47 protein-coding genes and 2 pseudogenes are annotated in these 54354 nt (G+C 50.4%); 17 read left to right on the top strand and 32 right to left on the bottom strand.

What is annotated here, in order from left to right:
- Positions 1-574 precede the first annotated feature (574 nt).
- Complete coding sequence (locus FT726_RS05140) at positions 575-1282, top strand: hypothetical protein (RefSeq protein ID WP_346302530.1); 708 nt, start codon at positions 575-577, stop codon at positions 1280-1282.
- 393 nt (positions 1283-1675) lie between these two features.
- On the opposite strand, the gene FT726_RS05135 is transcribed toward FT726_RS05140, so the two are convergent.
- The gene (locus FT726_RS05135) at positions 1676-2239 is read right to left on the bottom strand and encodes a methyltransferase (protein WP_346302529.1); all 564 of its coding nucleotides are present in this window, start codon (positions 2237-2239) and stop codon (positions 1676-1678) included.
- 47 nt (positions 2240-2286) lie between these two features.
- Positions 2287-3672, bottom strand: a complete 1386-nt coding sequence (locus FT726_RS05130; RefSeq protein ID WP_346302528.1) for a DUF3560 domain-containing protein — start codon at positions 3670-3672, stop codon at positions 2287-2289.
- A gap of 526 nt (positions 3673-4198) precedes the next feature.
- Between FT726_RS05130 and FT726_RS05125 the strand changes: the two genes are divergently transcribed.
- Positions 4199-4867 carry an SOS response-associated peptidase family protein gene (locus tag FT726_RS05125; RefSeq protein ID WP_346302527.1) on the top strand — a complete coding sequence of 223 codons (669 nt, stop codon included), beginning with the start codon at positions 4199-4201 and terminating at the stop codon, positions 4865-4867.
- Positions 4868-4962: 95 nt separating this feature from the next.
- Here FT726_RS05125 and FT726_RS05120 read toward each other — a convergent pair whose 3' ends face one another.
- The 4 genes from FT726_RS05120 to FT726_RS05105 all read right to left on the bottom strand — a co-directional run bounded on the left by FT726_RS05120 (position 4963) and on the right by FT726_RS05105 (position 8265).
- The gene (locus FT726_RS05120; protein WP_346302526.1) at positions 4963-5352 is read right to left on the bottom strand and encodes a hypothetical protein; all 390 of its coding nucleotides are present in this window, start codon (positions 5350-5352) and stop codon (positions 4963-4965) included.
- Positions 5353-5703: 351 nt separating this feature from the next.
- A complete protein-coding gene (locus FT726_RS05115; protein ID WP_346302525.1) occupies positions 5704-6243 on the bottom strand; it encodes a conjugation system SOS inhibitor PsiB family protein in 540 nt (179 codons plus the stop codon).
- Between the two features lie 129 nt (positions 6244-6372).
- Positions 6373-6900, bottom strand: coding sequence for a single-stranded DNA-binding protein (locus tag FT726_RS05110; RefSeq protein ID WP_346302524.1), 528 nt, complete (start codon positions 6898-6900; stop codon positions 6373-6375).
- Between the two features lie 1104 nt (positions 6901-8004).
- Positions 8005-8265, bottom strand: coding sequence for an XRE family transcriptional regulator (locus FT726_RS05105; RefSeq protein WP_346302523.1), 261 nt, complete (start codon positions 8263-8265; stop codon positions 8005-8007).
- Between the two features lie 486 nt (positions 8266-8751).
- Between FT726_RS05105 and umuD the strand changes: the two genes are divergently transcribed.
- Entirely contained in the window at positions 8752-9171 is a 420-nt protein-coding gene (gene umuD / locus FT726_RS05100; RefSeq protein WP_167144175.1) for a translesion error-prone DNA polymerase V autoproteolytic subunit, read from the top strand.
- An 8-nt stretch (positions 9172-9179) separates the two neighbouring features.
- Positions 9180-10455, top strand: a pseudogene (umuC, locus tag FT726_RS05095) (translesion error-prone DNA polymerase V subunit UmuC).
- A gap of 161 nt (positions 10456-10616) precedes the next feature.
- Here the strand turns inward: umuC (FT726_RS05095) and FT726_RS05090 are convergent.
- The 3 genes from FT726_RS05090 to FT726_RS05080 form a co-directional block, all read right to left on the bottom strand.
- Complete coding sequence (locus FT726_RS05090; RefSeq protein WP_346302522.1) at positions 10617-10901, bottom strand: molecular chaperone GroEL; 285 nt, start codon at positions 10899-10901, stop codon at positions 10617-10619.
- A gap of 101 nt (positions 10902-11002) precedes the next feature.
- Positions 11003-11647: a ParA family protein gene (locus FT726_RS05085; RefSeq protein WP_346302521.1), complete on the bottom strand. Its 645-nt coding sequence runs from the start codon at positions 11645-11647 to the stop codon at positions 11003-11005.
- A gap of 382 nt (positions 11648-12029) precedes the next feature.
- A complete protein-coding gene (locus tag FT726_RS05080) occupies positions 12030-12992 on the bottom strand; it encodes an Abi family protein (protein WP_346302520.1) in 963 nt (320 codons plus the stop codon).
- Between the two features lie 570 nt (positions 12993-13562).
- On the opposite strand from FT726_RS05080, the gene FT726_RS05075 reads away from it, so the two are divergent.
- The 3 genes from FT726_RS05075 to FT726_RS05065 all read left to right on the top strand — a co-directional run bounded on the left by FT726_RS05075 (position 13563) and on the right by FT726_RS05065 (position 15736).
- Positions 13563-14030: a hypothetical protein gene (locus FT726_RS05075; RefSeq protein ID WP_346302519.1), complete on the top strand. Its 468-nt coding sequence runs from the start codon at positions 13563-13565 to the stop codon at positions 14028-14030.
- Between the two features lie 4 nt (positions 14031-14034).
- A complete protein-coding gene (locus FT726_RS05070; protein WP_346302531.1) occupies positions 14035-14658 on the top strand; it encodes a recombinase family protein in 624 nt (207 codons plus the stop codon).
- Between the two features lie 196 nt (positions 14659-14854).
- On the top strand, positions 14855-15736 hold the full coding sequence (locus tag FT726_RS05065; protein ID WP_346302518.1) for a hypothetical protein: 882 nt from the start codon (positions 14855-14857) through the stop codon (positions 15734-15736).
- Between the two features lie 240 nt (positions 15737-15976).
- Here the strand turns inward: FT726_RS05065 and umuC (FT726_RS05060) are convergent, their stop codons facing one another.
- Genes umuC (FT726_RS05060) through FT726_RS05050 form a run of 3 tightly spaced genes read right to left on the bottom strand, consistent with a single transcriptional unit; the run spans position 15977 to position 17822 of the window.
- Positions 15977-17239 (bottom strand): translesion error-prone DNA polymerase V subunit UmuC, encoded by a 1263-nt coding sequence (gene umuC, locus FT726_RS05060; RefSeq protein ID WP_346302517.1) that lies wholly within the window; start codon positions 17237-17239, stop codon positions 15977-15979.
- 2 nt (positions 17240-17241) lie between these two features.
- Complete coding sequence (locus FT726_RS05055) at positions 17242-17619, bottom strand: S24 family peptidase (protein WP_346302516.1); 378 nt, start codon at positions 17617-17619, stop codon at positions 17242-17244.
- A 32-nt stretch (positions 17620-17651) separates the two neighbouring features.
- A complete protein-coding gene (locus FT726_RS05050; RefSeq protein ID WP_346302515.1) occupies positions 17652-17822 on the bottom strand; it encodes a hypothetical protein in 171 nt (56 codons plus the stop codon).
- A 271-nt stretch (positions 17823-18093) separates the two neighbouring features.
- On the opposite strand from FT726_RS05050, the gene FT726_RS05045 reads away from it, so the two are divergent.
- Complete coding sequence (locus FT726_RS05045; RefSeq protein WP_346302514.1) at positions 18094-18426, top strand: hypothetical protein; 333 nt, start codon at positions 18094-18096, stop codon at positions 18424-18426.
- Positions 18368-19090, top strand: coding sequence for a replication initiation protein (locus FT726_RS05040; protein WP_346302513.1), 723 nt, complete (start codon positions 18368-18370; stop codon positions 19088-19090). Before FT726_RS05045 ends, FT726_RS05040 begins: the two co-directional genes overlap by 59 nt.
- Before the next feature lie 677 nt (positions 19091-19767).
- Here the strand turns inward: FT726_RS05040 and FT726_RS05035 are convergent.
- The 3 genes and pseudogenes from FT726_RS05035 to FT726_RS05025 all read right to left on the bottom strand — a co-directional run bounded on the left by FT726_RS05035 (position 19768) and on the right by FT726_RS05025 (position 21335).
- The gene (locus FT726_RS05035) at positions 19768-20583 is read right to left on the bottom strand and encodes a hypothetical protein (RefSeq protein WP_346302512.1); all 816 of its coding nucleotides are present in this window, start codon (positions 20581-20583) and stop codon (positions 19768-19770) included.
- A gap of 110 nt (positions 20584-20693) precedes the next feature.
- A pseudogene (locus FT726_RS05030) lies at positions 20694-21021 on the bottom strand (DNA polymerase V subunit UmuC); the annotation flags it as partial.
- Between the two features lie 2 nt (positions 21022-21023).
- Positions 21024-21335 carry a hypothetical protein gene (locus tag FT726_RS05025; protein WP_346302511.1) on the bottom strand — a complete coding sequence of 104 codons (312 nt, stop codon included), beginning with the start codon at positions 21333-21335 and terminating at the stop codon, positions 21024-21026.
- Between the two features lie 933 nt (positions 21336-22268).
- Here FT726_RS05025 and FT726_RS05020 point away from each other — a divergent pair.
- From FT726_RS05020 to FT726_RS05010, 3 genes are all read left to right on the top strand, one after another.
- The gene (locus FT726_RS05020) at positions 22269-23396 is read left to right on the top strand and encodes a hypothetical protein (protein WP_346302510.1); all 1128 of its coding nucleotides are present in this window, start codon (positions 22269-22271) and stop codon (positions 23394-23396) included.
- A gap of 316 nt (positions 23397-23712) precedes the next feature.
- On the top strand, positions 23713-24264 hold the full coding sequence (locus FT726_RS05015; protein ID WP_346302509.1) for a GNAT family N-acetyltransferase: 552 nt from the start codon (positions 23713-23715) through the stop codon (positions 24262-24264).
- A gap of 114 nt (positions 24265-24378) precedes the next feature.
- Positions 24379-25803: a trehalose-6-phosphate synthase gene (locus FT726_RS05010; protein WP_346302508.1), complete on the top strand. Its 1425-nt coding sequence runs from the start codon at positions 24379-24381 to the stop codon at positions 25801-25803.
- A gap of 180 nt (positions 25804-25983) precedes the next feature.
- On the opposite strand, the gene FT726_RS05005 is transcribed toward FT726_RS05010, so the two are convergent.
- The 6 genes from FT726_RS05005 to FT726_RS04980 all read right to left on the bottom strand — a co-directional run bounded on the left by FT726_RS05005 (position 25984) and on the right by FT726_RS04980 (position 32916).
- Positions 25984-26310 carry a hypothetical protein gene (locus tag FT726_RS05005; protein WP_346302507.1) on the bottom strand — a complete coding sequence of 109 codons (327 nt, stop codon included), beginning with the start codon at positions 26308-26310 and terminating at the stop codon, positions 25984-25986.
- The gene (locus FT726_RS05000) at positions 26307-26762 is read right to left on the bottom strand and encodes a hypothetical protein (protein WP_346302506.1); all 456 of its coding nucleotides are present in this window, start codon (positions 26760-26762) and stop codon (positions 26307-26309) included. The genes FT726_RS05005 and FT726_RS05000 overlap by 4 nt, the downstream gene beginning before the upstream one ends.
- On the bottom strand, positions 26759-27862 hold the full coding sequence (locus tag FT726_RS04995; RefSeq protein WP_346302505.1) for a ParB/RepB/Spo0J family partition protein: 1104 nt from the start codon (positions 27860-27862) through the stop codon (positions 26759-26761). The genes FT726_RS05000 and FT726_RS04995 overlap by 4 nt, the downstream gene beginning before the upstream one ends.
- Positions 27849-28724, bottom strand: coding sequence for a ParA family protein (locus tag FT726_RS04990; protein ID WP_346302504.1), 876 nt, complete (start codon positions 28722-28724; stop codon positions 27849-27851). Before FT726_RS04990 ends, FT726_RS04995 begins: the two co-directional genes overlap by 14 nt.
- A 528-nt stretch (positions 28725-29252) precedes the next feature.
- Positions 29253-32609, bottom strand: coding sequence for a hypothetical protein (locus FT726_RS04985; protein ID WP_346302503.1), 3357 nt, complete (start codon positions 32607-32609; stop codon positions 29253-29255).
- Entirely contained in the window at positions 32599-32916 is a 318-nt protein-coding gene (locus tag FT726_RS04980) for a hypothetical protein (RefSeq protein WP_346302502.1), read from the bottom strand. The genes FT726_RS04985 and FT726_RS04980 overlap by 11 nt, the downstream gene beginning before the upstream one ends.
- A 511-nt stretch (positions 32917-33427) precedes the next feature.
- Between FT726_RS04980 and FT726_RS04975 the strand changes: the two genes are divergently transcribed.
- Positions 33428-34186 carry a tyrosine-type recombinase/integrase gene (locus FT726_RS04975; protein ID WP_346302501.1) on the top strand — a complete coding sequence of 253 codons (759 nt, stop codon included), beginning with the start codon at positions 33428-33430 and terminating at the stop codon, positions 34184-34186.
- A gap of 428 nt (positions 34187-34614) precedes the next feature.
- Here FT726_RS04975 and FT726_RS04970 read toward each other — a convergent pair whose 3' ends face one another.
- The 5 genes from FT726_RS04970 to FT726_RS04950 form a co-directional block, all read right to left on the bottom strand.
- Complete coding sequence (locus FT726_RS04970; protein ID WP_346302500.1) at positions 34615-35031, bottom strand: type II toxin-antitoxin system YafO family toxin; 417 nt, start codon at positions 35029-35031, stop codon at positions 34615-34617.
- A gap of 6 nt (positions 35032-35037) precedes the next feature.
- Entirely contained in the window at positions 35038-35691 is a 654-nt protein-coding gene (locus FT726_RS04965; RefSeq protein WP_346302499.1) for a hypothetical protein, read from the bottom strand.
- 800 nt (positions 35692-36491) lie between these two features.
- Positions 36492-37316 (bottom strand): amidohydrolase family protein, encoded by an 825-nt coding sequence (locus FT726_RS04960; RefSeq protein WP_346302498.1) that lies wholly within the window; start codon positions 37314-37316, stop codon positions 36492-36494.
- Positions 37317-37325: 9 nt separating this feature from the next.
- The gene (locus FT726_RS04955) at positions 37326-38609 is read right to left on the bottom strand and encodes an MFS transporter (RefSeq protein ID WP_346302497.1); all 1284 of its coding nucleotides are present in this window, start codon (positions 38607-38609) and stop codon (positions 37326-37328) included.
- Positions 38610-38631: 22 nt separating this feature from the next.
- A complete protein-coding gene (locus FT726_RS04950) occupies positions 38632-39366 on the bottom strand; it encodes a GntR family transcriptional regulator (RefSeq protein ID WP_346302496.1) in 735 nt (244 codons plus the stop codon).
- Positions 39367-40379: 1013 nt separating this feature from the next.
- Between FT726_RS04950 and FT726_RS04945 the strand changes: the two genes are divergently transcribed.
- Positions 40380-41357 (top strand): VirK/YbjX family protein, encoded by a 978-nt coding sequence (locus FT726_RS04945; RefSeq protein ID WP_346302495.1) that lies wholly within the window; start codon positions 40380-40382, stop codon positions 41355-41357.
- 64 nt (positions 41358-41421) lie between these two features.
- On the opposite strand, the gene FT726_RS04940 is transcribed toward FT726_RS04945, so the two are convergent.
- The 4 genes from FT726_RS04940 to FT726_RS04925 form a co-directional block, all read right to left on the bottom strand.
- Complete coding sequence (locus FT726_RS04940; RefSeq protein WP_346302494.1) at positions 41422-41814, bottom strand: hypothetical protein; 393 nt, start codon at positions 41812-41814, stop codon at positions 41422-41424.
- A complete protein-coding gene (locus FT726_RS04935) occupies positions 41811-42887 on the bottom strand; it encodes a glycosyltransferase family 9 protein (RefSeq protein ID WP_346302493.1) in 1077 nt (358 codons plus the stop codon). Before FT726_RS04935 ends, FT726_RS04940 begins: the two co-directional genes overlap by 4 nt.
- Positions 42888-43026: 139 nt before the next feature.
- Positions 43027-46080: an efflux RND transporter permease subunit gene (locus FT726_RS04930; protein ID WP_346302492.1), complete on the bottom strand. Its 3054-nt coding sequence runs from the start codon at positions 46078-46080 to the stop codon at positions 43027-43029.
- Complete coding sequence (locus tag FT726_RS04925; protein WP_346302491.1) at positions 46081-47040, bottom strand: efflux RND transporter periplasmic adaptor subunit; 960 nt, start codon at positions 47038-47040, stop codon at positions 46081-46083. It lies immediately after the preceding gene.
- A 412-nt stretch (positions 47041-47452) separates the two neighbouring features.
- Between FT726_RS04925 and FT726_RS04920 the strand changes: the two genes are divergently transcribed.
- Together FT726_RS04920 and FT726_RS04915 are read left to right on the top strand one after the other, a co-directional pair.
- Positions 47453-48865 (top strand): efflux transporter outer membrane subunit, encoded by a 1413-nt coding sequence (locus FT726_RS04920; RefSeq protein WP_346302490.1) that lies wholly within the window; start codon positions 47453-47455, stop codon positions 48863-48865.
- A 51-nt stretch (positions 48866-48916) separates the two neighbouring features.
- Positions 48917-49807, top strand: coding sequence for a hypothetical protein (locus FT726_RS04915; protein WP_346302489.1), 891 nt, complete (start codon positions 48917-48919; stop codon positions 49805-49807).
- A gap of 235 nt (positions 49808-50042) precedes the next feature.
- On the opposite strand, the gene FT726_RS04910 is transcribed toward FT726_RS04915, so the two are convergent.
- Positions 50043-51263, bottom strand: coding sequence for an ATP-binding protein (locus tag FT726_RS04910; protein ID WP_346302488.1), 1221 nt, complete (start codon positions 51261-51263; stop codon positions 50043-50045).
- Complete coding sequence (locus tag FT726_RS04905) at positions 51260-51943, bottom strand: response regulator (RefSeq protein ID WP_346302487.1); 684 nt, start codon at positions 51941-51943, stop codon at positions 51260-51262. The genes FT726_RS04910 and FT726_RS04905 overlap by 4 nt, the downstream gene beginning before the upstream one ends.
- A 99-nt stretch (positions 51944-52042) precedes the next feature.
- On the opposite strand from FT726_RS04905, the gene FT726_RS04900 reads away from it, so the two are divergent.
- On the top strand, positions 52043-52828 hold the full coding sequence (locus tag FT726_RS04900; RefSeq protein WP_346302486.1) for a MipA/OmpV family protein: 786 nt from the start codon (positions 52043-52045) through the stop codon (positions 52826-52828).
- Positions 52829-54354 lie beyond the last annotated feature (1526 nt).

The following is a 54354-nucleotide window of genomic DNA, read 5'->3' as shown; positions in this document are numbered from 1 at the left end:
TCAGCGGCCACGGCTTTTTGTGGCCAGTGAGCGCGCGGGCGCACGCCCGCTGCAGGGGTTGAACTCAGCCATCAGACCCTAGCCGTCAGGCACGGAGCGCGGCCTTTTGCGTTCCGGCGGAGCTAACCGGCTATGCCGGTTAGCGCAGTAGGGCTCGACGACCCGGCTTGCCGGGAAGCCGAAGGGGGCAATTAAAATGCATTTTGTTATTCAGATTAAGTTCCGAGTCCGGACATGCCAGCAATTAGAAGTCACCGTGAACCATAACATGGTGTTTATCTATACCGTTAAATCGACATTATACATTGATATTTATGTATTTTTTATACTCTCCCTCAGCGCTTACCTTTCTAGATAGGTTTTTTGTCTAATAGATACAAGGACGCCTGGTACTGCGATAATCAGGTTACCGGATCAAATTGGAGGTGTTTATCATGATTAAGAAGGCTGAACAGTTCGTATCCCTGGCGGAACGCTTAAGTAAAGTGGCTTATCCTCTGGCTCACCTGATTTTGTCAGTTGTGATGCTTATAGTAATAAGCTATCACTTTGTGGGTCTATAAAGGAGAAGGTAATGTTGTATTGGAAAAAAATGCCTTCCTTATGGGTTGGAACCAAATTAACAATTCTGAACAACTACGGTACTGCACCAGCAATTGCAGCTATCAAAATATTTCTTACATTTTGTTTATTCTGCGAAAAGAACCCAGAAGGTATCAGGACGATAAAAATTACATTTTCTCAGATTGGTGAAGCAGCTTCTCTGAGCAGATCACTTGTAAATCAGGGCCTGAAGATCTTACGTGATGAGGGGCTTATCCTGGACTTGTCCTCCAGCCCTCGAAAAAAAACTTATACTGTTGATGTCGATGGAGAACTTAAGGATGGTTGGGCAAAACTACCTTTTAAAGGTGTTGTAACCGAGGATAAAACTATTCCTGCATTTAATTCAATGCACAATCGTTACCCTTTTGAGTTGCTGGCATTACAACTATATCTTTACCTGCTTTATGCACGAGATAACAAAAATGATTTTACTCTTGCAAGAAAACTGACACTGATGATTAAACTCAAATGTAAATTGTCAGAACTTAATAAAGCAATCACTTATTTAATACATATTGGACTTCTCAAAACGATTAAACAAAAAAAAGAAGAGGATTATCCCAGCGAAATGTTCCATGACTCATTTTACTTTTACATGACATCTGCAGGCACCAATGCATTCACCTACAGAAAGACGAAGCAAATCACAGTTCGTGAGGAAGACCTTCCGTTTTAATTAATTATCAGTGCCATCAGACCCTAGCCGTCAGGCACGGAGCGCGGCCTTTCGCGTTCCGGCGGAGCTTACCGGCTTTGCCGGTTAGCGCAGTGGGGCTCGACGACCCGGCCTGCCGGGGAGCCGAAGGGGGCCAGCTTCAGTATCAGTTCGTCTCCGTCCATTGCATAAAAACGACTGAAACCGAAAAAAACGAGGCAAAACCTGCACTGAACACTGATGTTTTGCATAAACCCTGCGGATTTCCGGAATATCCCGCCGCTTTATCAAAGTGTTCAGCACACCACACGCAGCGCATTGAACTGGCAGACGGGCCACCGCAGCGGCGAAGCCGCTGCAGTAGTCAGCTGCCCCCTGCCCTTCAGCTTTCAGGGCCTCCCGGCCCCGGTTAAGCTATGCATCGATGCAAACCAGCAGGCTTGCAACGTCCGTATAGCTGAACGTGCCGCGCGGTAATTCCTCATAATGCGTGGCCCGGGGAACCAGCGCCCGGTGCTGCCGGGGCCCGCCGGTACAGAGCGCCACCAGGCGCCCGCCGGGTGCCAGCAGGGAAAGGGCGCGGCTGATGTGCTTCAGGTCCGTTCCCTGGCGGAAAGGGGGATTCATGATGATCCGCTGATAAAGCCTGCCGGGTTCATGAGACAGAAAGTCGCCGCAGGTCACGGTCACGGCGGGAAAATTCGCCTGCAGCTGCGCGGCAAGCGCGCCGTTGAGCTCGACGCCGTCGCAGCAGACGCCAGGCGCGGCGGCCCTTATCGCTCTCAGTATGGCGCCCGTCCCCGCGCTGGGCTCCAGCACCCGGTCACCGGCCTGTATTCCGGCCAGCGCCACCATTTTCTGACAGACGTCGTCCGGCGTGACGAACAGCTGCGTATCGGCGTGCACCGCCTGCACGGTTTGCCCCTGGCTGAGCTTCTGCTGCATCTGCGCAATGCGCGCTTTCAGGTCTGATTTCATGGATAAGCCTCTTTAACAGGCCCCCGGGCCTCCCCGGGGGCGCAGGATTAGCGCGGGATTTCGACCGTTTTCATGTCGGTGATGTAAACCGGCGACAGGGTGTAGCCCGTCGACATCACGCGGCGTAAACGGTAGGCGAGGTGGTCCTCACCCGCCGCCATGCCTTTGACCTGCTTAAAGTCGGCGTGCTTCTTACTCCACTCCTCCTTAGTCATGCTGACAAAGCCCTCACCCGGATAGTTGACGATCGGCGGGCGCTTTGCGGCCGCCTTCGCCGCTTTTGCCTCTTCGGCCGACGGCGCTTTATATTCGGTAATGCGGTCAGGGGTGAGCGTGGTCAGCGCATTTTTACGGCCCATAAAGGAATATTCATTCGTCACCAGCGAGCTGATTTTTCCGCCGCTGCGGTTCACGCGGATGATGGTCAGCCACTCGCCGCGACTTTTCACCTGCCCGCCCGGCACCATCTCCACGTTACCGGCCAGCACGCCGCCGTGCTCGTTAAGCATGGCGCGCTCATAGGTCAGGCGGTTGCGGTAGTGGGCGGCCCAGCGGTTATGACGCGCGACGGTGCGCTGATGGCAGGGAATGCAGATATCGCGGGCCTGCTCCGCCGTGATGATTTCATCCCGCAGGGCTGACCAGATGCTGACGCTGCCCTCGTACTGGCTTTTATCCTGCGGGCGCGGATACTTCTCCAGCGTAAAGCTGCAGTAAAGGTGATCGACGTTGGCAATCGCCATGGCCATCGCCCCGTTGAGGTTCTCCGAGGACCAGAGCTTAATAAATTTCTCCGCGCTCTTAATCTCGCGCTCCGACTTTCGCAGGTCCGCTTCAATCTTTTTGATACGGCGCCAGCGCACGTCCGGGCGCTCCTTATACGCCGCGTGGCGCAGCGAAGCCTCAGCGCGGCGCTCCCAGTATTCTGAGGTTTCAAACAGGTTGACCGCGCGGCGCATGCCGTTTTCAATCTTCTGCGCGTGCTTACGGGCGCGGCGTTCGCTGTGATGACCGACCAGAATCGGCTGCCCCAGTGGTATGGCTGACGTCAGGCTGTCAACGGCGGCCAGCGCCTGCCCGGACTCTTCCGCACGCTTCTCGCTGTATTCTTCAAACCGTCCGGCACGCGCTTCCTGGCGGTCAAACAGGGACTGATCTTCATCCTCGATCGCTCCGGCCAGCTCAATCAGCAGGTCCTCACGGGCCGGCGTCCACATGGGCGCCACAAACAGCCCCTGCTTTGATGCCCATTTAAAGCCCGCTTTACTGACGCGCTGATACATTTCCTCATCAAGACGCAGCGTTGCATAAAGGCGCAGCTTGTTATCATCCGGGGAATAAGTGGCCTGGTATGACTGGTTCGGGGTGTCGGTGTCCGTAAAAGATGCATTTGTAGGCTTCGTTGTCGCGCCCTGGACGTTGAGTTGTGACATGTTATTTATCTCCTGTGGGTTAAATGATGCTTTTGTGAGTATTCGCCGTCGCAAAAAGCAAAAGACCACCATCGGGAGCGCTGACAGGGCCGCCGCAGGCGCTTGTTACAGCCTTGTCAGCATGAGCGAGCGATTGTGGTCTCATGCATAGCGACGGTACGGATAACTCACGAGGGCACAGGAGCCCGGGTAAAAGTGAACGTGTCACAGCCCCGGAAGGACGGCGCGGTAGCGATGGCCATCCGGACGACAGAGTACCGGCAGCAGTATGCCGGTGCGGTGAACGCGCGGGCGCACGCCCGCTGCAGGGGTTGACCTCAGCCATCAGACCCTAGCCGTCAGGCCCGGAACGCGTCCTCATGCGATCCGGCGGAGCTTAGCGGCCTGCCGCTTAGCGCAGTAGGGCTCGACGACCCGGCCTGACGGGAAGCCGAAGGGGGCCATGTGCCAGAAATAACGTTTTCAGGCCAGCAACGGAAACCCGGCAATCCATAAACCGCTATCCTCTGAAGAGGAGGAAAAAATTATGTGTGGACGATTTGCGCAGTATCAGAGCCGGGACGTGTACTTTGACGCGCTCGGCGCAGCCGGCAGCGACTATGTACACGACCCGGAACCTATAGGACGTTACAACGTCGCGCCAGGAACCAATGTGCTGCTGCTCAGTGAACGGGGCGGAGAACTGAAGCTCGATCCGGTTTACTGGGGTTACGGACCGGAGTGGTGGGATAAACAGCCGCTTATTAACGCGCGCGGGGAGACCGCGTCATCGGGCAGAATGTTTAAGCCTTTATGGGCACACGGCCGCGCCGTGGTGTTTGCCGACGGCTGGTACGAGTGGGCGCGAAGCGGAGATAAAAAGCAGCCTTATTTTATCTATGAGAAACATCATAATCCGCTGTTTTTCGCGGCTATCGGTAAAGCCCCTTACGATGACATACACGGTCATGAAGGCTTTGTGATTGTGACGTCGGCCAGCAATAAAGGCATGGTTGATATTCATGATCGCCGACCGCTGGTACTGGAGGCGTCAGCCGTCAGAGAGTGGCTGAGTGAAGACACCACGCCTGAGCGCGCCGAGCAGATTGCCTGGAAGGCTGCGCTGCCGGAAAGCGATTTTAAATGGCATCCGGTCACAGACAAGGTAGGCAGCCCTAAAAATCAGGGGGCTGAACTGATCGAAAAAGTGGGATAGCAGGCCTTTTTGCCTAGACGCCGCCGGGAGGTGGTCACGAAACCACTATAGAAAGCATTGCTCTCTATAGTGGTTAGCTACTGATGAAGCTTGTATCAGCGCCGCCCGGACAGCGTTTTATACAAACGAGCCAGCTTTCGCATCATCCATCCTGAACGGGCCGTTACGTGAACCGGGGTATCCACCTGCGTCGCCGCGCAGCGGCGCGCCTGCAGAACGATATCGCCGGTGACTTCGTCCCAGTTCCAGGTGCCTGCCTGCGGTACGGGCAGCACATAACAGTTCAGCACCTGCCCTGAAGCGCCGGCCACGCGGCGCGCCAGTTCCAGCACCCGGCCTTCACGGGCTTCGTCCCGCTCATCGCTGATAAGCCAGCCGTTTATAAAAAAGGCCTCCGCCCCGTTGCTGAGCGCAATGTGACAACAGGCCCCCATTACCGACGCGCACTCCTCGCGGGTAACCGCGCTGTCTTTGTTTTTCTCCATTATGCGCTTTCCTTTTCTGTCGATCGCGCCACATTCTGTCCGCGCATTTCCCTTTCAACCCACTGATAATAAGCCATGATCGTCCCTCTTAATGTCAGCGTGTCGTAAAGTCAGTATCGGCGGCCCGCCGGCGCCACGCCCACGTCATGTTCAGCAGGTCGGCCGTGGCCACAGACCGCGTGCGCCAGCGGCGATACCACAGGCGGTACGTTATCGCGGTCTGTGCGGCCAGGTCGGTTTCGGCCTCAATGACCAGCCGCTCCTGTACCTGCGCCTGCCGGTGAGCCTTACGGGCCAGTGGGCCCAGCGGACGTGCACTGCGGCAGACAAGACTGTTAAGCCGTCCGGCCATCAGTGCATCCCCCTGCGGCCCAGCCGGGCCGCTATCTCTGCCGGGCGTACGCCAGCTGCAATCATCTTCTCCGTCCGCGCCAGCAGCGCGCGTATGGCCACCGGGTCGAAGCGCTCCGCGTTGAGCACGTAAAGGCCCGTGTGGTCCGGCATAATCCATATCAGACCGTGCCAGAACGGTGACTCCGCGCCGGGACTCAGGATATCCAGCGTCACGTGCTTACAGGTGCGGTGCGTCAGCCGCAGGTGAACCGGGAACACCCCGCCCCACTCGCCCCGGCTCTCGCAGTCGGTGCGCCACGCGTAGCTGAGCTTCAGCGCGTGCAGCACGGCGCCACAGAGTCGCCGGCGGAACTCCTCGCCGCGCGCGCCGTAGGCCTCAAAGTCCGACGGTGAGAATGCGCGCAGACGCGCGGGCGTGATCACGTCGTCACGGGTCAGTTCGCTGCTGCGGCAGCTCATGCTTCCGCCGGAGAGGCGGCCATAGTAGGCGGTGCGCTTGCCTGACGGGCCTTTTGCTTTAGACTGTATCGCTGACATATTTGGTTCCTTCATAGCTGATGTGTCGCGCCCTGGCGGAGTCCTACCTCCGCCGGGGCACCCTTTCGGCCGTTTACCGGCCACCCTGCTGCTTACTGCAGCGGCCCCGCATCACCGGGACCGCGTCATTCAGAACGGAATATCGTCGTCAAAATCCATCGGCGGGTTGTTGTCCGTTGACGGCGCCTGGGGCGTTGGCTGTGCCGCACCGCGACCGCCTTTGCCTCCCCTGCCCCCCTTCGCTGACGGATCCGGTGCAGCAGGTTGCTGACCTCTGAACTGCTGACCGCCCTGAGCTGCGCTGCCTCCGCGCCCGCCCAGCATCTGCAGAGTGCCGCCGGTATTCACCACCACCTCGGTGGTGTACTTTTCCTGACCGTCCGTGCCCTGCCATTTGCGGGTGCGCAGCTGGCCTTCGACGTAGACCTGCGAACCCTTGCGCAAGTACTCCCCCGCCACCTCAGCGAGCTTTCCGAACAGCACCACGCGGTGCCACTCCGTGACCTCTTTGTTTTCGCCGGTCTGCTTGTCGCGCCAGCTCTCTGACGTGGCCAGCGTAAGATTTGCGACCGCGCCGCCGTTCGGCATATAGCGCACCTCCGGGTCCTGTCCCAGATTGCCGACCAGAATCACTTTGTTAACGCCCCGTGAAGCCATGTTCATTCTCCTCATGCAGTGGTTTTTACCCCCGTCACCCGTTGAGTTTCGGGAGCCGCGGTGTTGACGTTTTGTGGAAATCGGCTGGTTTTTTCCTCCGGTATTCACTTCACCCGTTTGAGATCCTTCGCCGCGAGGGCGTAAACCAGCGCGGGTGACGGCAGACGTCCGGGGCGACGGGGGCATTTATTTCGGGTCTAACGGAGTGGCCAGAAAAAAATGTTCACGGCGTGCACTTCACCCTGGACGGCCACGGCGACTGTGCTTGTCTCAGCCCCGGCGAAAGGACTGAAACGGTGAAGGTGGAGGGAAAATCAGCAAGATGACGCTGCAACGTCGGCTGAGCGGCAGCGAAACGGCGTTGCACAACAGAGCGCCCGTCTTTCAGGGCGCGGTTCACGCGCCGGCACAGCCGGCTGCAAGGTCAGTACGGGTCAGATCGGTTGCGCCCGGCTTTTTATGTCTGCGTCAGCAACCGCCACCCGCTGGCCCGCAGGGCCCGGGCCAGGACAGTTTTCTGGCCTGGTGCGCAGCATGGCAGCGCGGCCCGCAGGGCGACGCCCGATTCGGGAGTCAGGGGGGCTTTTTTCAGATCGGGATTGTGAACCGGAGATTTCGTGAACCCGCCCGAGCAACGTGGACAGCCGGCGCCGGAGGCGCCGGGATTTAACGTTCACTCAGCGAAGCGGGGGTTTTCCACAATATGGGTGCACAGCCGTCCGGGAACCCTGTGGACAGTTTGATGCAGGGCACGGGGAGCATGGCCGGAAAGACAGTTGGTTACTTTATGAACGATTCATGACAGCGGCGCGGAGCCAAAAAAAAACGGACGCGGAGGTCCGGATTAACAGGAGTCAGCATTGCCGGTCTGATGCCGGCGCTGCGGAGGTTCCTGGCCTATCAGCAATTGCAATACAACAGACTGGGGTTGGTACAGGGAGTTACACACGGGATAAGGATAGCGTGAGACGCATCAGTTTTTGCCAGGAAGCGTCTGATTTGACAGGGGAAGGTGCCGGTACGGTTACAGTTTATTAACCCCCCCTGGTGAAATCGGGTGAGAAATCCGTACCGGCACAGGGAAATTTAGCACATTCAGCGTGCTCAGGACTGAGGGTCTCCGGGTAACTGCGCGCCTTCCCGCCGGAGCTGCCACATGGCCTGCCGGATGCTCCAGAACCCGGGCGAGTAAAATACGCGCCCGAGCTTCACGGCAATATCCGGCGTCACCATTTTACGGTCGCAGAGCAGCGACCAGACATCCCGCTGAGCGAGGCCGGATTTCAGGCAAAATGATTTAACTGTCAGGTCATGTTCAGCGAGCAGGTAGGCCAGAAACCGGCCGGGCGAGGTGCGGCCATCCATAATGCCCCGGGGTCCGTGAAGGTGATAGCCCGAGCATAAGAGGACAACGGCAGCTGCACAAGATCTGTACCATCCTTTTTGAGAGATCCCCTGCAATATTCACACAGGTGATAATGAGGGTGTTAACAGAATGTTAAGTACTGCTGTCAGGCAGCAGAAACAGAAAGGCCCGGAATGAATCCGGGCCATCTGATACCAGTGCGGCGTCATCCTGACACCTGTTGCTTCTGAATTATATTTCAGCGCAGTGCTTAACACTGTCAGGATAACGAAAATAATTCATTATCTCTCAGTATCCTGAGTGGAACAGGACCGGTTCATTACAAAGACTGACTTGTCACAGAATCTGACCTCATTAATACTGTACATATAAACAGTATTATTAAGAGGAGGAATTATGTGTCATATCATGTTGAATTCAGTGCTGCAGGCAGCCATCAGTAAAGGGTCACAGTCGTGAAACCCGCCGTGTACAGCTCCGGCCTGATGCTGCTCTGGCCCCCCATCTTCACGCCGCGCGTGCGCGTGCCGCTGTTTGCGGATCCCTGCGCCGCCGGTTTTCCCTCTCCGGCACAGGACTACGTCGAGTCTGAACTTGACCTGAACGAACTCTGCATACGCCGGCGCGCCTCAACCTTCTTTGTGCGCGCCAGCGGCAGCAGCATGGAAGGTCTGGGGTTGTATGACGGCGACGTCATGGTCGTTGACCGGGCCGAGGAGGCATCGCACGGCGATGTCGTCATTGCGGAGGTTAACGGGGAATTCACGGTCAAACGCCTGCAGCTGCACCCCCGCCTCGCCCTGCTGCCCATGAATCCGGCTTACTCAACTATTTACCCGGAGGAGCTGCAGCTGCTCGGCGTGGTGACCTGGTTCTTTAACAGCACCCGCGCCCGCCGGAGGTAAGCATGCCCATGTTCGGACTCGCCGATGTCAACTCGTTTTACGCCAGCTGCGAGGCGCTGTTTCGCCCGGACCTGCGCGGTAAGCCGGTGGTGGTGCTCAGCAACAACGACGGCTGCGTGATTGCCCGCTCAGCGGGCGCGAAGCTGCTGGGCATTAAAATGGGCGCGCCATTGTTTCAGATAAAAAATGAAAGGTTATTCTGAGAAAATACATGTATTTAGCTCAAATTACGCCTTATACCATTCTATGTCGCAGAGGGTCATGACGGCTCTCGAGGAGCTGACGCCAAAGGTCGAGCAGTATTCAATCGACGAGATGTTCCTCGACATAACCGGCATCGATGGCTGCGAAGACTTTGAACATTTCGGCCGGCGTCTGCGCACGCACGTGCTGGCCACGACCGGTCTGACAGTGGGCGTCGGCATGGGTCCGACCAAAACGCTGGCCAAAAGCGCGCAATGGGCGAGCAAGGAGTGGAAGCAGTTTAAAGGCGTGCTGGCCCTGACCACGGGCAACCCTAAACGGACCGCCACGCTCCTGCAGAATCAGCCGGTGGAAGAAATCTGGGGCGTCGGCAGGCGCATCGCGAAGAAGCTGAACATCATGGGCATTGAAAACGCCCTGCAGCTGTCGCGCGCGCACCCTGCCCTCATCAGGAAAAACTTCAGCGTGGTGCTGGAGCGCACCGTGCGCGAGCTGAACGGCGAATCCTGCATTCCGCTCGAAGAGTTCGCGCCCGCAAAACAGCAGATCGTCTGCTCGCGGTCATTTGGCGAGCGCATCACGTCAAAAGTGGCCATGCAGCAGGCGCTCTGCCAGTACGCGACGCGCGCGTCCGAAAAGCTGCGCGGAGAGCGGCAGTTCTGCCGCCGCGTTGGCATTTTTATCCGCACCTCGCCTCATGCCCCCGGCGAGGTGTTTTACGGCAACAGCGCCGGCGAGAACCTGAAAGTGCCCACCCAGGACACACGTGACGTCATTGAGGTGGCCATGCGCAGCCTTGACCGCATCTGGCTGGAGGGACGCCGCTACATGAAAGCAGGCATTATGCTCGACGACTTCACTCCGAACGGCGTCAGCCAGCTGAGCCTTTTTGATGAGGACGGACCGCGCCCGAACAGTGCGCAGCTGATGAAGGTGCTGGACGGTATAAATCAGTCCGGACTCGGTAACCTGTGGTTTGCGGGTCAGGGCGTCAGTACTGAATGGAAGATGAAGCGGGAGATGCTAAGTCCAGCATGGACAACTCGTTGGAGTGACATTCCAGTAGCGCGAGTCATGTAGTTGGCAGCAGACTCCAATATTACTCTGACATCTACCAGATCTGTGCACTACACCCAATTACGAATGTACAAGGTAAATCTAAAGTAACCACAACAGATATACATGGGATATCTAAAGTAGTCACAATAGATACTTATTTTACAGATGCTATAGTCACCGAATCAGTTATCAAGCGCCCCGTCATTCTCGAGCTTTTCACGTAGAGCCTCCAGAATGTATGCACTAAAATCCAGCGATGTCTTATTTGAGGCTTTTAGTTGCGCATGGGCTTCAAAGTAGGTCTCAGGCACAGCCCTAAGATTTTTGCTACGGGCTTTGCTTTTGGCGAATGGCTTAGTTTCATCGCTGGTTTTATCTGCTGGGGCGGTTGAAGTTTTTAGTTTTGCAGAACTCATTAGCCCAGCGAGTTTTTCGTGTTGATTCGCAAAATCAAGCTTCTTATTCATGTATACACCCTATACTCTCAATGGATATTTAATAGATATGCAATAGATGCACATTGAGTATACAACAGACTCATTTCGAGTATCTATTGTGTGTTTTGTTTTTATCTGCCTTTAACAATCTCAAGCATTTCTTCCACCATTGAAATCACCTCTTTGCCGCCTGCAGTGACGCGCCCATGCACCGACTCAGTTATGCCAAAACCGGTTTCAATTGTTTCTTCAAAATCTTGAGTGCGATATGAAAGGCGGCTCTTCATTAATTTAATGTGTTTAAATGAGGGAAGTAGCGCCTCAAGTTTTGGATAATGTTTTTTATTCGGATTGGTTTTGCACAGGAATAGATGAGCTTCAACATGCTGGCCTATGATTTCACTTATTTCACCCAGCACCCTATCAAAACTCATCAAGCCTATCCTCTCAGTAAGAGAGTCCTTTGCAGGAACAATAATAAGATCTGCATAAGCAACCGCCGTACGAGTCATATCAGAGTCAAACCCCCCGCAGTCAATAAACAAGATATCTTCTTTATCCTTAAACATGCTTATTTCATGCACTAACTCTTGTTGAGTCTCAGGAATTAATATTGGAATTTGTCTATCGCTTGGACGCAGGCCGTGAATAATTGAAAGCCCCTTATGAGTATCTAGGTCAAGGGCTTTCATAGGTTTCAGTTCGCCTGATACATGTACAGCCGAAGTTGTTTTACCTGCCCCGCCCTTATTGTGTGCCATAACAATAACTGTCATACCTGCCACCTTATTTATGCTTTTAAGACGCACATTGAATCCACAAACTGCGCACTTTGGATTCACATTGAGTATGCAATGCATATCTATGAACGAGGTGATTTATACCATTTCAGAAAAATACATGCAAACATTCTGCGTACGCAACAGCAACACTATAGATACACTTAAGATGTCTTTTGAGCATCCATAGAGGATTCAATGTATACACGATGTGTATTTTTAATAATGGTCAGTTATCACTAGGGCAGGGCAGGGCAGGGCAGGGCAGGGCAGGGCAGGGCAGGGCAGGGCAGGGCAGGCATATGGTAACTTCAAGGTATAAATACCATATGCCAATTAAGCGGGAGACTAATAGTCCTTTTATCGACTAACTTCTCAGCTAGTTCCAGAAAGGATCAGCATACCAATTTACTGGGAAACCAGTATCGGACATATAGAGTTGTGCAGCATGACTGCCTGAAAAAAGTTTTAGGATCTCAGCCCTAAGATTGATATCGCTAATACCCAAAGTTTTAATCATTTTATGCAAAACACAGACGGTCAGATAAGGTCGGTATTGATGCGCTTCAGTGATAGTGATTTCAGCACCGATTTGACTAGGTACCGCAAGTTTTGCATTCCACAACCGGCTGTGATGCGCACACCTATTCCGCACGTCACGTAGACGGCGAACCCAGTTAGTGAGTATCTTGAAATCATTAGCACCAAACTCTTTAGCAAGGTTATCAAGCAGAGCATTGTCCGGAGCAGGCAGTTTGCGAAAATAGCTATGATCTATAGCGTCAAAGATTCGGAACAAACAGCCAATAGTGATAATTTCGCTGGCAATCCAGAAAGGAGGAAGATCTGTAAAATTTGGATGGATGTTATTGTGGTACTTGCTTCGATAGTTTCGGGCGTAGAGTTCATCTTCTTTGCTAAATTCGTCTTGAATTTTTTTTCTTGTACTATCTATGTAACCAGTACCTTTCTTTGTAAAAAAAAACCTGTCGTCAAGATACCAAAAGGGATTATTGGAAAAAGCAGAAAGCGAGTGATCAAGCCTACTCCTGAGTTTGACCTCAAGGCGCGCAATTATGCCAAATAGCAGTACCCGAAGCTTCTCGTCAAAGCGGTACAGTTCAACTCCATACTCAAAATATTCGTCTTTCCTATAGTGTTTTCCACCATGACTAGCTGGATCTAATAAAGGATGAAGGTAGATTTTGAAATGATAATAACTTATCAAACTAAGGGTATTCTCAGCCTCAGCCTCATCTAAAAATTCCAGTTTCTTACTTTTAAGGTCATTAATAAGATCTGCCGGAGTGCGATAAGGCTTGCTGTATAGGGTAGTTGGCATGCTGCATCATCCCTGAGTAGGCAAAAAAAAAGCCCACTAACTTCCCCGAGGGGTTGTTGCAGGCATCATTGACCCTAATACTACTCTTACTGACGAATGCGTCAACCTAATTTTAATCAAAAAATGCTCAAAATGTCAGTTAACAGGGCACTGCTATACAAAATCCTTAAGCCATACGTTCCATAAGTGCATATGCACACATGCTTCAGTCGCATTGTATGCGATGCAAATGTTAGTTGGCGAGGCTGTGAAAAAGTTTTAAGGAGCTTCGCACGTTAAATATTAGCTCACTATTTAATCGCCTTAATGATGATAGATGGTGGAAAACTTAATAAAGCTAATTTTAATACACACAAAAACTATAACATGTATAACAATAACGTATGCAACTATAACATGGATTTAACCTTTGTTTTTGTGTGTGTATTTTTGAGAAAAGGACATTTTAGATAGCCAAAAATTAGATGGCCAATTTAAACCGATTATTGTTATTATTGGCCTGTAAAAACAAACAGGCCAATTAAGGTATACTTAATTTAGCCATCACATTAATGTTAAACAGGGTACTTCATGACACACACTGTTCAGGATGTTCTAGATTCAGCAAAAAATGAGCACATCGTGATTACGCACGAGCAGGCACAAAGAATTTTGAGCGGACAAAAGGTCTGCGGATTATTTTATTGCATCAGATGGAATGAACGTGAAGGCCGAATTTACGTTGAGCCAAAGCCACCAATAATTTCCCTTAAACCCAAAGCTCAGATCGTAAAAGACCTAGAAAAGATGGAGGAGGAGAAAAAAAACAAAGAGGAAAAAGACAAAACTCTCAAAAGCTTACTATCAATGTATGATTCTGATTTTATTGAAAAATTATTAAGTATCGATGCAGATATTCTAGAAAATTTAAATACATTTTTATGGACTTTGGGTGAGAGTTCCCTAGGCGGTCAAGAGTTCAAAGAAGTCGCAGAGGCCGAGCTTAAGGCTAGAAAAGAACCTACCAATACTCATACACACACTAAACCCGGTATTTAAGATGATGAATGTTGCCAGGGTTTATCTTCGGGTTAGTACCAATGAACAGGAACTCACACGGCAGAACAGCATCATTGAAGATGCGCGTAGCAAGGGCTTCTATATCGCGGGTGTCTATAAAGAAAAGGCATCTGGTGCCAGATTAGACCGCCCTGAACTCCAACGCATGATTGCTGATATTCAACCCGACGAGGTGATCGTTGCCGAGAAAATTGACCGCATCAGCCGTCTTCCTCTGAGCGAGGCTGAGCAGCTTATCGGTTCGATAAAGGCCAAAGGGGCAAAGCTGGCCATCCCCGGCATAGTGGATCTGTCTGAGCTGGCTGCAAGCCAGGACGGCGTGTCCAGAATCGTACTCGAGTCCGTTCAGGACATGCTGCTTAAGGTAGCCTTGCAGACGGCGCGTGACGACTACGAAACCCGAAGGGAAAGGCAGCGACAGGGCGTTGAGTTGGCAAAGGCTTCGGGTAAATACAAAGGGAGAAAGCCAGACAACAAAACGCACGAACGTATTATTGCGCTTCGTTCATCCGGCATGACAATAGGTCGGACGGCCATACTGGCTGGCTGTAGCATCAGCCAGGTAAAACGAATCTGGTCGATTTATAACACTGATAAATCCGTTTAGCAGATATACAGCTATCAAGTTGTATGGTCAGGATAGTCAGTCGTGGGCGGGCAGAGCATATTGCAGCAGCCCTAGATGCGAAGAAAATTGAATAAAGGTGAACAACCATAGAGGAGCGCTGATTGCTTGGTTCCATAGCTGCATAGACCCTAGAAAGATTTTTAGTAACAGCCATAACTGCATAAGGATATAAAAAATGAAACTGTATCACTTTACAGGAGTTGCAATGCTGCACAGTATTTTGACGTCGGAAGGAATAAATAAAGGTTATTTCCATCTGAGTGATGGAAAAATTCTTTATGGCCATAGCTGGTACACTTCCTACCCATTGCCCTATGGCCACGGCTTAGTAGATGGCACAGAAGTACTCACCAAAAGCGATAAAGATTTTCTATTAAAAGCAGGAGGTCAGGATGCTAACAGCCCGGTAAGAGGCACTCATAACAAACGACTTATCCGACTGACAGTAGATTCAGCCTGGCTCAAGCAGCAAGATACGTTTTACCCTTTTAAAAAACTTTTACGCGAATATCAGCAACCGACACTATGGGGTACGGTACTTGGCATTCAGGGCTGGGTTAAAACCGAGAATCTTTCTGATAGTGAACTCAAGAGATGGACAAAGAGCCCTAAACTGAAGCATGACACATGGTATATTCATACAGAAACGCTACCCATTGAGCGTATTCTTTCCGTTGAGTTTATGGAAAAACCTGATGTATACGTTCCCTATGACTTCGAGTTGCATGGACGTTCAGAGCTTGAAAAATCAGGTCTGTACTCTATTACTCTCGAGCAGTTTAAAGAACTGAACGGAATTTTGCAGGAAGAAGACTTTACAGGCGGGGAAGTTCTTATTATATGCCATGATCCTGACGTTGAACCGGCTATTGTTTTCAGAAAACGGAACAGTGCGCATGTTTTCGCTATTGGTGACGGCAGACTCATGGGGAGTCAGGGTTCTAAATTCATTCCTGAGTCTCTGAAAACAATATCGGAGTGGGTTAAGCAAAACTCTGATCAGTTGATGACATTATGGAACAGGAGTAGGGAAAATTTACTGAAATACGATGCCTGATATCCCTCTCTGGCCTGCTAGCTTCTGGGAGTATAAGTTGTAGCATATCCTTAAGGATGAAGAGTCCTGGATAATTCCAGCTTACTTTAACTGTAATACAGGCCAGACAACTATCCGCGCCGCTGTAATCAGTCACTAAATATTCTGAGCATCAGAACGCAGAATATTTTCTTTTATCCTGTTTAATCAATAACGTGGTTATTCTCACTATTGACGCTCCCTTTATACTGAGTCACACATTCACTTTAGCGCCGGTATATCTTTAAATCGGGTCGTATATCGGGGCGACAGCATTTCCCGCTTCATCTGCCAGCTGCTGTCCTGAGCCCCCTGACCCGCAAACCACACCTTTCCCCGGCCCGAGCGGTTGATGCCGTCCAGCGCCGCCATCAGCGCGTCAGCGTTGGCACGCGGCAGCTGCTCGCTGAACATATCGAACTGCGCCACGCCTGACTGATAAAAGTCACCCAGCATGACGCCAGCCTTCGCGTACCTGTATCCGTCACGCCAGATGGTGCTCAGTCCCCGCAGGGCTGAGTCAATGATGTCCCGCGTATCGTTCGTCGGATAGTCGCAGATGCACGATGCCGTGTTCGAGTACTGCGGTTCATCCCCGTGACGGCCGGTGGCAATCGATACGCTGATGTGTCGGCAGCGCGAGTCCTGCTCCCTGAGCTTCTCCGCCGCGCGCGTGGCGTAAAGCACCACCGCCTGCTGCATGTCCTCCAGACGCGTGACGCGCTGCCCGAAGGATCGCGAGTTCACTATCTGCTGCTTCGGCGGCGGTGCGTCCTCAAGCGCCAGGCAGGATTCTCCGTTCAGCTCCCGCACGGTGCGCTCGGTTATGACGTCAAAGTTCTTCCGTATCATGCTGACGTTGCTGTCGGCCAGCTGTAGGGCCGTGCTGATGCCCAGCTGGCTCATGCGCACGCTGATGCGCCGCCCGATGCCCCAGACATCGCTGACGTCAGTCAGCTGCAGCAGCTTCCGCTGCCGGCTCCGGTCGGACAAATCCACCACGCCCTGAGTCTTCGTCCACTTTTTGGCCGCGTGGTTGGCGAGCTTCGCCAGCGTTTTGGTCGGCCCGAAGCCCACGCCGATCATCAGCCCCGTTTCCTGCCGGATGCGCGCACGCATCTGCTGGCCGAACGACTCCAGCGGGATCAGGCTGCCAATCCCGGTCACGTCCAGAAAGCTCTCATCGATGGAATAGACTTCCTGCCCCGCCGCCATCTCTCCCAGTATGGCCATCATGCGCGCCGACATGTCACCGTACAGCTCGTAGTTGGAGCTGAACACGTGCACGCCGTTCTCGCGGAAGAAACGCTCGTTCTGAAACAGCGGGGCGGCCATTTTAATGCCCATGCGCTTCACCTCTGCCGAGCGCGCAATCACGCACCCGTCGTTGTTAGAGACGACGACGATGGGTTTGCCGCGCAGGTCGGGCCGGAACACGGTTTCGCAGGAGGCATAAAACTTGTTGGCATCCGCAAGGGCAAACATGGTCACTCTCCGGCGGGTCCGCTGAATCCCGGCCCGGCCACGTCGGTGAGGGCACAGGCCACAACGCCCCAGACCGGCAGCGGCTGGCTCACGTCGATCAGCGTGACGGTTTCATCCGCATCCGGCGCCTGCAGGGCGGGAACGGGTTTGAGCAGCAGGCGCCGCAGCGTGAGCTCGCCTTCCACCTTGGCAACAATGAGCTGGCCATGCGTCGCGGTCAGCGCCCGGTCGATGGCCAGCACTGAACCTTTCACGATGCCGTGGTCAGGAAAATCGCTGTCGCCGCGCATCAGACAGGTGGAATAAGGGGAGAGGCTGACGAGGTCTCCCAGGTTCAGGCGCGTCTCTCTGTAATTCTGGGCCGGGCTCTGGAAGGCCATTCATTTGCTCCGTTGTAACCGGCACGTCAGCCTTACCGGTTGTTCCAGTTACCTTCCGCACCCAGTGCCGGCTTGTGGCGCGGATGCTCGCGCTCTGCAGTAGCCGATCCTGCTAAGGATCCACACCCGGCAGGGTTAAGTGGCCAGTCATACACCATTTCCGCTCTGACGGTGGGCTGCCTCAGTATCTGATAGTAATTCATATGTGCTCCTTACAGGACCTGTGTACGACACGTAGAGATCAGATTAACTCTTTGATATCAGTATAAACGGCGAACTCATACTTTCTCCGGATTATTGATCTGCTTTCAATTCTGTAACGCTCGCCGCAGGTCATGACCGAGCCTGCTCGCGAATGACCGAGGAAGCGAAACGTCATCCGTATCTATATCTTCTGCTTACGCACGTTTTCCATATCAAAGAAGTTATACACAATGTCCACAGGTCCAGATTTTAATAAATTTTCAGCATTTTATGTTTTTTAGGCTTTTTAGTGCGCTTGTAAGCCTTGCTGCGCAAGGGCTTTACTGGATCATTTGTGGGATCCCGCACAATTTCGCATGGGATCCGGCACAAGTTTTTGTGGGATCATTAGCATGTTCAGATGGGAAAGGCATCAACACGCTGTGGGAAAGACATCAAGTTAGAAGTCAGCTTATTCACATGTTGATAAGTGAGAGATTAAGCGTTGCAATTTCATCTCCTGATGCGATTATGGGTAATTATTTTTTACCCATAAAGGTTTCTGATGAGCACTGTTTCGCTGAAAAGATTCAAAAAAAAGGTAAGTATCAAGCAGTCCAATGAGCTGACGGAAGCGGCTTATTACCTTCCTCTTCAGGCTAAACGTGTACTGTGGCTCTGCCTTATGCAGGCTTATTTCAGCGAGGCTTCTGATGATCACGAATCCGATGTGTTGCCTCTCTTCAGCGTCAGCGTTTCGGACTATGTTAAGTATTTTAATGTTGCTACCGCTGTGGCCAGCCGTGACGTCAAAGCTGGTGTTAAGGCGCTGGGTGAATCCACGGTGACCTTCTATCCGAGGGATGGGGAGTTTGAACAGGTCACGCGTCCGTGGCTGTCAGAGGCGGGCATGAAGCGTGGCAGGGGCTCATGGCAGATAGAGTTTAACTATAAGGTGATGCCTTTCCTTGTTGGCCTTTCATCTCAGTTTACTACCTATTCCCTTTATGACTGTGGCCAGCTCAACAGCGTGAAGGTTATTCGCCTCTATGAAAGCCTCTGCCAGTTTCGCAGCACCGGCACATGGATAACGGATCATGAATGGCTCTGTGAACGCTTTATGCTCGCGGACTCGCAGCGCTCAAATAAAGCTGAGATGAAGCGTACATTTCTTGAACCGGCTATAAAAAAAATCAACGAGAAAACACCCTTGCGGGTCAGCTATCGCACTCAGGATGACGGCCGGCTGCTGTTCAGCGTAATGGATAAGCCTTTGGCCTTAGGTTGATAGCTTTAAAGTTGACCTTTTTCCCATACAGCCTTGAAGTTGATGCTTTTCCCACAATTGCTCTGCGTCAGACATGACGTGTTTCCCATGCCTGCATTAAATATCTCATTTTTTTACTGCTAATTACTGTGCCCGGAGTCTGTCAGCCGCAGATATGAGTATAAAGTTGACCTTTTTCCCACACCAGCTGCTTTGCAAAAGCGCGATCCAGCGGATATATGTGCGCAGAGTTAAAGTTGATGTAATTCCCACAGTCCCATAGTCCTTAAGAAGGAAATGTTCGTAGATATGGAAACTTGATGCATTTCCCACATGGCTGCAGAACTGTTTAAGTAAGACGTCAACTCCGCACAACTTGACATGTTTCCCATAGTCGTTCCCCCACTGACCTGTCTTCCATACGGGTATTTGTCAACCCTGTCTGCCGGTATCAAGAATAGCTTTCAGGCAATTTATCTTCCGCTGTTAAATGACGCTACAGCTGCTAACAGAGCAGGGCTAACGATTAACCCGGTATTGCTGGCCTCAACTCCGATATTCACATAAATCCGTTTTTTCTATCGGTTCGCCTCAGGCTGACTCTGAAGCGCAGCAGCGGCATATTCAGTGTAGGAATGGCAAAATTGCTCCAGCAGATACAGGTCAGGCCTGCATCCAGCCACATCACTAATCGCCCCTTACCGTGTTGTGGCGGAGACACTTGTCTGAAGCCGCATAAGCTGCCAAAAGTACGTCTTTGCATTTTGCGCAAAACACGATTCAGCCGCGTATAGGTTTCTTCTCCGGGCAAAGCTTCCGGCGCAGCTGTCGCCGTCAGCGAGGCACGCTGCCCCCCCCACCCAGATGATCAGCGCCAGCGCGGTCAGCGCGCCTATCACAGCAAACGCGGCGGAATAAGAATAATGCGAAATCAGCGTGCCCGTCATGTCCGGGCTCAGGGCAGCGCCGGCTCCCTGCATGAGCAGGATAAAGCTCTGGCCGGCATTGGTGTGCCCTTTACCGTCGAGCCCCCTGACAACAAAGCCCGGCACGGCAACCCCCAGAAGCCCGGCCGCCACTCCGTCCAGTACCTGTATAACGGGCATGAACGCAATGTAGTCGCCGAGGGAGTCCACTGCGGCCCGCATGGGCAGGATACTCAGGGCCGCGGTGATGAGAGTAAGGTAGCGCGTTCTCGGCGCCCGGCGCGCGGCATACAGCGCGACCGGGTCATTACGGCCTGCGAAATTATCACGGTGGCCGCAGCAAACACGCCCGGATTTATTCCCGCCGCCGATGAGCAGTGCGGGCTCGCTAAGGAGCACAGACAGGCGCGGAAGGGCAGCGCTGCCGGCGTCCGCTTTCAGCCCGCATGCAAGCCGGTTATCAACGTCGCGTTCGCGCATCCCAATCACACAGGTCGTAACTAGCAGGGCCGTCACCGTCATCAGCAAAAGTACGGCGCCGGTTCCCCAGAACCAGACAGAGGCGCCTGCCACCGCGGCCGCCGTCATGTTATCCGCATGGTTAAACGCTTCGTTTCTGCGCGTCTGATGACCAAATTTTTCAGGCCCCGACAGGCCAGCATCATGGCAGTCATCAGGATAGCAATGAACGCGGCCGCCAGCCCGGTCACGTCCAGAAAGCTCTCATCTATGGAATAGACTTTCTGCCTCGCCTCCATCTCTCCCGGTATGGCCATCATGCGCGCCGACATGTCACCGTACAGCTCGTAGTTGGAGCTGAACACGTGCACGCCGCTCTCGCGGAAGAAACGCTCGTTCTGAAACCGCGGGCAGCCATTTTAATGCATATGCGCTGCGCCTCTGCCGAGCGCGCAATCACACACCCGTCGTTGTTAGAGACGACGACGATGGGGTGCCGCGCAGGTCGGGACGGAACACGGTTTCGCAGGGGTCATAAAAGTTGTTGGCATCCGCAAGGGCAAACATGGTCACTCTCCGGCGGGTCCGCTGAATCCCGGCCCGGCCACGTCGGTGAGGGCACAGGCCACCACATCCCAGACCGGCAGCGGCTGGCTCACGTCGATCAGCGTGACGGTTTCATCCGCATCCGGCGCCTGCAGGGCGGGAACGGGGTTGAGCAGCAGACGCTGCAGCGTCAGTTCGCCTTCCACCACGGCACCATGCGTCGCGGCCAGCACACGGTCGATGGCCTGCACTGAACCTTTCGCAATGCCGGCGTCAGAAAATCGCTGTCGCTGCGCATCAGACAGGTGGAATAGGGGAGAGGCTGACGAGGTCACCCAGGTTCAGGCGCGTCTCACTGTAATTCTGGGCCGGGCTCTTGAAGGCCATTCATTTGCTCCGTTGTAACCGGCACGCCAGCCGTACCGGTTGGTAAAGTCAGCTTACGGACTCATTGCCGGCGGGGCGGCGCTGAGGCTCGTTCTCTGCAGTAGCTTATCCTGCCACGGATCCACATCCGCCAGGGATAAGCCGCGGGCAGGGTCAGCAGCTTTTGCCACTGTGAGGCAGCGAGCCCCCATTCTTCCGCCATCTCTGCCCTGACGGCAGGCTGACTGAGCTTCTGATAGAAATTCATTCACTGCTCCTGAAAATGTAGCCATCCTCAGCGTACTCATGAAAATGTTTTTAGAGCAAGACCGGGTAATGATGCATATGACAGGTATGATAGTTGTCAATGTGCGCTCAGAACTGCTGACTTCAGGCCGCGTAAAATCTATATCCCGCCGGTCACTGTTCAGATGATTACAAGCGTTAAAATCACAGAAGGATGATGACGCTTCTAAGAGCAACATCCATGTCGAGCTAAGTAATATCTCAAAAATTCACAAGGATTTATTCTCTCTAATAACGCCAGTAGGGCTAATGCTCTTGGTCCATCTAAACACTAGAAACACCGTCCATTCAAAATAACTGTGATGACACCCAGGGTTTTCACTTAATTCTAAGCGGGAATTTTCTGGTTATAAATAATTTTAAGACCGAAAAAATCGTCTTTTCTCGACGCTGTAAACCTGTTACCTCAAACAAAAAAGAAAATACTCTCTAAAAATTTGTAAATCCTGAAGCTAAATTCCAAAAGATTCTTTTTCTAGGGGAAAGGAAAATTAAAATATTTTAGTCACAAAAAAAGCCATAGTGAGATAAATTACCTAAGTCATAAATTGATATTTAAAAAAGATACATGAGGAAAAATAATTTAAGGATATTTTATGAAGAAAATAATCTGGTTGTTGAGTCTTATCCCTGCGATCTTGTCCATAGTAACAATAAGGACTTACCTGAGCTTCTTTGATAATGCGAATCTTTTTGCGGAGAGTCTTTCTGTTCTCTCAATTTTCAACTTCGTCTTCATCTTCATGATCCTGGTTATAGCAGCATTCGCAATAATATTTTTTATTCCGTCTGTGATCTTCATTTTGTCATTTCACTCAAATTTCAGAAAACTTCATAACCAAAATGATTTAAAGAGACGAATCTCACTATCTGCAATAACCTCCCTCGTTTTCACCATAATAATTTTCTTTTTATGGGCGTCTTTATCAGATAGATTTCACGCGTTCGAAAAATTTATAGGATGGTTTTCTTTCCTGATTAGTTTTGCAGTGATTTTCTTGATAAATTACTTTTCCGTCAGAAAGACGGTGTTAATTTCACATGAATATCAGGGTGCTAAACAAAAAAGAGAAACCGCTTTGCTCTCTTATGTAGGCGTTCCTTTTCTGATAATAACGATTATTTCTTTGTTCTTTGCATTTAGTTTTGCCATGGTCTTCGGGTGGGTGAATACCAAAATGGCAGGCGATAATATTGAGATGCTGAGCAAGGTTGCTTTACTGGTATCATTGATAGGTATTGCCAGTCTTTTTCCAGGCATGGTATATGTTTGTACCGATGCTCATATCAAAAATAGCTCGTGGCATTTCAAATTCGGAATTGTAATCGTAATGGTATGGCCACTGCTTACAGCGATGTATGTACCTTCTTTCTATCCCGTCCTTGTAGATAAAACCATAGCACTTTCCGGAATTTCTGACTGGAAAAACAGGTCCTATCAGGTCGACGAAAAAATATTTCCTCCTGAGCAATTTAACCGCACCGAGTGGAAATTGGAAACTGCTCTAAAAGGAGGTTTTTTCAAAGTAAGGGGAGTCATGGTTTATTCTCTTAACGGAATGAAATTATTATGCCCTGAATCAATAAGAGAGCCATATAAAGCTATGCTACGATTTGTACCCTGGGATCATGAGTATGATAAGAAAATGAATGATGAGCTAAAATCTGCCGCATTGTCTTGCCAGCCCTTTATCAAAGGAGGGGTAAGCAGGCTGGCTGAATAAGTATTCAATTTATCAATAACGTGATGGAGCTTCTGATACTCCATCACGTTTTAAGATTGTCATGTCGAAAAATCATTAAAGAACTATTCCTTAAATTATTTGTAACCCATCATAATCAAGGGCTTCATTTTTAATACGGAAATAAAATTTATCTATCTTGTATTATCTATTATGTATGAATAAATACATGTCGAACTATTGGTTCCTTTTTCTATTTTTTTATCCATTTACCTCTTTATTTTACAAAATTTTTATATGCCGCGCGCTTTAATGAACCTCATCAGGCGCAGATGCGCTCACGTGACAGGAAGCATGAATGAAAAACTTCAACATGACCCACGGCATTTCATCAAACGGTTCTTCAGCAGTGGCAGATCTTGCCGAGCAGCAGCGTCTTTGTTTGTTGTCACCAAGAAAATGGTTCAGGGATTCCTTTGAGGTGAGCACAGACTCCAGCCTGCTCAATCACAGACTGATTTTTCAGTGGCTCAGTGATTTAACCTCTGATGCCCGGCGTCTTGCTCTGGCGCTCAGTACGAGCCTGTGTTTCGGTCTTTACCGCAACGGGCGTCAGATTGGCTTTGCACGGGTTGTAACTGATATGGCCGAAACTGCCGTTGTCAGAGATCTGTATATATCGCAGGAATATCGTTTTATCGGGCTCGGGTCGTGGCTTCTCAGCTGCTGCATATCTCATCCCGCCGTGCGTGGGTGCCACACCGTTATCTGTTTAAGTAAAACTTCGCATGAATTTCTCGAGAAATGCGGATTCAGGAGCCATACGCTATTGCCAGACATATTCGGGCCAGACGCCGGTCACGCAGGTTACGCTGAATCAGGTCTCACGGATCACCTGTTAAGACAGTAATTCTGCGGGGAGCTTATGAGCGGAGTTATTCACTTATTGCTTCACGATACCTTCACGGGGACCTGCACCACTACCAGTAACAACCACGACCACTCCTATTCAAAGGAAAGTATCATGTCAGGTCTTATTCTGGTTTCACACAACCAGTCAAAGCGAACTACTCTTTCAGCTATTTATGAAAGCATTTTATCACGCTGTGGCGGGCTCTGGATAAGCTGGAATGGCGTCACGGAGGCTCAGGCTTCAGATGCCCTACGTGCACTCACCTTCCGGCAAAATGGTCAGTATGACACGCTCTCTTTTGCGCTCACGCCGGGAGAAGTGATGGAAGGTTATCATGATTACATACATAAAGGCCTGTGGCCGGTATTTCATCAGCGCCCCGATTTGGCACAATTTACTGCCTCAGGCCGTCGAGAATATCAGAATATCAATGAAACCTACGCAAGGGCCATCTGTGAGTACGCTATGCCAGATGACATCATCTGGATCCAGGACTACCACCTGCTTGCCTGCGCCCGATACGTGCGTGAAGCCGGGCTAACCAATCAGGTCGGGTTCTTTCTACATCAGCCTTTCCCCTCCGGTAAAGTTTTCGAAGCAGTGCCCGAGTGGCGATGGCTGGCAGAATCCCTGCTTTGCTATGATCTGATTGGCTTCCAGACGGTTCAGGACATGAATAACTTCGTCGTCTGGCTTGAAGGTGAATTTCGCATTGAACATACAGGCATCAATACTTACCGTGTTCAGGGGCGGATGGTCAGAATAGGCGTCTTTCCCGTCGGGATAGACCTTGAAGATGTCAGGTGCCTGCTGGACAGCAACAGCTGTGAGTTTATGGAGCAGCAATGCCTCAGTGATTTGCCCGGGAATACTGTTCTCAGCGGGGGCCATCTGGATGACAGTGCCGGTCTTCCTTACCGTATCAGCGCCCTTGAAGTTCTGCTCAGAACGCACCCTTCTTATCACCACAATATCACCCTGCTCCAGCTGGCATCCCCTGCAGCAGGCCATGCTCATCAATCTGAAGAAATCAGCCAGAGGCTTGAGAGCCACTGCGGTGAGTTTAACGGCACCCACGGTACCCTTGACTGGTATCCGGTAAGTTGCCTGACAAGGAGTTACAGCCGGGAGGAGCAGGCGGGGATTTACAGGGCATCGCGCGTCGCACTGGTCACTCCCCTGTCTTCAGGCATGGGCCTGATGGCTAAAATGTATGTTGCATTACAGAATCCTGATAACCCGGGCGTTTTAGTGCTGTCAAAATTCGCCGGGGCAGCGGAGCAGATGGATGGTGCAATTATTGTGAACCCATACGATCCACAGGCCATTGCGAATGCGCTGCACACCGCGTTATCTCTATCCCTGAGAGAGCGGCGTAATCTGCATTCGCGCCTGATGAAAGGACTGCATCTCAACGGTTGCCACGCCTGGGCAGAAAGATTCCTTTCAGTGCTGGAAAATACGGCTGTTGAAATGGAATGTGTTCAGTCAGAAGTAGCAAAGTCATTACTTTACAGCGGCCGGGCCCGATACTAGGTCTGAAACTTCGCATATCTATGGCGGGGCTCTGGCAGAGACCGCTGAGCTATACGCGATAGTGCAGAATGCTGCTCAGGTATGCGACTGTATGAATTGTCAGCTCAGAATCACCGTCCTGATTTACTCCCGGCCCGGCTGACAGCCGGGTCAGGAATTTATTTTGCATGCGAAATTTAGCTATCTTCTCAAAAGATCCCTCACCGCTTGAGACAGCCTGTAGTGCTGTTTTGCCCAGCGGGCATGGCAGTTCGAGGTATGTAACTCCCTAACCTGGCCGCTGCAGGGTTCCTGATAATAATAGATATGAATGACGCCGGCCCTTTCAAGTGCTGAGGCAACGGATCTGATATTCGTCCGGACAAAACCGCTGAACTGCTCATAAGCGTCCAGATCCATGCCATCCGCGCCATCATCCAGCGTGTCTGCCAGGATAAAGACAAGACTGCCGGCGAGTGAGCGACGACCGGTTGAATGCAGAATACAGTCCAGTTCATGAAAGGTCATAGATTTCCCTCAGCAATCCGATGTCTGGTCCTGTAATGCAAATCCTCCTCCATCGCCGCAGTCAGCCATCCCGCCGCAATACGAACGTCCATACCGTCAGGCAGTTTCTGGCAAAGCGACTCCAGGTCATTTGATTCGTTTAGCTTTATGAACAGTGACGCAAAACCAGCCCAGTCTTCTGACGTCTCAGGTCGCCAGCCATTATTTAAGCGGAGATCAAATGCCGCGAGCGCGGCCCAGAGTGGCGGTTTACCACGCCGACACCATTCTTCCAGCAGAGCAGAGGACACCGCAAATTCCCGCTTAATCAGGCGACGATGACAGGCATGCTCTGTCAGATGACGCGCTGCTGAGGCCAGGTCGGTTGAGCATCCTGCAATCCACTGGGTAAGAACGTCTGCGCGAAACGTGGAGGTGAGCCGGAGAAAAGGTGAGCGATGGGAACGTTTCATCCTACTACCCGCATACCTAACAGCGTGACGGCTGATGCTTCAATATGCAGCTCCCCCTGCGTCGTCCTGACCCACACCCAGCCATACTCTTCCGGTTCACGTTCAAGCATTAAAATGCCCTCGGCACCGTCAACGCTGACTACCGGAACCAGAGCCCCTGTCGATGCTAATTTATCATCCGTCAGGGAAACGCCTTTAGCTCTGCATTCTGCTTCTGAAATATTTTCCCTGTCCAGGGCAGTGTCGTCGCTATCAGGAGGGGGAGATTTCGCATGCGAAATCTCCCTGCCTGTCGGCAGAGTGACTGCGCTTCGACCTTTAAGTGTGTTCAGCTCTTTTTTTATTCTTGCCCTGGAAATGCTCTGGCCCTGTGCAATTTTGCCGATCAGATTATCTGACTTACTTTCATCAAGCGCATCCAGCTGAACAAGCATATAAGCCGAGTCCACATCGGAGATCAGGCGTTTTTGCAGCAGAGCTTTGATTTTTTCCGGCGCTGCGCTGATCCGCATATGTTTACTGACAAAGGCTGTTGGTTTTCCCAGTGCGCGGGCAATTTCCTCACCGCTCATGCCAAATTCTCTTTTCAGGGTTTCAAAAGCGAGCGCGGTGGCCAGTGGCCTGAGTCCCGATTGCTGGAGGTTCTCAATTAACTGACCCATGATGCGCTGTTTTTCATCCCGGGGGGGCCTTCCGACATAGATATCAATGAACTCGTCGCCGCGCTTTTTCATTGAGCGGACGCGGGTTGCACCAAACCAAACGCGATAGCCCTGCCGATCACGTGGAAAACAGCGGGGTGGCGTGAGGTTGCCCAGCTCACTGAAAGAATCCACCATGCCGGAGATAATCTCCTCGTCAAAGTCTCCTTCCGGTCGGACCTGTTCCACCTCGTAAATCTCGTCCGCTTTTACACGTATAATCTGACCTTCAGGTTCCGGTCCCGGTCTGGCGATCTCTGCGCGCATCGTTGTGGACTCTGGCGTTCCGACGGGTGCCGGTGCATCACGCACCCCGACACTTGCAGCCACGTCGGGCAGAGCCGGTGCATGGCCGGATTTTAGCTTGCTCAGCTGTTTCTGAAATTTACTGACGGCCATCTGCACATCCTCCGGTAAGCTCTGCAATCTTTGCTGAAAGTTCCTGATACTGGAGAGCAGGCTTGCTGGCAGGCGCATATTCCCGGATGGTCTGGCCGAGCTCTATTGCTTCCTTGGCCAGGTTCTTCACCCAGGAAATGTAGCCCAGCACCATATCCGCTCCATAATTTTTCTCGGCCAGAATGTCCAGCAACCTTTGCAGATTTTCAGTCTCGACGGCCGTCAGATACCCTTCAAGCAATGGCTGGCTGTAGTTTTGCACGCTGGTCTGCGTAACATAAGTGCCAAGGAAGCGAAGATTCGGGTTGTAGTTTTTGCGTATCCGCTGCATGTAAGAAAGCTGTTTACCTACGCCAATGCGTGAAGATTTCTCCAGAAGCGTCGGTACAAGCAGAAAGTCGGCAACAAGATGAGAAGCAATCAGCAGGTTATTATACTCCGGCGCGGAATCTATAAAAATGTAGTCATAGTTCTCCCGCAGCTGCCCTATCCTCTCTTTGAAGTCAAAGATGCAGTCCTGGGGACGGTAATTGATTTCATGCAATTCATTCGTCGAACCAATGATATGTCGGCCATCGGGAAGGACATGAGGAGTGATTTCAGTATCGGTAAAAAACAACTGATAGGCATTCGCCTCGCCAGGCGAAAACGTGTTGCCCATGGGTTCTTTATCGATCGACAGCGGTAACGCGTCCGGAAAAGTCCTTTCCGTCAGTCCTGATGTAGTATCGAAATCGATCATCAGCGTTCTGAAGCCCGCGGCCTGCAGGTTGAAAGTGATTTCATTAGTGGACTGTGATTTCACTACACCGCCCTTCTGATTACCAATGATAATCACCTTACATGGTTCATCTTTTAACACAGCTTCGTCCTTTTCAATTTCGCATGCGAAATATGGATGGTGGCGCGTCGCTGACCAGGTAATGAAGCAAGGACTAATTATGTCCTTAAGTCTGGCGTTTCGCCCTAAACGTAACCGGCTCGCCCGGTTAACTCGGCCAGTATCCGTTAAGGGAAATAAAGAATCAACAATGATTCTTTAAAATTTCGCATGCGAAATCCCTGATTTATCACCTCTAGTGGAAACATCCCCGAAAGAACATTTAAACTGAGCGCGCCTGAAAAGTTAGGGAACATCCCAAGTTGCCTTCTGCAGGCGAAAAAATCTTCCCGATTTCTTCCCTTAAAGCTCTGGAGGTGCACCTCGCTGGAAGCGGGCATTGAAAATTTTTCAAAAAGTCATGCACAGCAATACTCAGGTAAATTCTACGTCAGGTATCTGGTCAAGGGGCATTTTTTGCCGCCGGTAGAACTAAGTTATTTGTACCCATATTCAACTTCAAAATTTCGCATGCGAAATTTGATCACCTGACAGCCCACTTCAAAGAGGTTATTGCGGCGCGGCCAGGTCGACATGATTACTTTCTCTGAGACGGCGCTGTACGTCACGCCAGATGCTGTTGACACCTTCGACCACCACCGCAGATGACATAAATCTTCCCTGCATAAAAAGCTGGATGTAAGGCCAGAACTTCCTGACGAACAGGTCAGTATCGTCACAGTGGGAGAGGAAGGTGCACGTAAGGGCAATTAACTTTTCTTCAGACGACCCCGCGCCCCCGGTGCGGAGCAAATAGCCGCAGCAGGCATACATCACGCGATCCAGTCCTGCGCTGAAGGGACAGGCTTCGGCGGTTAAGAACGGGTTAACGCAGGATAAACGCACGTGCTCATGCGCAACTTTCTGTACATAGCGCAGGTAAACGCTGACGAGAAAATCATATACGTTCACCTCTCCAGGCAGTGTAGGCGTCAGTATGGCAAGAAAGCGACAGAGCGCCTCTGGTCCTGCAAAGCGGGGAGAAGAGGAAAGGTTTTCAACATCAGAGAGAATCAGCGGAAGAGGCATTGCGCTGTATATGTGAAGCGCGATCCCGCTTTCACGATCTGCATAGGGAAGCGTACTGGCTGCCTCAATCAGGATATTGCGGGTATTACAGACGACGTCCCCACAGGAAACACGCACGTACGCTGCACTGAAGGCATCAATAGTGATATAGGGTGATGTTCCGGCACTTATCGCATAATACTCAGCAAAGCTGACGGGATGCAGAGCCTCACGAAGCAGCGAAAAAGTCCATGGAAGGTCGCCCGTGACAGGTTTTACGGCAGTGATAACCGTTCGAAGACTCTTCAGGTTTCTGAATATACCTGAGCGGTCGTTCATCACCGCTTCAGCGTTAAGTATGCTTATCCGGCGATCTGCGGTTAAGCCCAGCTTCCGGTATTCCCCCGTCTCAACGCCGTCAATCCACTCATCAACCAGCCTGAGGGTGTAAGGTGAGACGTAAAGCGTAAGCTTTTTCTGGACAAAATAGTCCGACAGGGAGGTTAACGACAGATAGATGAGCGTAATGAGATCGGTGAAAAATGTATCGCTTCGCTCCAGACCTGTATCATACATGCTCGCTTTTAAAAACCGCTGGTCAGTCAGCGCCTGCACGCATGCATTGACGGGGTCACCCGGCTGATAGCGGTATGCACGCAACGACAGAGGCAGGCTGCTGTTACCCAGTAATTCGTGGTCAAACTCGGGTTGAGGGAGATGGTCAAGGAGAAAGGCCGGAATATCTTCCGCCGCGTGAGGCAGGCTGAGGCTGCAGAAGACGTCTTTACCGTCAAACGCCTCGTTCCTCAGCTGTGCCGACAGCCGGAATACCGCAACGTAAGCGGGTATTTTTTCCAGCAGACGGATCTTCCGCATGCCCAGTATGGAGGTTTCCCCGGGCAGCATTTCCAGCAGCTTCGTTGCCAGGGGAGAGTGCGCGGGAAGCAGCACTGAATGCGAGGTTTCCGGCAAAGAAGAGATAATGCGGGTCGTCACCTCACCATTGACTTCAAAAGCCACGCCGCACAGACAGTTACCTGAAGCCTGCCTGATCTGAAGAGGGGGACGTGTGTTCCCGGTCAGGGTATTGAGGCAAAACTGCGAGACAATGCGCGCATGCCTGTCAGGATCGGATACAAACCATCGGACCAGAATATCCTGAATATCTTCTCTACGGCCATGCTCTCGTAAAAAATGCATGGCGGCAAAATTATGCTCCGAAGGGGTTTCCAGGAAGGTCAGGTCAAACGTACTGATCGCCTCGCGCAACGCCTTATGATCACCTGACTGATTGAGGTAGACCAGCCGTGAAAACTGCAGGCTGATACTCTCCGGATACAGTGCCAGCCCTTCATCAATGAGTACGCGGGCATCTTCCGGATTCTGATGTCTGAAACAGCTGTCAACGGTAAGATGATAAAACAGCGGTGTGCGTTCAGACGGGCTGACGATGCCGGCAATACCCCCAAGTCTGCGGTACTGGCTGGCAGCATAAAGTGCTTCGCATAATGTGTCGACAAGCGGGGAGCACCACACGTCCGTCGCGTCCCTGAACAGAATGTCGAGCAGCATGGCGGCCTCATAAGGGTGGTTTGTCCCCATCATTTCTTTTGCCAGCACGCGCATAAGATAAGGATTGAGTTCCCTGATGTCCTGATGGTCGCTGAGGGTTTCAACGGCATTTTTTAACTTATCGGCACGTGACTGCTTGCTGAATACGCATTCAATAACGCAAAAAACGGCGTCAGTGAGCGTGCCTGCATCCCGCCGGACGCGGCCCCCGCGTGAAGTCCATTCCCTCAGCTTTTCAAAATGCCCCAGCTGAAAGTGGAGGAAAAAATCCTCTTCGGACATCTGAACATCACAGTCCGGCAACACATCTCTTTCCCCACCGGCAACCTCAGAGCTTTTGCCCGGTTTACATCCGGAAAACAGTCTCAACCTGTCAGCAAATTCGGAATTGAGACTATCAATCATCTCAATGTGCGTCAGGCAGAACTCTTCGAGCGCATCATGATCGGCCTGCACATAATCAAAGACAGGCAGGATAATATTGTATAAACGCCTGTCTCGTCCGTCGGTCATGCCTGCCACGCTCAGCGTATCGTTGATGAGTTTTAAGACGGCATCCTTATCTGCCTGCTTGAGCAGCCAGTAACACTGCGAAGTTATTCGGGCATTGATTTCCCAGGCCCGCGCCAGCACCATGAGGACTTTGCCGTTATAGTTCCCGGCATTTTCAGCGAGTATAAAGCTGGCGACCTCTGAAGCCAGTTGCCCGTTTGAAAAGCGGAGTAGCCCGCCTGCAAGGGCGCCGAGTTCATGAGGTGTGAGCGCAAACTTTTCAGCAGCGTACACCGCCTGCAGCTCCTGCTCCTCACACAGCCATTCAAAATAGATTGCACGCGAATAGGCTCCGTAGCGGGAGGCAGATCTGAATCGTTCAGCCGCTCCGGATACATCTCCACTGCGCACCTGCAGGCGAAGAATAATGGATAACGCCAGGTCGGCCAGATCGCTGCTGCCCGCCTCTCTGACAATACGCCGGAGTTCCTGACCGTCTGTATGACCATCGCGATGCTCGACAACATCACACAGGGAGGTCAGGACAGAAATCAGATCGTTACTGTCCTGTGGGCCAAAGCTGATGGTTTGCGGGCCGGCGAGTATTTTGCGTGCATCATCAAGCCGGTAATTTGCAATGTGATCAAGCACAAGACGAACTATACCCTTAAGCTCGTCAGGCATGAGACCTAAATACAGCTGGCTGCCACTGAAGTCTATATGGTCGCCGGCGTAATTATCACCGCGTCCTGTATGGGTCTGTAAGACTGAACGGGTCTCGTTATTACCGGCCATATTTATCCCCGGCGACGTTGTCGCCGCTGCCGTGGTGGATCTGCGTCACAATACGTCCCTGCTGTGGGAGGTTACTGAGGATTTCCATCAGTGACGGTTCGCTTCTGATTTTTTCCTCGATCGCATACTCACTCATGGTCCTGTTAATTTCCATGTGGCTGATCTTTTCCGCGATGATCTCCGCGTGGCGCTCGCTGGTGATGTACTGCGTGAGTCCACCTTTAAGTTTATCAAACGTGAGTAACGCGCCTGCTTTAACCATGTCATAAACGGCGCTTGAAATTAGTGATGGCAGAACAGGGTCCATTTACTTTCCTCAGATAAATATGCGATGAGTGCAGAAGACGCGATAAGCGAAACGATTCAGAAAACGTCATGCCGGTGGCCAGACACGCAACTGACACTCATGTCCGTTTTTCCCCGAAGACGGATCCTGACGCATACCAGGAATTTTCGCTGAAAAACACATTATATAGCGCTATAGTTACTATGATAACTACTATATATAGTGAATTCCGGCAAACCCTGTGCAGAGAGTAGATCCTGAGAAAATCATGCCGGTGTCCGCTTTTGAGTCCATATAAAGAAAGTCGGACATTTTTCACTTTTGCAGGATCTTCTTTTCGGGTATTTTTTTTGATGGCAAATTCCCCGCCGTCAGGTGAAAATTTTCCCCATGCTGCGTTTTTCGGTCAGAAAATCACCGGAATTACACCAGGCGTCGCTGTGTAAAATCTGGCGATATCAGACCCGTAAAACTTTTCAGAATTCACGCAGCGACGCCGTAAGTTTCGGGCGTGACTGTTGCAGAGGTAACCATGACCGCAGGACTGCCGGAACACCTGAACGCGGGCGCGCGCGTGCCCGCCATGAACCTGCCGCAGGCGATGCGCCTGCGGAGGATGGCGCTCCATGACGGGAGGCTGCCGCGCTACCTGCTGGCGCCGGAAGTCGCCGCGCTGCTTTCCTACATTCCCGACCTGCAGCGCGCGAGCCTCATTAACCTGATGTGGAACACCGGCGCGCGCATTAACGAGGCGCTAGCGCTGACCCCGGCAGATTTTGTGCTGGACGACGGCGGCCAGCCCTACGTGGTGCTGAAAACTCTCAAGCAGCGCACGCGCGGCCGCGGCCGCCCGCGTAAGGATGAAAATCAGGTGCCGGAAAGGATCGTGCCGCTGACGGACGGCCGTTTTCTGACCCAGCTACGCCAGCACATGGCCACTTTCAGGCCAAAGCGGCATGAGCCGCTGTGGCCGGTCACCGACAGGACGGTGAGGCGCTGGCTGAACGAAGCCGTGGCCGACGCCTCACGTGACGGCGTCACCTTTCCACTGACGGTGTGTCCTAAGGCGCTGCGCCATTCGTTCGCCATGCATCTTTTCTACAGTCATACGCACAAAAAGGTCGTTCAGGCGCTGATGGGGCACAAGAAAGAAGAAACCACCGACATTTATATGCAGGTGTTTGCGCTGGACGTGGCGGCGGACAATCAGGTGCAGTTTACGTGGGAGGCGGGCGATGCCCGCACGATGCTGATCCAGGCGCAGCGAGGCACGCTGGCGCGGGGCACCTGACAGGGACTGCCCGCGGGGCAGGGAAACAAACCGGCACCCGGCAAACCACACAGCAGCCCTGCTGCAGAAGGTGATTTTCAGCATGTCTGCAGGTGAGCATGACAGCCTGCTTCCCGCGTTCTTCATTTGCCACGAGCCTGACGCCCCGGATAAAAAGACGTTTTGAGCTGTATGGTACCGCTGCTGTTGGCGTTCAGGTAAGGAGATGTTGCAAAGCCGTAGCTTAACGGGCGTGAGCGTTTCAATGACGACAAGTAAGGGGACACCGGCCGCGCGCGGAGCTACCCGGAAAGCAGTAGGTGAGCCGCAACTCCCGTATTTAACGATATCAGCCGAGAACAATGCGGGCGGCGTGAGTCAGTTGCGGGATCCTCGGGACGTAACGGGAACTGCATGAAAGAAAACCTGAAGAGAGATGTGGTGCGCATTCAGGGGTTGCTGAGTTCCTGAAATGCCTTAGCGTAAGCTGCAATATCCTTCAGCACCTCCGGATCCTTTGCTCTTGCGTGGGCATCCTTAGGGAAAATCGCCAGCAGGCTATAAACCTGGGGGAATTTAGCGTGCTGAGAATACACCAGAGCACGGTCGCTGGTACGGTTGTATGCGATCCGCGAGCTGGTTTTTTCCGGTCTGGTGAAAAGAAGGTGCACGTGATATACGCGAGAGGAGGCGATGGCTGCCGGCGCGGTATAGGGCACGTCTTTTCCAAAAACATCCGGAAAGGTGCCGTGCCCCTTAAAAGCCAGAAAGTCCTCTAACAGGGTTACGCGAAGTGCCGGACGAAGATCAAACGTGGGCTGCAGGTAAGATGCACAGCTGTCACTGTTCCATGTGGCCTTAATCATAGCGTCTCAGTGATAGATAAAATCAGCAAAAACGTCTTCATCAATCAGGCCGGTGCGCGAAGCCGAAAATTCCACGGTCTGGAAACATTGATCGAGGATCATCAGCAAATCAGCTACCGCCAGACGGCACTCAGTTATCGCTCTGCTCAGACGCAGAATGTAAGGATGCGGGTTACCGGCGCTGCGGATAATCTGATTAACGTACCCCTCCAGTCCCCTGATGCTCAGATCGAGGTTTCGTAGGTTCTGATAACGATCTTCACCGAAGCTTTCGCGAATACTTTCCGCACTCATTCCGGATATGGCATGAGTCAGCCTGACTTGTCTGGCGGCAAGATCTGCCAGACTGCGCTCGACTTCATCCACCTGCGCAGCGACGCCAGGGTCTGAGGAAAGGTTCTGGTTCTCATCAGCTCTGAAACGGCTGTATTTTGCAGCGGCCTTGAGCGCGCCACGCACGCGACGATAATTTTTACGGCGAAAGACCGTAGGGTGATGTTTCTGAGCATCATCAGAAGAAAATTGTGAAGCGTTTGAGGTCACCGTAGAGAGCACATGACTGATAACGCTCATCTCTTCCAGGCAGTTTTCAAATCGCATAAAACCTCTTGATAAATACTCCGTTTGCCTGAGTGTAAACCCATAATGTGAATGCCACAACCTGGCCCGGCTGCGTATTCTACAGCACCGCGTTGAAAAAATCAGCATTACTGCATGACCGGGGGCTGACTCTCAGGCCTGATAATCTGATCGGATGCGCCGCCTGGCGAACATACCCTGTTCTGACGGCACCCCTTTCATCATGTTCGGCATTTCGTGCCGGAACTTTAGCTTGATTACGCAGACAAGAGCCTGAGCAGTCTGCCGACGCGAAAAATCACTGAACATTTCAAACTTATGACTGAACGAACTTTGTCGCAAAGATTATTCTGCACAGGCTACCGGATATCAGGAGAGCATCCGGGAAGGGCCTGTAACAGGCATTCAGGCATAGCGTGCTGGTAAGTTTTGTCAGGACTATGGCAGATTACACTGGCCAAAACATAATGAAAATAGCAAAATCGGCGGGATTAACGCCATACCTGAAATAGCACGCTCAGCCGCGCAGGACCGATTCAATAATGTCCCGGGCGTCGTTAGTGGGATGGTCGCAGATGCACGATGCCGTATTCGAATACTGCGCTTCGTCCCCGTGCCGGCCCGGGGTGATCAATACGCTGACGGTTCCGGTCGGGCAAATCCACCACGCTTTGGGTCTTCGTCCACTTCTTTGGAGCGTGGTTGGCGAGCTGGCCAGCGTCCTGGCCGCCCCGAAGCCCACGCCGATAATCAGCCCCGTTTCCAGCCTGATGCGCTAACGTCAGCATCTACAGGTTAAAATCTCACCGTTGAATGTACATTTTGAGACGTTTTAAATGCTGCAATTTTATTCCTTATAAAAAAACGTTCTCGTCGGGAAATTAAAATCCATAAAGTCGCTGGGCGTTTTTTATGCAAACATACTCTTTTATATTATTCTCAGATGCAAAAGAAATGAGTTCATTCATCACACCGTTATAGCTTACTTGACTTTCGAATTGAGTATGCGGCCAATCGCTGCCTATCATTATCCTTTCTTTAGAAAAATTCTTAATAAAAATATTCATTAGTCGTTCTGCATTAGTGCGGTCATTTTCATGGCGGTGCCAGAGCCTGTATAGACCAGAAGCTTTAATCATTACATTTTCTTTTTCGCTCAGAGTTAAAATTTGTTTCAGCTTCAGCATGTCAGCAGGAAAAGTCATATCCGGTCGTCCGAAGTGGTCGATGACTATTTCTATACCATAGGGAAGGAGATTTTGTACCAGTTCCCTTACAAGTAATCCGTTCTGATGAATTTCAACGTGCCATCCCAGCGAGGCGACTTTTTCCATCATCTTTATAAAAGACTTGTCCCGACTGTGAGGATTTTCCTTTCCGATACAATTCAGTCGAATACCCGTAACGCCCATAGCCGCCATGCTTTCAAGTTCCGTCATGGAGTGCTCGGGTCCTATGACAGCAATTCCTTTTAGCCGCCCAGAAGACGACTGCAGAGTAGATAGCAGATAGCTGTTATCAGTGCCAAGAAAGCTTGGCTGAACCAGCACGCCATGACTAAAACCTATAGAATCCAGACAGTTAAAAAAATCGATAGCTGTCGCATTATAGGAGGGCGTATAACGCCGATGAGGAATATAACGCAAGTTCGTTGTAAAAACGTGAGCATGGACATCAATTCCTGTAATTTCGTTTTTCTTAAACATATTTTAGTCTTAGTCGGATTTTGAAGTCAGAACAAGGTTTTCTTCAGAAGGGTTCTGTGGCTGCTCCAGAGGGCGTCCTCGGGTTTCAGGCAGTATTAATGCTGCAATAACTGCCACGCCATAGGCGATGCCGGTATCAATTCCGATAGCCTGGCCAAGAGACATTGACTGGCTCATATAACCCACAACAAAAGGAAAAACCGAAGAAAGAATGCGCCCAAAGTTGTAACAAAACCCTACCCCGGCTCCGCGCACATCTGACGGGTATAACTCATTAAAAAAGGAACCAAGACTTGCCGGGATACCCGCAGCAAAAAAACCTAATGGGAAACCCATAACAAACATGGCACCGTTCGTAACCGGGAGAAACAAATACGCCTGCACAGTAATAATACATGCAAAAGCAAAAAATATAATATTCTTTCTTCTGCCAATTTTATCAATCAGCATGCCACTGCAAATACAACCGCAACAGAAGGCAAAAATAATCACAGCGAGATAACCACCTGTGCTCATCACGTTAAGATGACGCTCAGTCTTAAGATAAGTGGGTAGCCAGGTCATAATGGCATAATATCCACCATGTGCACCAAGCCCCAGCACGCCGCCCCACAGAGTGACCTTAATATATTGATTTTGGAATATCCTGAGCATTGAAGAGAAGAGGGAGACCTCTCTATTTTTATTTTTTCTGCTATTTTCCGTGTCTGGTTCAACAACTTTTCGGCGAATGTAAATGACCAGCAAAGCAGGCAGAAGACCAATAATGAACATGGCACGCCATGCGTAATTCTCTGGTAAAAAACTAAAAATGAGCGTAAAAACTAATACTGCGCCTCCCCATCCTATTGCCCAGGCACTTTGCACCACACCCATAACTTTACCGCGTAACTCGGGACGAATTGTTTCTGCCATGAGCACTGCTCCCGCGGCCCATTCACCACCAATTCCAATACCCTGCATAGCTTTAATAAATATGAGTTGCTGATAGTTGACCGCGAAGGCTGAGAGAAAAGTAAATATGCTGAACCAGAGAATCATGCACTGAAGGGTGCGAACGCGACCATAACGATCTGACAGCGACCCACCAATCCATCCTCCTAACGCGGAGGTAATCAGTGTGATAGCGCTTATCAGGCCCGCATCTGACTTAGTCAGTGCAAAAACGGTTATCAGTGTAGGGATTGCAAGTGCAAACATCTGGACTTCAAGTGCATCAACGCTCCACCCACCAAAGCATGCCCAGAAAGTTCTTCGCTCACCTTTTGAAATAACTTTATACCATGAAAACATTGCTTATATTCCTTCGTAAAAATTATCGGATTTGAATGCTATAGCTGAAATGCTGGGCACTACCTAAGCTGCGCCGCCATTCAAGAGGTTCTCCCGCAAAATTACGTGCCACTCTTTCAATTGCAATAACGGGGGTTCCTTCCCGGATCTGCAGAACCTGCGTAAGTGGATTTTCCGCGGCTTCTGCTGTGAGAGCTTCATCTGCAAAAGCGACCATCTGCCCGCAGTATTTTTCATAAAGTGGGTAAAGCAACATCCCTTCTCTCTCAATGTCGACATCAAGCAGAGGAGAAAAAAGGGGCAGGGGCAGCCATATCTCCTCGTAGAGAAGAGGTTCTCCAGCAAGTGTACGCAGACGCTTTATTTTTATTGCAGAGGAATTTTCCCTGTTTAATTTGAGCTTATCTGAGGCAGCGTCAGAGGGTTTCTGAACCGACATTGAAAGAATCGTGCTGTCAGGAATCAAATTTTTTCCATTAACTGAAGAAAAACGAAAAAATCGGAAAAGTGAAAAATCAAAGCGCGGGCGCCTTACAAAGGTGCCACGCCCTTGCTGTTTTTCCAGTATGCCTTCTGCTACCAGGAGATCGATCGCTTTTCGTACCGTTCCTGTCGAGAGTCTGAATTCAGAAGCTAAAGCTGCCTCTGTAGGAAACAACTCCCCTGGAAGCCATCGATTCGCGGCAATTTGTTCTGAGAGCAAATCATACAGAAACTGATAGCGTGGCAATTTTGAGACAGTTTTTTCCGTAAACATACAAACCTCTATTCATATATATGAATTAACAGTTTTATAACCGGGCATTTACGTGGCGTCAACGCTTCACACGGCAAACTGTGTGCTGCTTCGCAATTAACACCCATATCGTTTCTATGAAAGGCCCAGAAGTCGTGATAAAGGAGAATCATCCAATCCGCAATTTATCGATGTCAGAAACAGAGCAAAAAATTCTTTTACGAGTTTGTGCAGGTTTGCAGGTTCGTATGGAAACGAATAATCAAAGCAACGCCTGTATCAGACTTTGAGGAAGGAATGGACAGCCACTTACCATCTGCGTGGGTCACGTTGACGCACAGCTAGTTGAAGTTTTTTTCACGGCAGAAAGGTAAGCTTTACAGGCCCATTGAGAAAAAGAATAATCATTTCATATGATTGTATATATATGCGGACGGCATGACGTGGGGGCCAGTTCTTAACCTATCCTGTCATGTTTTCAGTCAAGTAAAATAACGCAGACAATGCGGCCGGCGGTGGGTCGTGAATGCTTGTACCTATGAGTACGGCAATATTCAAGAGGAGGGCGCTTGTAAGCTGCACCCCTCTCGCTGAGATTTCAAAAAACTGTGCCTCACCGATAAAGAGCAGATTGAGTTACTCGCCAAAGCACGGGGACATTTTAGCAGTGTCGGAATTCTTAAGGGTTAGCATGTCACCAGTTCACTTAATGATGCCGGTCTCATCAAAAATTTTTTTTGCTGAGACATACCTAAAAGTCGACCTTAAAATCTGTTGCCTGTCAGGGTTGATACCCTTTAAATCGCAATTTTACAGATTAGACTACCCCAGACCTTGTTAACCGGCTAAGCGATAACTTCTGCATTGACTCAACATTGATTTTCAATTGACTGATTTTTGATTATTAAGATTTATAATAATTAGAATGGATTTGTAATCAGATTATTGATTTTAAAAAATTAAGAAATTAGCCAGCACGACATTCTCTCAAATAGTTGACTAATGAGATTGTCGGCAATTTCCGGAAAGAAATTATGTCACTCATTTTCATTGGTAAACCAGTAGTTAAACCTCCTACAACACCACTCGGACTGTACTTTGCTCTATCAAAAGGAAAGTTTCAGCCGCATAATTTCTGGGTTTCACGGCATTTCAGATTCAAATTTTTTATACGCTCTCTGCTAATGCCGATAAAAACTTACCAGATTTTGAATCTCATTGCGAACCATCCGGCCTGCAATGAGATTCTCAAAAATCAGCCCCGGTTGCCCTGCAGGGTTCATAGACCTTATTTAAGCACGGCACTTTCAGTCACAGATAAATCGGAGGCAATTCTTTACCATTACAGAAGAATTATGCAGCTTCTTGGTGACGTTCGATTCAGGCAGCATATCGATCCTGAAGGACTCTGTCTGAGCAGGTTTACAGGAAAGGACGACCAGCCTTTCACTCTTCAGCTTGTCTCAACATACAGACTGGATAAAGAAGGTGAGGCCAGCATTATTCTTCGTAATGGCTCCGGCCAGATGCTGGCGGAGATAACGTTTGTGCTTTGCATTCGAAATAATAAACGATCGTTAATTATCGGCGGTCTACAGGGCCCTAACGGAGAAAACACGCAGGGACTTGTTCAGCAGGCGACTAAAAGTTTATACGGTTTATTTCCTAAGCGGCTGGTCCTGGAATCGCTGGTACAAATTGCTGAACTGTTCAACATTGAAAGCATAATTGCTGTGTCTAATAAACTTCATGTATACCAGTCTGTCAGATACAAAAACCGAATTAAGCACATGCATGCGGATTATAATTCTTTCTGGGAAATGTCCGGCGGTGTTTTGCAAAGGGACAGTTTTTATTCGATCCCTCTTGATATTACCAGGAAAAATCTGGATGAGGTGCCCAGTAAAAAACGTGCGGAATACAGACGCCGGTATGCGCTCGTTGATGTTGTAAGAAGCCATACGCGCCTGACACTTACCGGACTGACATCCAAACCCAGAGCTGTTCAGTAGTATTGTTTTGGGGTTAAGAAGCAGCACCCGCCGCCTGAGACAATGCGGCGGGCCGTGAGTCATTTTAAGCCAGACCTCCCCGCCCGGGAGATAAGGTCTCCGTGCTGTTATTGCCTTCGTCCCATACGCCACGACGGGCAGTTAGCGTCAAAAACGTCACGGTCATGTTTTGGCCTGGTGCGTTTTTACCTCGTAAAAGTTGCCTCACCCCGTCAAGCCAGCCTCTTTTAATTGCCGTTCGGAAAAAAGCCGTATCGTGACTGAAGCCTTTATTGTCTATCCTGTAGGTAGAGAAGAAGTCCGCTACCATCATCCACAGCTGATGTTCTTCAAGATTGAGTTTATATACCGGATATTGACCCTCCTGTATTTTATGGTACACACCGAACCGGTCAGGCTTGTTGTAGTACTCGAGAAACTGCACAATCTCTTTATCCGTGAGAGCCTCCCGGTTCATTGTGCATCCTCCAGAGATGATTTAACCGCGGCATAAACCGTTTCGGGTGAAATTCCCGTCATGGGATGAACGTCTGTACTGACGGGCGGCTGATGGATAACCCGGTGCAAATGGGGATCCTGATAGGGGCCTGTGTGTTGCGGATTCGCCATAGCAAACAGGCTGACTGTCCTGACCCCTGCCGCGATTGCAATATGCATCGGTCCGGTATCTCCGGTGACCAGCACGTCAAGACCAGTAATCAGTGTGACCAGTTCATCGAGCTGCGTTTTGCCCGCATGCCTCCTGATGCGCTCGCATACTTCTGGCGGAACAGCGTCACAGAGATCCTTCTCCAGCGTCTGTTCGGCCCTAGAGCCCGTGATGACAATCTCTGCATCAGGATAATGCTCTGCCAGCGCGATGGCCAGGTGGCAAAAGCGGGATGTAGGCCACCGGCGGTCTTCTTCTGAGGCTCCCAACTGAAAACCTATTCGGAACGGTCCATGGTTTGTCACCGGTTTTTGATATTGAGTCGGCAGATGCATTCTGAAAAGCCTGTCATCAGCGCCCAGAGCCCGGATAAGCTTCAGCTTTCTGGCAATAATGTGTCCGGTGAATTTTTCGGACCAGGCATGCAGAAACGGATTCAGTTCATCAGGAGTATTTCCATAATTGTCACGAATTACGACACTGGCCCTGGACATTAACGCAGCCATGACATCGTAAGGATAATGAGCATGCAGAATGACGCACAGATCCGGATTTATACGGCGCAGTTGTTTTATTAATGGCAGAATGCGCATGACTTTATTATCCCACTGAATAATATTGTCAAACCAGCCATACTTTTTAACTAATGCCATGTTTTTTTCGCTGCTCACCAGCGTAAATGATGCATCAGGAAATCGTAACTTCAGAGAATATATTGCCGGTGTATTCATCAGAAAATCGCCGAGCGCTGTGGTCGAAAACACAACCACAGTCTGAGGCGAAATAACGCTTAAGTTATTTTTTTTCGGCGTCGGTCGGCGCGAGATAAACACATAAGCATTCAGAAAAAGACTAATTATTTTTCTTCTTAAAACTTTCATGGACAGAAAAACCTGTGTGAATGGGAATATACTGCCGGCATCTTATGTTGATATAAAACTTCCGGATTTCAGCGGTTATCTATTGCGCCATCTTACGCCGCTGCATGCAGACGCTGCAGCGGCGCAGAAACGCACATGTTTATGTGCGTTTTCTTCTGTTCTCCCACTCAAGAAGATACGTCATCAGTGCCGGGAGCAAAGTAAGCGTGAAAGCGGTAGCGGCAACCAGACCGCCGATGATCGCGTAGGCCATCGGGCCCCAGAAGACCTGGCGGGCGATAGGGATCATGCCGAATATTGCCGCGCAGGCGGTGAGCATTATAGGTCTGGCGCGATGGGCTGCAGCGTGGCTGACAGCGTCATTAATACTCATCTGCAGCCGGATGTTGTTGTCAACCTCGCTGATCATGATGATGGCGTTCCTGATAATCATCCCACTTAAGGCAATCACGCCCAGAATGGCGACAAATCCCATAGGCGTGCCAGTTGGCACCAGCGCAGCGACCACACCGATGAACCCGAAGGGAGCCATCAGGGTAGCCAGTATCACCCGCGAATAGCTCTGGAGCTGTAACATCATCACACCCAACATGCATGCCAGCGTGACGGGCAAAACGTTAAAGAGTGAGCTGTTACCTTTATCAGCGTCTTCTGTCGCCCCGCCTTCGAATATATGGTAATTGTCCGGCAGCTTCTGGTTCATGGCAGACACCGCTGAAGTCAGGCTGGCAGAGACATCATCCGCATTCTGTCCCGATGCCACGTCTGCCTGTACGGTAATCAGTGAAGCACGATTGCGGCGCTCGATCACTGGCGTTTCCAGTCCCCAGCTTACGGTGGCTACCTGAGCAAGCGGGACGTTTACGCCGTTATTGTTGCGAATGAGCATGCTGGCAAGATTCATGGTGTCCTGCTGCTCCCCTTCATTGGGGCGCAGTACAAGGTCTGTGAGGCGATCGGCACTACGTACGCGTGTGATCACCGCGCCGCTGTAATACGTTCTCAGCGCCTGAGCTATCTGTTCACCCGACAGCCCTGCAAGCCGTGCCTGGGTCTGGTTGACCTGAATTCTGATTGCACGCTGAGGTTCACCAGAAGTGAGGTTAATATTGCGTATCTCACTGTGATTGCCCAGCTCCTGCGCCAGACGCTGCGCAATCTGCCGGACCTTTTCGCTGTCAGGCCCCTGCACGCGATATTTAATTGGCCAGCCCACTGGCGGCCCCAGCTCCAGAGGCGTAACACGGGTGACATAAGCACTGTAGCGTTTGTCCAGCAATGCCGTCAGGCGATTTTGCAGTGCATGACGCGTTTCGAGGCTGCTGGCAACCAGAACCAGCTGAGCCCTGTTTTCCGCATCAGACTGGACATCCATCGGCAGATAAAAGCGTATCGCGCCGGTGCCAATGTAGGATGAATAGCGGCTCAGACCATGTTCCTTTTCCAGTTCCTTTTCAAAGGATTCCACAACGCGCATCGTTTCCTGCTGCGTTGAGCCTTCAGGCAGAGTGAAGCTGACAAGCAGCTCTGGCCTGTCCGAAGACGGGAAAAACTCTGATTTCATCCACTGAACTGACACTATTGAAATCAGCAGCAGGAAAACTGAGCCGCATATAATCAGCATCCTGTGGCGCAGAGTATAGTGGAGTAAGGATGCATACCCCCGCGCAAGCCGCCCCTGTTTGTGGCCATGCTGCCTGAGCTGTTTTGGCAGGATCCAGACGCCACTTAGTGGAGAAAAGAGCACTGCCACAACCCATGAACTCAGGAGCGAGATGAGCACCACGACAAAAAGTGAATAGCAGTATTCCCCGGCAGCCGACTTAGCAAAGCCAACGGGTATAAATCCGGCGATCATCACCAGCGTCCCGGTCAGCATTGGGAAAGCGGTCGTAGTGAAAGCACTTGCCGCGGCCTTTTTTAGCGACTCGCCACGCTCAAGGCTGGATACCATCGACTCAATCGTTATCATGGCATCATCAACAAGCAGCCCCAGCGCGATAATAAGTGCACCCAGTGATATCCTCTGCAACCCTATTCCAGCCAGATACATGCCGGCAAACGTCATCGCTAATACAACCGGAATCGCAACGGCAACAACCAGGCCGGCGCGAAGCCCGAGAGAGACGAATGAAACTGCCAGCACGATAACGATGGCTTCAGCCAGCACATGCATAAAGCCTGAAACGGCGTCTTCTACTACTAAAGATTGATCCGCCACGCTGCTTATCGTGACGCCAAGCGGCAGCTGGCTGCGAACCTGCTCAATTTTCTCATCCAGCGCTCTGCCAAACTCAAGCATGTTACCGCCTGCGGCCATCGCGATGCCGATGCCAACGGCAGGCTTTCCGTTGACGTGAAAAACAGGTCGGAGCTGATGTGAGGGTTCAATATCAATATCTGCCACGGATGTCAGGGGAAAAGTGTTTCCCCCAATCGTCAGGACTTCACCGCGAAGGCTTTCAACGGAAGTCACTGCACTGTCGAGCGAAATATCAATAATGTCTTTACCAGTACGAAGAACGCCCGCCTCGGTTACTGCGTTCTGCGCCCGCAACGCTTCGATCAGTGATTCAGACGTAATGCCCATCTGTGCGAGACGACGAGGTGAGTAGCGCAGGACTATCTGGTCATCCTGAGTACCCAGTAACTGAGTCAGTCCAATTCCGGGCACGGTGAGCAGCGCTTTCTGAATCTCCTCCGCCTGGCTTGTGAGCTGCCTGTTGCTGTACCCCTCAGCCATAATGCCGAGTATGGTGCCGTAGGTCGCATCATACTCATCGTTGACCATCGGCTCACCGACACCGTCTGGCAGCTGCACGGACAGATCGTGCATCTTTTTACGCAAGAGCGCCCAGGTCGGCTTTACCTGATCAGGGGGCGTTTCGTCCCTGAGGTTTACGGTAATTTCTGTACTCCCACGCCGCGTCTGGCTTTCAATGCTGTCGATGTAAGGCAGCTCCTGAACCGTCTTTTCAATTTTATCCGTAACGTGATGGACCATGTCATCAGGGGACGCGCCTGACCACGCGGCGTTAATGATTGCCGTTTTGATGGTAAACGCCGGATCCTCTTCTCTCGGCATGGCCTGATAACAGATGTAGCCAATCGACATGATGAGCAGAAGCAGGAAGCTGACGATTTGCTGATGTTCAATCGCCCAGGTGGAGAGGTTAAATCTTCCCTGTTTCATTTACTGGACCTCATCCTGTACGGTAATTTTCATGCCCGGCGTCAGTCTGCTGACGCCTGCCGTTACAATTTGCTCACCTTCTGAGAGTCCGCCGGACACCGCTGCGGTGTCGCCGCTGTAATATCTGATCCTGACCGGGCGAAGCTCGAGAGTTTTCACCTCAGGTGAAACCACATAGACGGCCGTCCGATCGCCTTTACGCGTCAATGCAGCAGCAGGGATAACGTAGACGCGGTCACTGTCCTGTATGACCTCGCCGGTCAGCACTGAACCGAGCGGCACAGCAGCGTCTTTTTCATCAAGCGACGCTTTTACTGCTATCAGTAATGTCTGAGGATCGCTCTGCGGGCTTACAGTGAGCACAGTCGCACGGGCACTTTCGCCATTTTCAAATTCAACGCGAAGCTTATCACCCGGGTGAAGTGGCCCACTGAATATCGGGGGAAGATTCATAATGAGTTGCTTATCTTCATCGCTGGCGAACTGCATAATTTGCTGGTCCTGTGAGAGGATCTGTCCTGGTGAAGCAGAAACAGCAGTGATTACTCCATCGAAAGGCGCCCTGAGTAGATTAAAATCTGAATCATTTGTTGCCTCGGCTAGCTGGGCGGTGGCTCGCGACTGCTGCGCCTGAGCGGCAGCCAGCGTGGTGGTCGCCTCCTGGAGCCTGGCACGTGATGCGGTGCCTATTTCAACCAGCTTCACCATTCTCTCCACATCCAGCTTTGCCTTGCGCAGTTGAGCATCGGCTTCACTGAGCGCAGCACGTGCAGACAGAACCTGCTCTCTGCTTTGCGTGGCATCAAGTCTGGCAAGAACTGCACCACGAACCACTCGCGTGCCGACGTCAACACGCCGCTCAGCGAGGCGGCCGCCGGTGCGAAAACTCAGGGAGACCTCTCTGGCCGGAAGAAGCTTTCCTGACCATTTTACCTGCTTTGCGGGCACAGATGCGGCCACAGCACTTGTTCTGACGAGAGGTGGTTGTGATGACCCCGCACGCTGGGGATCATCACAACCACTCATTAGCAAGGTCATTAATAACCCGGCAGTCACGAAATGGGTTCGGCAGGATCTAAAATTACGGGGGGCTAGCGTTAGTCCGGTTTTTATTTTCATCTGAATTATCTGAGCTGGGATCCGCAATATGAATAAGTTATCTGGCCAAGTTTAAATCCGCCAGTTCAAGGAACGTTGAAGGGAGAGTCAAGAATTGGTCAAGAGTGACGCTAAATAGATTAAATAAGCCCCTTGTTTAATTCTTGATATTCCCTTGGTCGACCGTTGATAAAACAGTTGCACAATACCCGAACTCAGACGTCACACCAGACATTTTCTCCAGGCATTAATCAACCGGAAAACGATTTGTACAATGAAAATCAGCGCGTTTAACCATCACGCCGCTTTACTTCTGGCGTGCAGCATTCTGGCTGGCTGCCAGCTACAGCCTGACTATAAGAAACCTGATGTCAGGGTGCCTGACCAGTGGAATCACCAGTTCAGCGCACAAAGTAGTGAAAATGCGGTAGGTGAGGGCGATTTTTATAAAGATAGAAACCTGCGGGTAATCATCGGCCTCTCCCTCAGAAATAATATGGATCTGAAGGAAGCCGCTCTTAATCTCAGAAAAGCGCAGGAATTATACGGTATAGAACGCCTGTCTATTTTACCCTCGGTAAACGCTTCGTTTTCCCAGACCTCGGCACATGAGCCAGCCGGGCTGCTGGATACTGTTGATACCGGAGCACTGACTTATCACCAGTTTGATGCAAAGCTCGTTTCCGCATCGTGGGAACTGGATTTCTGGGGCCGCCTGCGCAGTATGAAGGACTCAGCGCTTAACAACTATCTGGCCACTGACGCCACCGCGCGCGCGCTGAGGCTTTCCATTACTGCTCAGGCCGCGTCGTCGTACCTGACTTTTCTCGCTGATAAAGAGAACCTGAGGCTGGCCGAACGGAAATCAGCTAACCTCCGCCAAATGCAGAGTATGCAGGCCGCCGCCTGGCGGCTCGGCGACGTTAGTCAGGAAACGCTGCTCAGTCAGGATACCGCGCTACGACGTCAGCAACAGGACGTTGCCGCGCTGCGGGCATCGGTTCAGAAAGACTACGATGCTCTGCAGTTGCTATTGGGCGGTGACCCTCCGTTAAGACTTATGGAAAACGTAGCATTTACGGATCTGGCTGATTTCCCACCCCTGCAGCCAGACCTTCCATCAACTGTTCTCCAGAAGCGACCAGACGTAGCGGCGGCTGAATTCAGGATGCGGCAGGCAAATGCAGATATCGGCGCGGCGCGGGCTGCATTCTTCCCCACCATTTCACTCACGGCGTCAGGTGGAAGTTCCTCAGCAGCGCTTGGTGACCTGTTCTCTGCCGGCACCGCAGCATGGAGTTTTTCGCCGAATATAAACCTCCCCATATTCAACAACGGGCGGAACATGGCGAACCTTCACGCGGCTGAGATTTCCCAGCAGATCGCCGCAGCCGACTATGAAAAAGTGATTAAACAGGCTTTCAGAGATACCTCTGATGCGATGGCTGAGCGTCAGGCAGGACGGTCGCGATATGAAGAATCAGTAAGCCTGTCGGCGAACAGGACGGAAATGCTGAAGATGACAAAGTTAAGCGCGCAGGCGGGTGATCGCTCCAGTTTTGACTGCCTGGACGCTGAAAATAGCCTTCTCGATGCAAGGCGGGAAAGTAACGAAGAGCGTCTTCATCTTTTTCTGCAGGACATTCAGCTTTTTCAGGCACTGGGCGGTAACGTCAATTCGAACTGAATGAGTCAGTCTTTGTACGATAAATAATTAAATTATCAGGTTTGATTTAAAATGAGCCAGTTAAAACGAGCGTTGTACGGCTGGAAAACATCCGACGCCAGCATTTATGAACTCTGTTATAAACGCTTTGGTGGAAGCGTTAATATGCACCCCGACGTTATACGATTTTTCGCTACACATCACAGCCAACCCGTTTCCTATTTTCATAAAGAAAGAAATGGCGAATACATTGCTGCATATGCTTTGGTGGGCCCCAAAAAAATAGGGGTGGACCAGTGGAAAAAATTTCCACTATCTTATGATGAAATCATGCTCCCTATAGCGAAAGGTGAAACACTTTTTTTCCCTGAGAAGGCCAACAAAATATCTCATTTTAATAAGGGAAACTTCAGAAATGTTAACTTTGCAGTAGCAAGAAAAACAAAAGTGTGCTTTGCCAAGAGCAGCTATTCATCCAAGACGGAAAAGAATCGCAGAAATGAGTACAACCGTTTTTTAAGGGCCGGTGGTCGTTGTTGTGATTTGAATCAGTATAGTGCAGAGGAACTGGCGGATTTTTATATTTTTCTGTTTAAGTCGCGGTTCACCGATAAGATTGAGTGTTATTCCAGGGAAAACCTCATAACAATTATCAAGGCTATGAAGCATATGGTTTTTGGCCATATTCTTTTTATCGGAAATGAGCCCTGCGCCATGGATCTCATCTTTATGGTTGAAAGTGATAGCATCGTTTATTTCGACGTGCCCAATGGCGGCATTAATATGAAATATATCGATATAAGTCCGGGCAGCCTCTTGATGTGGATGAATATCACTTCAGCGCGGGAGTACTGTGCCATCACAGGCAAAGAGATGAGGTTTTCAATGGGATCCGTCGGTAAGGACTGGGCCTACAAACTGCGATGGGCGAACGCATTAACCACAGGAAAAACGATGTTTTAAGCATCCAGAGTGAGAAAAGTCAGCGCCTGCTGCATACAGACAGCAGAAACATAACGATAAATCCCAGTCCAGCGACAGAGGTACAAAACGGTTTCTTTTCTATGACATAAATCATGATTCTGAGTACGTCAGTAAGTTCACTGTAATGCATGCATGCTCTCCCCCTGCTACATGCATTACAGAATAAGTTAATCCAGATACGGTTTAGAAAGTATCAAGATTCGGGTGATAAGCACTATATGCCTTCCGGTGGAATGGCCGGAAGCGTCACGACAAATGTCAATCCGTCATACTGGTTTCGGCGCGCGTTCAGTTCTCCACCATGCGCCTGACATATCGCGGCTGCGATGGAAAGGCCAAGACCCGACCCTCCGGAATGACGGGCGCGTGAAGCATCAGCACGGGAGAAGCGGTCAAAAATAGTCTGCATAAATTCATCACTCACGCCTGGCCCGCGGTCGCTGCAGGTAATGGTCAGTTGGCCGCCTTTTAGATAATATTCGATTTCAATCGTTTTCCCGTCGGCAGCGTACCTTATTGCGTTATCCAGCAGGATTAATATCACCTGCCCCAGTCGGAAAGGATCGGCGTGGCACTGCGCTACTGACTGACTGAGTAAAGTGACATCCACGCCGCTTTCAATGAGTCGAGGTCTGGCCCATGCGATTTTTTCACGTATCAGCTCAATGACGTTACATGCTGTTTTGTTCAGATGCAGCTGGCCTGCATCGGCCAGCGACAGCAGATGCAGGTCATCAACCAGACGGTTCAGATTTTGCAATTGTTGCATCACCATATTCAGCTGCGAGGGTGAAGGTTCAAACACGCCATCCAGCATACCCTGCAGCCTGCCAATTGATGCTGTCAGCGGTGAACGGAGTTCGTGAGCCAGCGCAACACTCGACGCTTTGAGTTCTTTTTCATAGCGGGATAGCTGACCGGACATTGCATTAATATCCTCGGAAAGTCGCTTCAGCTCATCCGGAAGTTCTGCCGGAACAGCCGTGCTGACACCAAAATTGCCTCTGGTAACCGCACGAGCTACGGAAGCCAGCCGGCTGATATGAACTGAAACAGGCCGAACGGAGCGCAGCATGATGAAAAGCAGAACCGGAGCGGCAACTAATACAAGTGCAAACAGCAATAGCCAGTCTGACGATGCAATGGAGGGATCGGAATAATCGATGCCATACCATCTATCAATAATCTCATGGTACCGGCCAGGATCATTTTCAGGATTTTTTCGTAAATGCGAAAGTTCCGTTCGTACAGCAGCTGGCATCTCATAACTGACCAAGAGGTTAGTTATGAAATAACGTAACCACATGCAAAACGCAATAACAACAATGCAACCTAACACCAGCGAAAAGAGTCGCCTGTAAATCCAGTTCCGTAGCGAATTCCTTTTTTTCGGCTCAGCCTCATCTCTGGCCTGATTTTCCCTGAGTTGTTTCATACCGCAGTCATCCGGTAGCCAATCCCACGGACATTGATCAGCACATTGGACTGACCCGCCGCTTCCAGCTTTTTTCTAAGGTTATAAATATGGGTATCAACAACGCGTTCAAGTGCATTACTGTCTGGAAGGCACGCCTCAAGCAGGGCTTGCCGGGTAAAAGCTTTTTGAGGGGACGTCATAAAGGTTATCAGGAGCGACAGTTCGGTCGCAGTCAGATCCAGTGCCGTCATTCCTTCAGGGCCATCGATACTGGCCTGCATTGCCTCCAGGTCTGCAAAAATCTTATCGTGTCGTAGCGTCTTAGCCGCAGATGTTGAACTGGAACGGCGCAGCACGGCCTGTACCCTCGCCACTACTTCTCCCGGGTTATAGGGTTTAACTACATAGTCATCGGCACCGTAACGAAGCGCACTGATTTTATCCGGACCATCGCCGATAGCGGTTACCATAATAACCGGCACATCGGAGCGCCGGCGCAGGGTGAGGAGTATGTCAGTCCCACTCATCCCCGGCAGCATGACGTCCAGCAAAATCAAATCCGGCTTTTCGCTTGTAGCCAGCTCCAGTCCCTTATGCCCGTCATGTGCCATCACGGTCTGAAAATGATCTCTTTTCAGATACGCTTCCAGCACGTTTGCGGCATCCAGGTCGTCTTCTACGATCAATATTTTTTTCATTTAGTGCCTTGATGAAATCTTGATTATTACTGGACTGTTAATTGATTTAAGAAGGGCATAATCGCCTTTCATTTTAGGATATTACAGAAAATATTAACCATGAAGAAACATAATAAGTTCATTTCAGCCATGATTATCTTTCCGTCCGCGGTGATGTCTTTCAGCGTGCTTGCTGATAGTACCCCAACCACTGATGTTACTCTCGGGGTTGGCGTTCAGGAAATGGCAAAGTACAGCGGTTCGGATGAAGATACTTATAGTGTACTCCCTTACCTGAAAATCCAGCACGGCAACTTTTTCCTGGACTCAGATAAGGGCATTGGTTACCAGTATGCATGGGAAAACGGCCTTTATGCCGGAGAAACTCTGGGCTATTATTCTGGCAGAAAAGACGCTGATGCCGACTGGCGGGACGGCTCAGATAAGCTTAAAGGGATGGGGAAGATAAAGGCGGCCATTAATTCCACGTCGACCCTTGGCTGGCAGATTAATCCATACCTGGCGCTTGAAGGTAACGTCATTGCCCCTCTTACTGACAGCCAGGGCATGCAATATAATGCAGGACTGAAATTTAAAATTCTTGAGACATCGTCGGATACACTTGAATTCTCCTCAAAAGCAAATTTTGGTGATGCCAGATATTTAAATACTTTTTATGGTGTTAATAATGAACAGAGTGTCAACTCTGGCTACAGTACATACAGAACTGGTAGTGGTTTATACAGTTATGATGCTGAGCTAACCTGGACGCATGCGTTCAGTGATAACTGGTGGAGCTATGCTGACGTGACGTATACTCAACTGACTTCAAAAGCTAAAAAAAGTCCCATTGTAAAGCGTGCTGATAATACCAGTGTAACCGTTGGCTTATTCTACTCGTTCTAATATCTATACCCGTGGCTGGAAAGGTTAACCGGCCACTGAGTATTCTTATAAAGTATATCGGATTCATAGAAATCCTTCTTACGGACATATGCGGCGTTTATCATGGTCCATTCAATTCGGATGATAAATCTATTACCCTTAATCCAAGGTCACGGATATTATTTCGTGGGGCATAAGGGTTAGAAAGCAGGTGCTTGATAGGTGCGCTGTTAAACGTAAACAAATCACACCAGGTTTAAAATTAAATTATACATAAGCTGAATGCTTAAGTTAACGTAAGGTGTTCTATCACAATAGTATAAATCGGCATGTCTGATATTTGGCAAACAAATTAATCATAATATTTTGTTACACCAATTATAGCCTTATATACAGTTTGCTAAAACGGTTAATGGAATGATACTGACATTAATATTTGAGGATCGGTACCGACTTCAGGCTGGAGGCAACGATAAAGCGCTTGAGCAGTGCAGCTAATGGGGTGGGTGGCGGATCTCTTAAAACATGCGTTGAATTGTATCCTGAGAATCCCTCATTAGTAATCGATTAACAAAATGACCCGGCCGCCAGCGTATCAAAAGCCACCTTAGTTGAAATAGACATACAGTTGTGTATTATAAAAGATTCATCATGAGTGAAGATTTGATTATCAGTGAAGACACAGCATTGAGAGCTACGGTTATTCAGCATAGAAAAATGAATTTATCGCTGTCAATTTGATTTAAATTAAGTTCCGATGATTATTCCAACATAACAAGATTTCGACGTAGCGGTTTTACATTGCACTCATGCGCGTAATGTAGTTCGGGGAGCATACAAATAGATGTACGCATACTTGTAGAACAAGCCGTCCCACGATGATTTTTTAGCTTTTCTCGTACCATTCGGTTAAAAGACTACAAAAACGTAGGTCTGCTTCATAGCGGCTGTGAGTCCGGATAATGCGTTAGCTGAGATGGTTAAACAAACATTGATATAGAGGTCGAAAATACTAATGATTTACGAATATTATTATGTTTGCAATAATTCATTTATAGGAAAAGTAGTACATCATAAAGATTGCATCTATTTCCGAAATGATCAAAAAAAATTTCTTGGATCGTTCCCTGATTATACACACGCCGTGGCTACAGCCAAGAAGATTTTCCCTGAAATAGAGCAGTGCCAGGCCTGCTTGAAAATGCTTCATAAATCAGACACTTCAATCAAGCCGGAATCCACGGAGAAAATTCTGATTTCGGGTAGTAAAACAAAGGCTGGTCGGCTGAAAAAAAAGCCAAAAAATCCAGTTTCTGATTCAAAAGAGAAAGCTTCTGTTCATATTAACCTTGTCCCGCGAAAGCACACATAGTGACGTTTTTACTCTCTTGTGACTAACGTTCGGTACAACAACGTTGGTATTAATAGTTAAAGAGATTGATGTTATTGGAATTTAAATACGGATATCAACTTATCCAGCATTAATATCTTTTTCCGAGCAAACAATAATATCGACTTCATATCCCGACTGAATTCTTTCAATTTTC

The organism is Pantoea sp. Morm, assembly GCF_016643525.1.
GTDB classification, from domain to species: Bacteria; Pseudomonadota; Gammaproteobacteria; order Enterobacterales; family Enterobacteriaceae; genus Pantoea; species Pantoea dispersa.
The sequence above is the reverse complement of the archived record's forward strand: the minus strand, read 5'-3'. Positions and strand labels throughout refer to the sequence as shown.

What these genes read in the sequence shown, in the direction of transcription:
- FT726_RS04995 (WP_346302505.1), bottom strand. Translation starts at nt 27,862, where the DNA reads ATGGCCGTCAGTAAATTTCAGAAACAGCTGAGCAAGCTAAAATCCGGC.
- FT726_RS04945 (WP_346302495.1), top strand. Translation starts at nt 40,380, where the DNA reads ATGTCACTCATTTTCATTGGTAAACCAGTAGTTAAACCTCCTACAACA.
- FT726_RS04975 (WP_346302501.1), top strand. Translation starts at nt 33,428, where the DNA reads ATGACCGCAGGACTGCCGGAACACCTGAACGCGGGCGCGCGCGTGCCC.
- FT726_RS05070 (WP_346302531.1), top strand. Translation starts at nt 14,035, where the DNA reads ATGAATGTTGCCAGGGTTTATCTTCGGGTTAGTACCAATGAACAGGAA.
- FT726_RS04915 (WP_346302489.1), top strand. Translation starts at nt 48,917, where the DNA reads ATGAGCCAGTTAAAACGAGCGTTGTACGGCTGGAAAACATCCGACGCC.
- FT726_RS05050 (WP_346302515.1), bottom strand. Translation starts at nt 17,822, where the DNA reads ATGAATTACTATCAGATACTGAGGCAGCCCACCGTCAGAGCGGAAATG.
- FT726_RS04900 (WP_346302486.1), top strand. Translation starts at nt 52,043, where the DNA reads ATGAAGAAACATAATAAGTTCATTTCAGCCATGATTATCTTTCCGTCC.
- FT726_RS04960 (WP_346302498.1), bottom strand. Translation starts at nt 37,316, where the DNA reads ATGTTTAAGAAAAACGAAATTACAGGAATTGATGTCCATGCTCACGTT.
- FT726_RS05065 (WP_346302518.1), top strand. Translation starts at nt 14,855, where the DNA reads ATGAAACTGTATCACTTTACAGGAGTTGCAATGCTGCACAGTATTTTG.
- umuD (WP_167144175.1), top strand. Translation starts at nt 8,752, where the DNA reads ATGCTGCTCTGGCCCCCCATCTTCACGCCGCGCGTGCGCGTGCCGCTG.
- FT726_RS05090 (WP_346302522.1), bottom strand. Translation starts at nt 10,901, where the DNA reads ATGAATAAGAAGCTTGATTTTGCGAATCAACACGAAAAACTCGCTGGG.
- FT726_RS05045 (WP_346302514.1), top strand. Translation starts at nt 18,094, where the DNA reads ATGTTTTTTAGGCTTTTTAGTGCGCTTGTAAGCCTTGCTGCGCAAGGG.
- FT726_RS04935 (WP_346302493.1), bottom strand. Translation starts at nt 42,887, where the DNA reads ATGAAAGTTTTAAGAAGAAAAATAATTAGTCTTTTTCTGAATGCTTAT.
- FT726_RS04905 (WP_346302487.1), bottom strand. Translation starts at nt 51,943, where the DNA reads ATGAAAAAAATATTGATCGTAGAAGACGACCTGGATGCCGCAAACGTG.
- FT726_RS04950 (WP_346302496.1), bottom strand. Translation starts at nt 39,366, where the DNA reads ATGTTTACGGAAAAAACTGTCTCAAAATTGCCACGCTATCAGTTTCTG.
- FT726_RS04920 (WP_346302490.1), top strand. Translation starts at nt 47,453, where the DNA reads ATGAAAATCAGCGCGTTTAACCATCACGCCGCTTTACTTCTGGCGTGC.
- FT726_RS05040 (WP_346302513.1), top strand. Translation starts at nt 18,368, where the DNA reads ATGAGCACTGTTTCGCTGAAAAGATTCAAAAAAAAGGTAAGTATCAAG.
- FT726_RS04980 (WP_346302502.1), bottom strand. Translation starts at nt 32,916, where the DNA reads ATGGACCCTGTTCTGCCATCACTAATTTCAAGCGCCGTTTATGACATG.
- FT726_RS04940 (WP_346302494.1), bottom strand. Translation starts at nt 41,814, where the DNA reads ATGAACCGGGAGGCTCTCACGGATAAAGAGATTGTGCAGTTTCTCGAG.
- FT726_RS05115 (WP_346302525.1), bottom strand. Translation starts at nt 6,243, where the DNA reads ATGTCAGCGATACAGTCTAAAGCAAAAGGCCCGTCAGGCAAGCGCACC.
- FT726_RS05020 (WP_346302510.1), top strand. Translation starts at nt 22,269, where the DNA reads ATGAAGAAAATAATCTGGTTGTTGAGTCTTATCCCTGCGATCTTGTCC.
- FT726_RS04955 (WP_346302497.1), bottom strand. Translation starts at nt 38,609, where the DNA reads ATGTTTTCATGGTATAAAGTTATTTCAAAAGGTGAGCGAAGAACTTTC.
- FT726_RS05085 (WP_346302521.1), bottom strand. Translation starts at nt 11,647, where the DNA reads ATGACAGTTATTGTTATGGCACACAATAAGGGCGGGGCAGGTAAAACA.
- FT726_RS04910 (WP_346302488.1), bottom strand. Translation starts at nt 51,263, where the DNA reads ATGAAACAACTCAGGGAAAATCAGGCCAGAGATGAGGCTGAGCCGAAA.
- FT726_RS05055 (WP_346302516.1), bottom strand. Translation starts at nt 17,619, where the DNA reads ATGGCCTTCCAGAGCCCGGCCCAGAATTACAGAGAGACGCGCCTGAAC.
- FT726_RS04970 (WP_346302500.1), bottom strand. Translation starts at nt 35,031, where the DNA reads ATGATTAAGGCCACATGGAACAGTGACAGCTGTGCATCTTACCTGCAG.
- FT726_RS05140 (WP_346302530.1), top strand. Translation starts at nt 575, where the DNA reads ATGTTGTATTGGAAAAAAATGCCTTCCTTATGGGTTGGAACCAAATTA.
- FT726_RS05075 (WP_346302519.1), top strand. Translation starts at nt 13,563, where the DNA reads ATGACACACACTGTTCAGGATGTTCTAGATTCAGCAAAAAATGAGCAC.
- FT726_RS04985 (WP_346302503.1), bottom strand. Translation starts at nt 32,609, where the DNA reads ATGGCCGGTAATAACGAGACCCGTTCAGTCTTACAGACCCATACAGGA.
- FT726_RS05035 (WP_346302512.1), bottom strand. Translation starts at nt 20,583, where the DNA reads ATGACGGCGGCCGCGGTGGCAGGCGCCTCTGTCTGGTTCTGGGGAACC.
- FT726_RS05135 (WP_346302529.1), bottom strand. Translation starts at nt 2,239, where the DNA reads ATGAAATCAGACCTGAAAGCGCGCATTGCGCAGATGCAGCAGAAGCTC.
- FT726_RS05105 (WP_346302523.1), bottom strand. Translation starts at nt 8,265, where the DNA reads ATGGATGGCCGCACCTCGCCCGGCCGGTTTCTGGCCTACCTGCTCGCT.
- FT726_RS05010 (WP_346302508.1), top strand. Translation starts at nt 24,379, where the DNA reads ATGTCAGGTCTTATTCTGGTTTCACACAACCAGTCAAAGCGAACTACT.
- FT726_RS05080 (WP_346302520.1), bottom strand. Translation starts at nt 12,992, where the DNA reads ATGCCAACTACCCTATACAGCAAGCCTTATCGCACTCCGGCAGATCTT.
- FT726_RS05005 (WP_346302507.1), bottom strand. Translation starts at nt 26,310, where the DNA reads ATGACCTTTCATGAACTGGACTGTATTCTGCATTCAACCGGTCGTCGC.
- FT726_RS05015 (WP_346302509.1), top strand. Translation starts at nt 23,713, where the DNA reads ATGAAAAACTTCAACATGACCCACGGCATTTCATCAAACGGTTCTTCA.
- FT726_RS04930 (WP_346302492.1), bottom strand. Translation starts at nt 46,080, where the DNA reads ATGAAACAGGGAAGATTTAACCTCTCCACCTGGGCGATTGAACATCAG.
- FT726_RS05120 (WP_346302526.1), bottom strand. Translation starts at nt 5,352, where the DNA reads ATGGAGAAAAACAAAGACAGCGCGGTTACCCGCGAGGAGTGCGCGTCG.
- FT726_RS05000 (WP_346302506.1), bottom strand. Translation starts at nt 26,762, where the DNA reads ATGAAACGTTCCCATCGCTCACCTTTTCTCCGGCTCACCTCCACGTTT.
- FT726_RS05110 (WP_346302524.1), bottom strand. Translation starts at nt 6,900, where the DNA reads ATGGCTTCACGGGGCGTTAACAAAGTGATTCTGGTCGGCAATCTGGGA.
- FT726_RS05125 (WP_346302527.1), top strand. Translation starts at nt 4,199, where the DNA reads ATGTGTGGACGATTTGCGCAGTATCAGAGCCGGGACGTGTACTTTGAC.
- FT726_RS05130 (WP_346302528.1), bottom strand. Translation starts at nt 3,672, where the DNA reads ATGTCACAACTCAACGTCCAGGGCGCGACAACGAAGCCTACAAATGCA.
- umuC (WP_346302517.1), bottom strand. Translation starts at nt 17,239, where the DNA reads ATGTTTGCCCTTGCGGATGCCAACAAGTTTTATGCCTCCTGCGAAACC.